Here is a 55,426-nt window from a genome sequence, read left to right as displayed (position 1 = left end):
GGTGATGCGCCCCGACATCGTCGAAGACCCGCGCTACGCCACCAACGTGGAGCGCGCCAAGAACCGCCTGACCCTGCTGCCGGTGATGAAAGAGCTGATTGCCAGCTTTCCGCGCGACGTGCTGCTGCAGCGCCTGACGACCGCCGGCATCCCCTGCGGCAAGGTGGCCGGCCTGCACGAGGCCCTGACCAGCGAGCGCACCCGCCGTGGCGGCCTGCTGCAAGAAATGCCCCACCCGGTGGCGGGCACCACGCAGGTGTTCGCGCCCCCCTACCGGCTCGATGGCCAGCGCCTGCCGATTCGCAATGCGCCGCCCACGCTGGGCGAGGGCACCCGCGAGGTGCTGCAGCAACTGCTGCAACTGTCCGAGCAGGAGCTGCAGGCGCTGCGTGACAAGGGCGTACTGACGCTGCCGCAGGCTTAAATATGTCAAAAATGATAGCTATTGGCGCTTGCTGAATAAGCGCTAGAGCCTGTTTTTATATAAAACGGAGACTGCCATGAAATTTTCACCTTTTTGCCGACGCACCGTCTTGGCCCTGGCTGTTGCGCCGCTGCTGGTCGGCAGCGCCATGGCGCAGCAGGCAGCCTGGCCTGACAAGATGATCAAGCTGGTCGTGCCCTTTCCGGCGGGCGGCCCTACTGACACGGCTTCGCGCATCGTCGGCCAGAAGCTGGGTGAGCGCCTCAAGCAGACCGTGCTCGTCGAGAACAAGGCGGGTGCCTCGGGGTCGATTGCTGCCGCCCAGGTCAGCAAAAGCCCGGCCGACGGCTACACGCTGATGATGCTGGCCACGCCCACGCTGCTGGCGCCGCACCTGTACAAAAAGGCCGGCTACGACACGGTGAAAGATTTCACCCCCGTGGCCACGGTGTACGACCTGCCCATCGTGGTGGTGGTCAACCCCAGGCTGCTGCCCGATGTGACCGACCTCAAGAGCCTCATCGCCCATGCCAAGGCGCAGAAGACGCCGCTCAACTACACCAGCTCGGGCGCGGGCAGTTTTGGCCACCTGAGCATGGAGCTGCTCAAGCAGATGGCCAGCTTTGACATGCAGCATGTGCCCTACAAGGGCGGCGTGCCGGCCATCACCGACACCATCGGCGGCCAGGTGCCCGTGATGTATGCCGACCTGGTGGCTGCGTTGCCACACATCCAGGCCGGCAAGCTGCGCGCCATTGCCGTGGGCTCGCCCCAGCGCGTGACCATGCTGCCCGACGTCAAGACCATTGCCGAGCAGGGCATCAAGGGCTACGACGCCGTGTCGTGGGGCGGCCTGCTGGCGCCTTTGGGCACACCCAAGGCGGTGGTCGATCGCATCGCAAACGAGGTGCAGCAGATCCTGGCCGAGAAGGAAGTGCAGGACAAGCTGCTGAACGCCGGTGCCATCGCCCATTTCCAGACCCCGGCGCAGCTGGGCCAGCGCGTGCAGCAGGACTACACCCGCTGGGGCCAGCTGATCCGCGATAAGGGCATTGCCTCCGAGTAACGCCGTCATGAAGACACGCATTACCGAGCTGTTTGGCATAGTGCACCCCATCATCCAGGGCGGCATGCACCATGTCGGCCTGGCCGAGCTGGCTGCGGCGGTCTCCAACGCGGGCGGCCTGGGGATCATCACCGGCCTCACGCAGCGCACACCCGAGCTGCTGGCGCGCGAGATTGCGCGCTGCCGCGCCATGACCGACAAGCCCTTCGGCGTCAACCTGACCTTTTTGCCATCGGTCAACCCGCCCGACTACCCCGGCTACGTGAAAGCCATCATCGATGGCGGCGTGAAAGTGGTCGAGACAGCGGGCAACAACCCGCAAAAATGGCTGCCTGCGCTCAAGGAGGCGGGCATCAAGGTCATCCACAAGTGCACCTCGGTGCGCCACGCGCTCAAGGCCGAGGCCATTGGCTGCGACGCCATCAGCGTCGATGGCTTTGAATGCGGTGGCCATCCGGGCGAGGACGATGTGCCCAACTTCATCCTGTTGCCGCGTGCGGCAGAGGCGTTGAAGATTCCCTTTGTCGCCTCGGGCGGCATGGCCGATGGCCGCTCGCTGGTGGCCGCGCTGGCGCTGGGCGCCGAGGGCATCAACATGGGCACACGCTTCATTGCCACACAAGAGGCGCCCGTGCACGACAACGTCAAGCGCGCCATCGTGGCGGCCAGCGAGCTCGACACCCGCCTGGTCATGCGCCCGCTGCGCAACACCGAGCGCGTGCTGACCAATGGTGCCGCCGAGCGCCTGCTGCAAAAAGAGCGCGAACTGGGCGCGGCCATCACCTTCGCGGACATTGCGCCCGAAGTGGCGGGTGTCTATCCGCGCATCATGCAGGATGGCGACATGGAGGCGGGCGTCTGGTCGTGCGGCATGGTGGCTGGCTTGATCCACGACGTGCCCACCGTGCAGCAATTGATCGACTCCATCATGGCCCAGGCCGATGCGCTCATCAGCGAACGCCTGGCCGGGCTGCTGCGCCCGGCGGCCTAGCCCGTTTATTTCTGGAACCCCCCAAGGAAAGATATCCCATGAAAATTCTTGTCCCTGTCAAACGCGTGGTGGACTACAACGTGAAAGTCCGCGTCAAATCGGACGGCAGCGGTGTGGACACAGCCAACGTCAAGATGAGCATGAACCCCTTTGACGAAATCGCCGTCGAAGAAGCCGTGCGCCTGAAAGAAAAAGGCCTGGTGACCGAAGTCATCGCCGTCAGCTGCGGCGTGGCCCAGTGCCAGGAAACCCTGCGCACCGCCATGGCCATCGGCGCCGACCGCGCCATCCTGGTGGAAACCGACGCCGACCTGCAGCCGCTGGCCGTGGCCAAGCTCTTGAAGGCGCTGATCGACAAGGAGCAGCCATCGCTCGTGATTCTGGGCAAACAAGCCATCGACGACGACGCCAACCAGACCGGCCAGATGCTCGCCGCATTGGCCGACCTGCCCCAGGCCACGTTCGCCAGCAAAGTCGAACTCTCGGCGGACAGCGTCAGCGTCACCCGCGAAGTCGACGGCGGCCTGGAAACCCTGGCATTGAGCCTGCCTGCCGTCATCACCACCGACCTGCGCCTGAACGAGCCCCGCTACGTCACCTTGCCCAACATCATGAAGGCCAAGAAAAAGCAGCTGGACACCATGAAGCCCGAAGACCTTGGCGTGGACGTGGCCCCGCGCCTGAAGACCCTCAAGGTGACCGAGCCCGCCAAACGTGGTGCCGGCATCAAGGTGGCCGACGTCGCTGCCCTGGTCGACAAACTCAAGAACGAAGCAAAAGTTATTTGACCCCCCTGAGTCGCTTCGCGCCTTCCCCCCAAGGGGGACGACACCCTCGGTGCGGCGCGGCCCTTCCTCGGTGTCCCGCGCATCGGCCCCGGTTGATCGAAGACCGCGGTTGATGCCGACACCCTCCAAGATTCAAGAGAAAGACGACTGTCATGACAACTCTCGTTATTGCTGAACACGACAACGCCACCATCAAGGGCGCAACCCTGAACACCGTCACCGCCGCTGTGGCCTGTGGTGGGGATGTGCACGTGCTGGTTGCCGGCCACAACGCAGCCGCCGCCGCACAGGCAGCCGCCCAGATCACCGGCGTTGCCAAGGTCATCCACGCCGACGCACCCGGCCTGGAACACGGCCTGGCAGAAAACGTTGCCGCGCAAGTACTGGCCATCGCATCCAACTACAGCCACATCCTGTTCCCGGCCACCGCCAGCGGCAAGAACGTGGCCCCCCGCGTGGCCGCCAAGCTCGACGTGGCCCAGATCAGCGACATCACCAAAGTGGTGAGCCAAGACACCTTCGAGCGCCCCATCTACGCCGGCAACGCCATTGCCACCGTGCAAAGCGCAGACAGCGTCAAGATCATCACCGTGCGCACCACTGGCTTTGACGCCGCCGCCGCCACGGGAGGCAGCGCACCAGTGGAAACCGCCGCTGCCACGGCCGACGACGGCAAGAGCAAGTTCATGGGCAGCGAAATCGCCAAGAGCGACCGGCCCGAACTCACCGCCGCCAAGATCATCGTCTCCGGCGGCCGCGCCCTGGGCAGCAAGGAAAAGTTCGACGAAGTCATGACCCCGCTGGCCGACAAGCTCGGTGCAGCTCTGGGCGCCAGCCGCGCTGCAGTGGACGCGGGCTACGCGCCCAACGACTGGCAAGTGGGCCAGACCGGCAAGATCGTGGCGCCGCAGCTGTACATCGCAGCGGGCATCTCGGGTGCGATCCAGCACCTGGCGGGCATGAAGGACTCCAAGGTGATCGTGGCGATCAACAAGGACCCCGAGGCGCCGATCTTCAGCGTGGCCGACTATGGGCTGGAGGCGGACCTGTTTGCGGCCGTGCCGGAACTGGTCAAGGCGCTGTAACGCCTGCAAATGCTATTATTATTATAGCTGCTAGCGCTTATCCCATAAGCGCTAGCGTCAGCATTTATCTAGAAACAGAACGGAGACAAAACCCATGAGCGTGAAACTTTCCCGCCGCACCCTGGTGCAGGCCGGCACCGCCGCACTGGCCAGCGTGGCCCTGCCATCGCTGGCGCAAACGGCCTGGCCGAGCAAGCCGATCAAGATCATCGTGCCCTACACGGCCGGTGGCTTTACCGACCAGATGGCGCGCCTGCTGCAGGTGGGCCTGCAAAAGCAGCTGGGTCAGCCCGTGGTGATCGACAACAAGCCCGGTGCCAACAGCATCATCGGTGTCGATGCGGTGGCCAAATCGGCGCCCGACGGGCACACCTTTGGTGTCGTGATTCCGGCCTTCACGGCCAACACCACGCTCTACCCCAAGCTGCCCTACAACGCACGCAAGGATCTGGTGGGCGTTTCATTGATGGGCGTGTCGCCCCTGGTGGCGGCGGTGTCTGGCAATGCGCCGTTCAAGAACACCAAGGAGCTGGTGGCCTACGCCAGGGCCAACCCCGGCAAGGTGAGCTTTGCCTCGTCGGGCAGCGGCTCGGCGGCGCACCTGACCAGCGAGTTGCTCAAGACGCTGACCAAGACCTACATGGTCCACATACCGTACCGGGGTGCGTCGCCCGCGCTGGCCGATCTGCTGGGCGGCCAGGTGCCGCTGTTCCTCGACCCGCCACCCAACCTGATCCAGCCCGCCAAGGCCGGTCGCATCCACCTCATCGGTGTGGCCAGCGAAAAGCGCCTGCCCATCCTGCCCGATGTGCCGACCTTCGTGGAGCAGGGCATTCCCGGCATGCTGGGCAGCACCTGGGCCAGCATGATTGCCCCGGCAGGCACACCGCGCGACATCGTCAAGCGCATGTCGGAGGCAGTGAACCAGATCATCCACAGCGAAGAAACCCGCGCCAAGCTGGAAACCATGGGCACGTTTGCCGAAGGCACCACGCCCGAGGCCTGCGACGCTTTCCTTGCGTCGGAGACCACGAAGTGGGGCAAGGTGATCAGCGATGCCGGGGTGAAGCTGGACTGAGTGCCCAGGCGATGGCGGCGCGTCAGGTATAGCGCTTGGCGCGCAGGTTGTCCTTTATCTGCTGCAGCACCGGTTGCAGCGATGGTCCGATGCGCAGCGCCACGCACGTGGCCAGCACGTCAATCACCAGCAGGTGCAGCAGGCGCGACACCATGGGGCTGTAGCGGTCGTAGCCCTCGGGGTGGTCGGCGGCCAGGTGGATGGCGCAGGCGGTTACCAGGGGCGAGCCGCTGGCGGTGATGGCAATGGTGGTGGCGCCGTTCTTGCGCGCGATGTCTGCCGCGTCCATCAGGTCGCGCGTGCGGCCCGAGTTGGAGATAATCACCGCGCAGTCGCCCGGGCCGAGCAGGGTGGCGCTCATTACCTGGATATGGCCGTCGCTGGTGGCGATGGATGTCACGCCCAGGCGAAAGAACTTGTGCTGCGCATCCTGCGCCACGAAGCCGGAATTGCCCGCGCCATAAAACTCGATGCGCTTGCCCGCTTTCCAGGTGCTGGTGATGGCCTCGGCGGCGCGTTCGATGGCCACCGTGCTGGCGGCGTTGCGGTATTGCAAAAAGGCGGCCACCGCGTTGTCCACCACCTTGACCAGCACATCGCCGGTTTTGTCGTCGGCGTCCACGCTGCGGTGAATGAAGGGCACGCCTTCGCTCACGCTGCCGGCGAGCTTGAGCTTGAAATCGGCCAGGCCGTCGTAGCCCATGCTGCGGCAAAAGCGCACCACGGTGGGCTTGCTGACCAGCGCGCGCGCGGCCAGCTCGCGCACCGGAAGGCGGGCAAATGCGCGTGCGTCCTCCAGCACCAGACGGCCCACGCGCTGCTCGGCGGGGGCCAGGGAAGGCAGGGAGGCGGTGATGCGGTCCAGCATGTCAAATCCACGGAAAAGTCAGAAACGAGGGTGCGCCAATGTAACGCGGTTTCATGCCCGGGGCCGTCTCGGTAACGGGCCGTCTACACTTGGGGGTTGCATGCCTCGTCACATTGGCGCGGCCCCTATAAGTGTTGAACCGTTCGCCCCGAGCCGTTCGGCTGGCCCGGGACTGGCTTGTCGAAGGGCTTCGACCAGCTCAGCCTGAACGGTACTGGAGACATCCAAGGGCCAGACCCATCGTGCTGGCAGGCCTGCTTGTCCACTGTCCACCCCATGAGACTTTTGCCATGAATCAGCTTGACGCCCTCAAACAGTTCACCACCGTGGTCGCCGATACCGGCGACTTCAAGCAGCTGGCGCAATTCCAGCCCCAGGATGCGACCACCAACCCGTCGCTGATCCTCAAGGCCGTGCAAAAGCCCGAATACGCGCCTTTGCTGCAGTCCACCGTGGCCCAATGGAAAGATCGCCCCATGGATGAGGTGATCGACCGCCTGCTGGTGCGCTTTGGCTGCGAGATTCTGGCCACCATTCCGGGGCGGGTGTCCACCGAAGTGGATGCGCGCCTGAGCTTTGACACCAGCGCCACCGTCACGCGGGCGGAGCGGATCATCGAGCTGTACCAGGCGCAGGGCATTCACATCGACCGGGTGCTCATCAAGGTGGCGGCCACCTGGGAAGGCATCAAGGCCGCAGAAAAGCTGGAACGGCGCGGCATTCACACCAACCTCACGCTGCTGTTCTCGTTTTGCCAGGCGGTTGCCTGCGGGCAGGCCAAGGTGCAATTGATTTCGCCGTTTGTCGGGCGCATCTACGACTGGTACAAAAAACAGGCCGGTGCCAGCTGGGACGAGGCCGCGCGCAGCGGCGCCAACGACCCGGGCGTGCAATCGGTCACCCAGATCTACAACCACTACAAGCATTTCGGCATTGCCACCGAGGTGATGGGCGCGAGCTTTCGCAACATTGGCCAGATTACCGCGCTGGCCGGCTGCGACCTGCTGACCATCGCCCCCGAGCTGCTGGCACAGCTCGCGGCCTCGGAGGCTCCCTTGCAACCGGCGCTCAATGCCGAGGCAGCCCGCACCATGCCGCTGCCTGCGGTTCAGTTCGACGAATCGGGTTTCCGCTTTGCGCTGAATGAAGACGCCATGGCCACCGAAAAGCTGGCCGAGGGCATCCGCAGCTTTGCAGCAGATGCCGTGAAGCTGGAAAAACTCATCCAGGCGGCCTGATCGCGTAGGGCTGCGCTGGCGCGCACCCGGCACTCGCGCAGCCCTTGCCCTGGCTCGTTACACTTGCGCACCCTGCCTGGAGTTCAGGCAACAGGAATTGATTCATGCACTCAGTTGTCATCAGCGGAACCGGCATTTACCAGCCCCCGCACACCATCACCAATGCCGAGCTGGTTGAAGCCTTCAACCGCTATGTGGACCAGGAAAACGCGCGCCTTGCTGACGAAATCGCCGCCGGCGTGCGCGAGCCGTTGACCTATTCCAGCGTCGAATTCATCGAAAAGGCCTCCGGCATCAAGCAGCGCTATGTGCTGGAGAAAACCGGTGTGCTGGACCCTTCACGCATGTACCCACGCTTTACCGAGCGGTCCGACGATCAGCTGTCGCTGATGGCCGAGATTGCCGTGGACGCTGCGCGCAAGGCGCTGGATGCCGCTGGCAAGACCGGCGACCAGATCGATGCCGTGCTGTGCTCGGCGGCCAACATGCAGCGCGCCTACCCGGCCATGGCCATCGAGATCCAGCAGGCCTTGGGTGCGGGCGGCTATGGGTTTGACATGAATGTGGCCTGCTCGTCGGCCACCTTTGCCATCGAGCAGGCCGTCAACGCCGTGCGCACCGGCAGCGCCAAGTGCGTGCTGGTGGTCAACCCCGAGATCACCTCGGGCCACCACGAATGGCGCGACCGTGATTGCCATTTCATCTTTGGCGATGTCTGCACGGCGGTAATTGTCGAGCGGGCCGACTGCGCCACCTCGGCCGACCAGTGGGAAGTGCTGGGCACCAAGTTGGCCACCCAGTTCTCCAACAGCATCCGCAACAACTTCGGCTTTCTCAACCGCTGCGAGGACAGCGACCCGAACGCGCGCGACAAGACCTTCCGCCAGGAGGGCCGCAAAGTGTTCAAGGAAGTGGTGCCGCTGGCTGCCGCCCACATCGAGGCCCATCTGGCCGCGCTGGAGCAGGCACCGACGGCCGTGCGCCGCTATTGGCTGCACCAGGCCAATCATGGAATGAACCAGCTGGTCATCAAGAAATTGGTGGGCGCGGATGCGGGTGCTGACGTGGCTCCCCTGATCCTGGACGAGTTCGCCAACACCGCATCGGCGGGCTCCATCATTGCGTTTCACAAGCACCGGGACGACCTGGCTGCCGGTGATCTGGGCGTGATCTGCTCCTTTGGCGCGGGCTATTCCATCGGTAGCGTGGTGGTTCGCAAGCGCTGACCCTGTTTCAGACTTCCTCGCTCCAGCAAAAGCCGTCGCGCGCGATCATGGCGCTGGCGGCGCTGGGGCCCCAGCTGCCGGCTGCATAGGGCCGCGGTCCGTGCGGATCGGTGCGCCAGTGCGCCAGAATGGGCTCCACCCAGCGCCAGGCCTCCTCCTGCTCGTCACTGCGCACAAACAGGTTCAGCCGGCCTGCGATCACGTCCAGCAGCAGGCGCTCGTAGGCGCCCACGCGTTCGGTGCCAAAGCGCTGGTCAAAGTCGAGGTTGAGGTGCACTGGCGCCAGCGCGGGTTCGGTCTGGTGCTGCGCGGCGCCCTGGGCCAGCAGGTGCAACTCCAGCCCGTCCTTGGGCTGCAGGTTGATGACCAGGCGGTTGGCGGCGCCCGCCGGGGTCTTGAAGATCGGGTGGGGCACGGGCCGGAAATTGACCACAATGTGGGCGTTGCGGCCCGCCAGGCGTTTGCCGGTGCGGATGAAAAATGGCACGCCCGCCCAGCGCCAGTTGGAAATTTCGGTGCGCAGGGCCACAAAGGTCTCTGTGGTGCTGCCCGGGGCAACGCCGCTTTCCTGCAAATAACCCGCAACGGCCTGGCCCTGGCGCGTGCCGGCGGCATATTGCCCCCGCACCACATGCTGGCCGATGGTGTCGGGGCTCCAGGGCTTGAGCGATTGCAGCACCTTGAGTTTCTCGTCGCGAATGGCGTTGGCGCTGGCGTTGATGGGCGGCTCCATGCCAATGGCGCACAGCAATTGCAGGGCATGGTTTTGCACCATGTCGCGCAGGGCGCCCGTCTGGTCGTAGAAGGCGCCGCGGGTTTCCACGCCCAGTTCTTCGGCGATGGTGATCTGGATGTTGGCAATGGTTTCGCGCCGCCACAGGGGCTCGAACAGCGCATTGCCAAAGCGCATGGCAAAGAGGTTCTGCACCGATGGCTTGCCCAGGTAGTGGTCGATGCGAAACACCTGGTTTTCCCGCAGCACGTGCCGCAGCGCCTCGTTGATGGCGCGGTTCGATTGCAGGTCATGGCCCAGGGGTTTTTCGAGCACCACGCGGGTGGCGGGGCCGTTCAGTCCGACGGCCGCGATCTGCTCGCAGACGGTCGTGAAAAGACTGGGCGCCGTGGCGACATACATCACCAGCGAGTCGGCATTGCGGGCCTTGATCATGTCGGCCAGCCGCCCATAATCCTGCGGTTGCGACAGGTCCATGCGAAGGTGGTGCAGCAGCGCCGCGAAGCGCGAAAACTCCTGAGGTGTCGGGCGTTTGGCCAACTCGACATCGTCAAAGCGCATCTGGATTCGGCTGCGGTATTGATCGTCGGTAAGATCGTCCCGCGCCACGCTGATAATGCGGCCACCTTCGGGCAGCGTGCCGTGCCGAAAGGCCTGGAACAGCGCGGGCAGGAGTTTGCGCCAGGCGAGGTCGCCGGTGCCGCCAAACAGGACGAGGTCAAAACTCATGGGGTCTCCGGCGATGGGGGGCGAGTCTGCATCAGGCCGGTAATTGTAATCTCGTTACATTGGTGTTTGGTCTTCTTCGATTAGGCAAGGTTTTTTTGGATTTTTTAATTTTCTGTCGCTTGAAGTTTTTGTAATTTGGTTACTTTTTTGTTTGCGTACCATGGACATGTCCGAGTTTCTTCGTTGTGATCAGACGCCCCAGTGGTCCTTGTTGAAGGCCCATTTTTCAGCGCAGGGTGCGCGTCTTGATCTGCGCCAGGCTTTTGCCGAGGACACCGGGCGTTTTGAACATTTCAGCCAGGTGGCACCCCACCTGTTTGCCGATCTTTCCAAGAACCTCTGGGACCCGACCACCGAGGTACTGCTGATGGACATGGCGCGCTCGTGCGGGCTGGAGCAGCACCGCGACGCCATGCTGCACGGCGAGCCCATCAACACCACCGAGGGCCGTGCGGTATTGCACACCCTGCTGCGGCGTCCGCCAGGGCAGGTGCTGCCGGGTGATCTGCCCGGAGTGGCCGAGAGCCTGGTCGAGGTGCACTCCACGCTGGACGCCATGCTGGCTTTTGCCGACCGCATGCGCGCTGACGAGGGCATCACCGACGTGGTGAACATCGGCATCGGCGGCTCGGACCTGGGGCCGCACATGGCCGTACTGGCGCTGGATGCCTACCGCGCGCCGGGCAAGCGGTTTCACTTCGTTTCCAACGCCGATGGCCACGAGCTGGCGGGCGTGCTGCGGCTGCTGCGGCCGCAAAGCACCTTGTTCCTGGTGGCCTCCAAAACCTTCACCACGGCAGAAACCATGACCAACGCACGTTCGTGCCTGGCCTGGTTTGCCCAGCAGGGTGGCACGGATGTGGCGCGCCATTTTGTGGCGCTCACGGCCCAGCCGGATGCCGCAAAGGCACTGGGCATCACCCGGTCGTTTGGTTTCTGGGACTGGGTGGGTGGGCGCTATTCGCTGTGGTCGTCCATTGGCCTGGCGCTGGCCATCTCGATCGGCGCCGCCGGTTTTCGCGGGCTGCTGGCGGGTGGGCATGCCATGGACGAGCACTTTCGCACCGCACCGCTGGCGGCGAATTTGCCCGTGCGCCTGGGCTTGCTCGATGTTTGGTATCGCAATTTCCATGGCTTTACGAGCCGTTGTGTGGCGCCGTACCACGCCGGGCTGCGGCGCTGGTCGGCCTATCTGCAGCAGCTCGAAATGGAGAGCAATGGCAAGCGCGTGGCCGCCAGTGGCGAGGCCCTGGCCTATGCCACGTCGCCCGTGCTGTGGGGCGAGCCGGGAACCAACGGGCAGCATGCGTTCTTTCAGATGCTGCACCAGGGCTCGGATGTGCTGCCGCTGGAAATCGTGGCGGTGCGCCAACCGGCGCACTCGCTTGTCGGCCACCATGATCAGGTGCTCGCCAATGCCCTGGCACAGGTGCAGGCGCTGATGGTGGGCAAGGCCAGCGACGATGGGCATCGGCATTTCCCGGGCAACCGGCCCAGCACCTTTTTGCTGCTGGAGTCCCTGACGCCCGAGTCGCTGGGGGCGCTCATCGCCTTGCAGGAGCACCGCGTGTTTGTCAGCGGCGCCCTGTGGGGCATCAACAGCTTCGACCAGTGGGGCGTGGAGCTGGGCAAGGTGCTGGCGCGCGACCTGCAGCAGCGGCTGGCCAGCGGCGATGTATCCGGGCTCGATTCATCCACGGCAGGCTTGCTGCAACGCCTGCGCGGCTGAGACTGGTGCCCCTTCAGCGGGTCCGAAAAAAGTTCACCGGCAGACCCGGAATGTCCACCCGCATGCGCAGCAGGCTGCCTGCGGGAACGGCGGCCTCGCATTCGCTGGCCGGCCGCCCGGCGCGCGCCGAGGTGATGTAGAGCGTGCGCAGATCGTCGTCGCCAAAGCACACCATGGTGGGGCATTGCACCTGTGTGGGGATGCGTTGCAGCACCTCGCCCGCAGCCGACAGCTGAAGAATGCTGGCCCCTTCATACATGGCCACCCAGTAGTTGCCGTCCACATCCACGCTGGCGCCATCGGGGCGGCCACCATAGGGTTCGCCCGCAACCTTGGGGGCGAAGCGGACCCAGGGTTGCCGATCGCTGATGCGCCCCGTGGCAGCGTCGAACGCAAAGCGGTCAATGCGGTGTTCGGGCGTGTTGGACCAATACATCCAGCGGTTGTCGGGGCTGAAGGCCAGGCCATTGGCCGTGAAATTGTCACCCGCCATGCGGTCGATGGCGCAGTGGTCCGTGGTGCAGTCCAGGCGCCACAGGGCGGCACCCGCGTGCGTGCGCGGCGTGATCATGGAGCCGGCCCAGAACCGGCCGGCAGTGTCGCATTTGCCATCGTTCAGGCGCAGCAGGCGGGTGTCGTGCGCGTCGGCCGGCAGGGTGGCCAGGCAAGCCAGGGCGCCGGTCGTGCAGTCCAGGTGATACAACCCGTCGCGTAACCCGATTACTATTTTTCCATCGACCGATGGTGCGCAGCATCCGGGCTCCGACGGCATCTTCCATTGCCAGCGGCGGCCGGTGCCCGGCTCCCATGCGTTCACGGCAAAGCCTGCAATGTCGCACCAATAAAGGCGCTGCTCCAGCGGGTGCCAGAAGGGTGATTCGCCCAGCTCCGAGGGCGGCAACGGGAGCGCTTGCAAGGGCATGGCTTGATCTGAAAGTGTTATTAAATTACATTCTAGGTCGATATTCTGAGGGAGCATCCCATGCATTCAGTGGTAGCGCGCGTGACGGCTCGCATCATTCAGCGTAGCGCAGACACCCGCGCTGCTTACCTGGCCGTGGTGGACGCCATGGTCCACCGCCGGCCTTCACAAGACCGCATGGGCTGTGCCAACCTGGCCCATGCCTACGCCGCACTGCCGGGCGCCGAAAAGTTCAGGGTCGCCGTTGAAAAGGCGCCCAACATTGGCGTGGTGACGGCCTACAACGACATGTTGTCGGCCCACCAGCCCTACCAGGGTTACCCCGCCATCTTGCGCGACGAAGCCGCCAAAAATCACGCCACGGTCCAGGTCGCAGGTGGCGTGCCGGCCATGTGCGACGGTGTCACGCAGGGCACGCCCGGCATGGAGCTCTCGCTGTTCTCGCGCGATGCCATTGCCATGGCCACGGCGGTGGCGCTGTCGCACGATGTCTTCGATGGCGTGCTGCTGCTCGGTGTGTGCGACAAGATCGTGCCCGGCCTGCTGATTGGCGCGCTGCACTATGGGCACCTGCCCTGCGTGTTTGTGCCCGCGGGCCCCATGGGCTCGGGCCTGTCGAACCATGAAAAATCCAGGGTGCGCGAGCAATTCGCCCAGGGCCTGGTGGGGCGGGGCGAACTGCTCCAAGCCGAGTCGGCCGCGTACCACAGCCCCGGCACCTGCACTTTCTACGGCACGGCCAACAGCAACCAGATGCTGCTCGAAGCCATGGGCCTGCATGTGCCCGGCGCCGCCTTTGCGCACCCGGGCACCGAAGCGCGCGAAGCCTTCACCCGCCAGGCGCTGCGCACCGTGCTCGATATTGGCAAGCGCGGCACACGCTTCACGCCCATCGGGCGCCTGGTGGACGAGCGCTGCATCGTCAACGCCATGGTGGCGTTGCTGGCCACGGGCGGCTCGACCAACCACCTGATCCATTGGGTGGCCATTGCGCGCAGCGCGGGCATCCTGATCGACTGGACGGACTTTGACGAACTCTCGTCCGCCGTGCCGCTGCTGGCCCGCGTGTACCCCAATGGCGACGCGGATGTGAACCAGTTCCAGGCCGCAGGCGGGCCGCCGTGGATCTTGCGTGAGTTGCTCCACGGCGGCTTCATGCACCCCGATGTGGGCAGTGTGAACGCGGGCGGCATCGCGGCGGGTGGGCAGGCGGCGCCGGCGGTGTCGGGCGATGAGTCGGTGCTGCGGCCCGTGGCCCGGCCGTTCTCGCCCACGGGCGGCCTGCGCCTGCTGCAGGGGCGGCTGGGCCGCGCGGTGATCAAGGTGTCTGCCGTGCCCGAAGACCGCCACATCGTCCAGGCCCCGGCCCGTGTGTTCGATTCGCAAGAGGCTTTGTTCGCCGCCTTCAGCGCAGGCGAGGTGCAGCAGGACATGGTCGCCGTGGTGCGCTTTCAGGGCCCGCAGGCCAACGGCATGCCCGAGCTGCACAAGCTCACGCCGCCGCTGGCCGTGCTGCAGAACCAGGGCTTCCAGGTGGCGCTGGTGACCGACGGGCGCATGAGCGGCGCTTCGGGCAAGGTGCCTGCAGCCATCCACGTCACGCCCGAGGCGCTGGCTGGTGGCCCGTTGGCCAAGGTGCGCGATGGCGACATCGTGCGCGTGGATGCCGTGGCCGGCACGCTCGATGTGCTGGTCGATGAAGCCGAATGGGCTGCGCGCACGCCCGCGCCGTACAACGCGCCCGCCGCTACCGGCTTTGGCCGCGAGCTTTTCGCCAACTTTCGCCGCCATGCAGGCGGTGCCGAACAAGGAGCCTGCACATGGCTGTGATCGAATCTTCCGCTGCGCCCATGAACCCTGTCGACATTGCCAGCCATGGCCCCGTCATCCCGGTCATCGTGATCGACCGCGTGGCCGACGCGCTGCCGCTGGCCGAGGCGCTGCTCGCCGGTGGCGTGAAGGTGCTGGAAGTCACGCTGCGCACCCCGGCCGGCCTGCCTGCCATCGAGGCCATTGCCCGCCAGCTGCCCGAGGCCGTGGTGGGCGTGGGCACGGTGCTCAACGCTGACGACGCCCGCCGCGCCAGCGAGGCCGGTGCCCGTTTTGCCGTAAGCCCGGGCTACACGTCTGAGGTGGGCCGTGCCTGCCAGGGCCTGCACCTGCCGCTGTTGCCCGGCGTGGCCACGGCGAGCGAGATCATGGCCGCGCTGGCCGATGGATTCTCGTTTCTCAAGCTCTTTCCGGCCGAGGCGGTGGGCGGCATCCCGCTGCTCAAGGCCTGGGTCAGCCCGTTTGGCACGGTGAGCTTTTGCCCCACGGGCGGCATCACTTCGATCACCGCGCCCAACTACCTGGCGCTGCCCAATGTGCGCTGCGTGGGTGGCTCGTGGCTCACACCCGCCGACGCGGTGCGTGCTGGCGACTGGGCGCGCATCACCCAGCTGGCACGGGCCGCGCAGGCCTTGGGGCGTGGTGGTGACTGAAATTTGGATGAAAAATGGGCTCTAGTGCTTATCCATAAAGCGCTGGTAGCTATTAAAAATGAAGCAATTGTGGTCCGGTGAGGGCTGCGGAGAATGCCGGTCTAAGGCTTCCAGCGCACCGTGACGCGCAGCCCGCCCAGCCCCGGGCTGCGGTCGGTGCCCACCTGCAAATGGTGAAGGCGCGCAATGCGCTGGATGATGGACCAGCCCAGGCCGCTGCCGCTCTGGCCGGTGCCCAGGACCCGAAAAAACCGCTCTCCCAGCCGTGCCAGTTCTTCGGGCGTGAGGCCCGGGCCGCTGTCTTCCACGCTCAGTTGCGCATGATCATCGCCCTGCTCGTCTATCTGTAGCAGTACCTCGGCGCCGTCGGGGCTGTAGCGCAAGGCGTTGTCCAGCAGGTTGCGCAGCAGCACGCGGGTCAGCGGCTCGGGCAACGGGATGTGCACGCCGGGCGCAAGGGGTTCGCGCAGCATGATGCGCTGCTGCCGGCGCGCTGCCGCGCCCTGCAGATCGGCGGTCACCTGGCGCAAAACCTCGGCCAGCGGCGTGTTGTTGCCGCTGTCATGGGTGGATTCGGCATCGAGCCGGGCCAGTTGCAGCAGTTGTTCCACCAGGCGGGTGGCGCGGTCGCAGCCCTGAACCGTGGCTTGTAGGGCCGCGGCGCGCTCTTGCGTGTCGGTGGCACCCTGCGCCACTTGGGCCTGCATCCGGATGCCGGCAATGGGGGTGCGCAACTCGTGCGCCGCGTCGGCGGTGAATTGCTGCTCTGTGGCCAGCAACCGGGCCATGCGCTCGAACAGCTCGTTCAGCGCCGTGACCAGCGGCAGCACCTCGGGCGGCACGCCTGCGGTGGACAGCGGCGCGAGCGACTGCGGCTGGCGCGCGGCCACGGCGTTTCCGAGTCGGCCCAGCGGCCGCACCGAGCCGCGCACTGCCCACCAGATGCCCAGCGCCAGCAGCGGCAGTGCCCACGCCATCGGTTTGAGGATGCTGGTCAGGCTGGCCAGCACGATCTCGCGGCGCACCGACTGCAGCTCGCCCACCACGATGCGCACATCGCGCTCGCGCCCCTGGGTGACGAACACGCGCCAGGCCTTGCCGTCCACCTGGCTGTCGGCAAACCCACGTTGGCGCTGTTGCGCCAGGGGTTCTTGCGGCGCGCTGGCCGAACGGGCCAGCAACTTGTCTTCATGCCAGAGCTGGAACACCACGCGCGGCTGGTGCTTATCCAGGTCGGGCGCCTCGTTCAGGCGGCTTTCGGTCAATTCATCGAGCGGTTGCAGGCGCAGCAGGGCGGCGGTCTGCGCCAGATGGGCATCGAGCAGGTCGCTGACCTCCTCGTCGGTTTCGTGCCAGGCCAGCGCTGCGGCCACGCCCCAAGCCACCAGCACCAGCGTCAGCACCGTGGTCAGCAGCCGGGCCTGCAGTGAGCGCTGTGCGTGTGGCGGGCGGGGGGCGGCGGCGCTGCTCATGCCGGCTCCCGTGCAATGCGGTAGCCCACGCCGCGCACGGTCTCGATCAGGGCCGCGCCCAGCTTGCGCCGCAGGTGGTAGATATGCACTTCGACCGCGTTGCTGTTGATCTCACTGCCCCATTGGTACAGGCGCTGCTCCAGCTGTTCGCGGCTGAGCACGCGCCCGGCGTTGAGCAACAGCGCGTGCAGCAGGTCGTATTCACGGTTGGACAACTCCACCGCCTCGCCGTGGCACCACACCTGGTGCGCCGCCGGGTCCAGTTCTACCGGGCCCGCAGTCAACCGGGTTTCGCTCTGGCCGTGCGCGCGCCGCACCAGGGCGCGCAGGCGGGCGGCCAGCTCATGCAGATCGATGGGTTTGATCAGATAGTCGTCGGCACCCGCATCCAGCCCGGCTATGCGTGCGGGCACGGCGTCGCGGGCCGTGAGCACCAGCACGGGCGTGGTGTTGCGCCGCGCGCGCACCTGGCGCAGCACCTCCATGCCGTCTTGCCGAGGCAGGCCCAGGTCCAGCACGGCAGCCTGGTAGGCGCCGGTGGCCAGCTCGCGCTCGGCTGCCACGCCGTCGCGCACCCAGTCCACCTGGAAGCCGTTTTGCGCCAGGCCGGCGCGGATGCCCGAGCCCAGCAATTCGTCGTCTTCGGCCAGCAGGATGCGCATGAGACGGGGCTCTTTCGGTCAGTGGTCGTTACCGTGGCGATTCTCGCTCCAGCGCGTGGCATCGGCGGCGGGCAGTTGGGGCGCCTGGTCCCACTGCCAGGCCCAGAAGGCGAGCACGCAGGCCAGCACGGCCGCGGCGAGCCAGCCATGGTTGTTTTTCGCCAGGTCGGGCCCCGGGCCTTGCACGCGGCCCGTCAGCATGGGCAATGCCTGGTTCTTGCGGCGCAGCGCACTTAAGAGAGCGATCAGGCCGATATGCGCCAGCACCACGAACAGCAGGGTGTTGCCAAAGAATTCGTGCAGATCCTCCAGCCATTCGCCACCCCATTCGTCCCACACGGCATAGCCGCTGAGGCTGAGCGGCAGCACCAGCGCCAGGATTAGCGCCACAGCCATTGCCATCAGCAGGTTTTGCCCAGGCCGCCAGGTGGCCTGAAGGGCGCTGGGCGAGCGCACGGCGGCCAGGGACTTCAGCCATGCCGGCAGCCCCTGCAGCTTGCGCCACAGCACCGAGATGCGGGCCTGGCGCGGCCCGAACAGACCCCACAGCAGGCGTGCCACCACCAGCCCGGCTAGCGTGTAGCCCAGCGTGACATGCACCAGCCGCCAGCGCTCGCCGTCGGCGGTGACGTAAGCCACCGTGAAGCTCAGCGCCATCAGCCAGTGCAGCATGCGCGTGGTGGCATCGACCACACGGCGGGTGGCCGGTCGGGGCGTTGGCGCTTGCGCCGGGGACGGCGCGGAAGCGGAAGAGGGCGAGGCGGTAGAAAGGGTGTCAGAAGTCATGGTGGTTCTCACTTCGGGATGCGGACGCGGTCGTCGTCAAAGTCGCCCTGGTCGGCGCGGGTGTGGCAGGCCATGCAGTTGGCGCGGCTGCCCACGGCGGTGCGCTTCCAGACGGCGGGCTCCACCGCGCGGTGCTTGCGCTCGAACCAGGCAGATTGGGTGATGCGGTCTTGCGGCGGCGCCTCGCGCACGCGCTGGTAGGTGCCCGCATGGGCTTCGAGCCAGGTGCTGATCTGGCGCACCATGGCCGGGTCGAGTGAGGCGTCGGTGCCGTAATGCTGGTCCAGCCCTTTCATCATGCGGCTCCACGAACTGGCGGGCAGCATGCCGGGCGGGTAGGCCATGTGGCAGGCGGCGCACTCCTGCTGGTAGGCCGGCAGCATGGCGCGGGCGGGCATCGCGCGGCTGTCGGCCCAGGCGGCGGGCAGTGCGCAGGCCAGCGCCAGCAGGGCGGACGACCGGCGAACAGTGCGCACAAACGGCGTGTGGGCCAGGGTGGTTGCGGTGCGGTTCATGGCTTTTCCTTGGCGGTTTGGGGTGGGTTTTTGGCATCCAACTGCAGCAGCCAGGCCAACACGTCGGCCTTTTCGACGGCGGTGCATTCGCGGCTCAGCACGTCGTTGCAGTTGCGGCGAAACCATTTGTCCACCTTGGCGGTGTCGGTAAAGCGCTCGGGATTGAACGCCGGCGCCAGCGGGGTGATGGTCTTGCCCGTGCGGGCGTGGCGTGTGGACGTGGTGGGCGGATTGCCATGGCACGAGGCGCACGACCATTCGCCGCCATGGCGGCTGGTGAAAAACACACGGCCGCGCTCGGCGCTGACGGGCTTGCCGGAGGCCTCGCTCCAGCGCTGCATCTGCGCGGCGGCCGTGGTGTCGCCGGCATGGGCGGGCGCCAGGGCAAAGGCCAGTGCCAGCAGGGCGGCCACACGGGTGAGAAAGGTGGTGAGTGGGGTGTGCATGCCGCCATGGTGCAAGGCGGGCATGAAGAATGGCTTAAGACGCGCCTTGCTGGGGCGCGCATGCGTCCGGCAGATTGTTTTATTGAAAATGGCCGAAAGCGCTTGTCCAATAAGCGCTAACAGCTATTAAAAAAGAAGCATTCCGGCGCGGAATGGTGTGGACTGCGGCAGGGCCCTGGCAACCGGCCTCGTCGCGCGTGCTTGTCGCACTGCACCCCTATCATGTCCATGGGCATTCGCCCCATTTCGCCAACATTCAACCAAGAGAGGGGGACTACACCATGGATTTTGTTCAGGCAATCCAATCGTGCCTGGGGCAGTACGCCACGTTTTCGGGGCGCGCATCACGCTCCGAGTACTGGTGGTTTTTTCTGTTCCAGGTGGTAGTGATGATCATTGCCGGCATGCTCGGTGACGTGGTTTACGGCCTGGCCTCGCTGGCGCTGCTGTTTCCGGCACTGGCCGTGGGCACGCGCCGCCTGCACGACATTGGCCGCACGGGCTGGTGGCAACTGCTTTTGTTGACCGGGATTGGTTTTTTTGTACTGCTGTACTGGTGGGTGCAGCCCGGCGAGGGATCGACCAACACCTACGGCGCGCCCTTCGTCGCATGAAAAAAGCCCGCAGGCCATAAGACCTGCGGGCTCTTTGTGGGGCTGCGCAGCCATGAAGGCTGCGCAGGGACCGGGCAATTACATGCCCATGCCGCCCATGCCACCCATGCCGCCCATGTCAGGCATGCCGCCGCCAGCACCGGCTTCTTCCTTCGGTGCGTCAGCCACCATGCACTCAGTCGTCAGCAGCAGAGATGCCACCGATGCTGCGTTTTGCAGGGCCGTGCGGGTGACCTTGGTGGGGTCCAGAATGCCCAATTCGAGCATGTCGCCGTAGCTGTCGTTGGCAGCGTTGAAGCCAAAGTTGCCCTTGCCGGCCAACACAGCGTTCACCACCACCGAGGCTTCGCCGCCGGCGTTGTTCACGATTTCGCGCAGAGGCGCTTCGATGGCCTTCAGCACCAGGGCAATGCCGTGGTCCTGGTCGGCGTTGTCACCCTTGATGGAGGTGCCAACCGCTTGCTTGGCGCGCAGCAGAGCCACGCCGCCACCGGCCACAACGCCTTCTTCCACCGCTGCGCGCGTAGCGTGCAGTGCGTCTTCCACGCGGGCCTTCTTTTCTTTCATTTCGACTTCGGTGGCAGCGCCGACCTTGATCACGGCCACACCGCCAGCCAGCTTGGCCACGCGTTCTTGCAGCTTTTCGCGGTCGTAGTCGGACGTGGCTTCTTCGATCTGCACGCGCACTTGCTTGACGCGGGCTTCGATGTCAGCAGCAGCACCGGCGCCGTCGATGATGATGGTGTTTTCCTTGCCCACTTCGATGCGCTTGGCTTGGCCCAGGTCGGCCAGGGTGACCTTTTCGAGCGTCAGGCCCACTTCTTCAGCGATGACCTTGCCGCCCGTCAGGATGGCGATGTCTTCCAGCATGGCCTTGCGACGGTCGCCGAAGCCAGGAGCCTTCACAGCCACAACCTTCAGGATGCCGCGGATCGTGTTGACCACCAGCGTAGCCAGGGCTTCGCCTTCGACTTCTTCGGCAATGATCAGCAGCGGACGGCCAGCCTTGGCAACTTGCTCCAGCGTGGGCAGCAGGTCGCGGATGTTGCTGATCTTCTTGTCGAACAGCAGCACGAAGGGGTTGTCCAGAATCGCGGATTGCTTTTCGGGGTTGTTGATGAAGTAGGGCGACAGGTAGCCGCGGTCAAACTGCATGCCTTCGACGACGTCCAGTTCGCTGTCCAGCGACTTGCCGTCTTCCACGGTGATCACGCCTTCCTTGCCAACCTTGTCCATGGCGTCAGCGATCAGCTTGCCGATGGTTTCGTCGGAGTTGGCGGAGATCGAACCCACTTGGGCGATTTCCTTGGAGGTGGTGGTGGGCTTGGAAGCCTTCTTCAGCTCGGCAACCAGGGCCGTCACAGCCTTGTCGATACCGCGCTTGAGGTCCATCGGGTTGATGCCAGCGGCCACGTACTTGAAGCCTTCGCGCACGATGGCTTGTGCCAGCACCGTAGCGGTGGTGGTGCCGTCACCAGCGTTGTCGCTGGTCTTGGAGGCCACTTCCTTCACGAGCTGGGCGCCCATGTTCTGCAGCTTGTCCTTGAGTTCGATTTCCTTGGCCACGGACACACCGTCCTTGGTCACGGTAGGGGCGCCGAACGAGCGCTCCAGCACCACGTTACGGCCCTTGGGGCCCAGCGTGACCTTGACTGCGTTGGCCAGGATGTTCACGCCTTCAACCATGCGTGCGCGGGCTTCGCCGCCGAAAACTACGTCTTTTGCTGCCATTTTGGAGCTCCTGAAAATTTGATTCGAATTGGCTGCTAGCGCTTATTCAATAAGCGGGAGAAGCTATGAAAAGATGAGTGATTCAGAGGGCGAGAAATTACTTCTCGACCACTGCAAACAAATCGTCTTCTTTCATGACCAAGAGTTCGTCGCCCTTGACCTTGACGGTCTGGCCCGAGTACTTGCCGAACAGAACGCGGTCGCCGACCTTCACGTTCAGGGCGATCAGCTCGCCCTTGTCGTTCTTCTTGCCGGGGCCGACGGCCAGCACTTCACCTTGATCGGGCTTTTCGGCGGCGTTGTCGGGGATCACGATGCCGGAGGCGGTCGTGGTTTCGCTTTCGATACGCTTGACGATCACGCGATCGTGCAGAGGGCGAAGGTTCATTGCATTGCTCCTGTTGACTGACAATAAAAAGCTGGATTACGAAGCGCCCGAAATTTCGGACGCCACCAAACTTCCTCCGCACAAGTGCTTGTTAGCACTCATTCGGGGTGAGTGCTAATGATACGGGCATTTGTGTCTATTTCAAGACCTTCCCCGCCGTTTGGGGGATTGGGGGAGTGGAGACGTGCTGCGGGCAGGCGCTGTGGAGGGGCCGCACCAAGCAGGCTGGATGGTTGCTGCGTATCCACGGTTTCGGCTGGATTCTTTTGCTATTGAAGTGATAGCTATATGCGCAACATCATCAAGCGCTGGAGCCTGTTTTTCTGGATATAGGCAGTGCCCTGGCAATGCAACCGGCTCAGGCCCCCAGCTTGATCACCACTGCTTCCAGCGCCATGGACCGGATGGTGACGGCCGCTGCGTCGGCATCGGCGTGGTCGCTGTAGGGGCCCACCCGCACCCGCAGCCGGCGTTTTTTGGCCGTGAGAATTTCCTGTCGGAATGCGGGCAGTCCTTCATTGAGCAACCGCGCCTGGGCCCTGCGGGCATTGGCTTCGTTGGCAAAAAGACCCACGTTGATGTAGTAGCCAGGCGCGGTGCCCACCACTGGCAGGGCGTTGTTGTTTTCGGCCGAGGCAGCTGCCGTGTCGGGAGCCAATGCCTTGGCCTGGGATGGCGATGCGCGCTTGGCGGGAGCGGTGGGCGCGGTGGCCATGGTGGGGCGCGAGGCCCGCTCCATCGGTGCTGCGGAAGGGGCAGGCGCTAAGGACGCCGGTTCGGGTGGAGCCTGCGCCGGTTCGGGGGCGGCCGGCGGCGCCGGGATGGCTGCCGCCTCGGACGCAGAGCGTTGGGGTGGCGTGGCGGCGCTTGTCGCCGCCGGTGCATCGGTTTTTTGGGGTGCTGATGCGGTTGGTGTGGGCGTGGCCGGGTCCGCGCTTTGCGGTGCTACCGTGGAGGGAATCGCCAGGTAGACACCGGCAGCGGCCAGCGCCAGCGCCAGGTTGCCCGCCGCCAGCCAGGCCAGCCGTTTCCAGGAGCTGGCTTGCCGTGCCAGCAGCGCGCGGGTTTCGTTCAAGGTGTGTGTGGCGGTCAGTGCCCGTGCAATTTTCTTGTGGGCGTCGGCATGCAGCAGGGCATTGCCGTAAAGGCCGGGCACGGCGCAACCGAGCAGAAAAAACGCCCCGACCACGCCCCATTCCACTGCCTGGGGCCATTGCAGCAGCGGCCGCCCCAGGCCGAACACCAGCAGCGCCAGGCCCTCGGCGGCCGCCACATACACCAGCGCCGCGCCCCACAGCTGGCGAAACACCATCCAGTTCAGGGTGCACAGGCTGGCCGCCCAGTTCCAGCTGGTGGTGGTGCGGCCGGCCTCATCAAAGCGCGCAAAAACCGGCAGGTAACGGGACAGATGGACGGGCCCCAGCGCCGCGCTGTACAGGGCCGTCATGGCGCTATCGGAGCGGGGCTTGGACGGCTGAAGGGCGGTGGTGGCTGCAGGGTCCGTGGCGGCGTGCATGGCCGATTCTGGCATGTGCCGCTGCGCCCGCCACGGGGTGTTGCGCCAGTGTTGCAACGGCGCAGCGGCCGTGCCCGCTACTGCGCTAAGCACTTCGGCGCCGATGCAGGTTAACAGGCGCTGCGATAGAGGTGAAAATGGCTTCTGGCGCTTTCTGTGAAAGCGCTTGAAGCTATCAATAACGAAGCAAAATGGGGCGTGACAGGGCCCTTGGTGCCTACGCTCCCCGCACCATTGCCAGGATCTGGCCAGCATCCAGCGTGGCGGCCTTTTGCTGGATTTGCGGCAGGTATTGCGTCTGCAGCTGCTTGGCGGGGCCGAGCAGGTTTTGGAAGCTGTCGCGCAGCATGGTCGTGCTCATCACGCGGCCGCCCGCGTAGTAGCGTCGGGCCACCTGCCCCAGCGCATAGGTGGTGGCAAACGAGAACGCCATGCCCGTGGCCGCGCTGCCCATGCCGCCAATGGTTCGACCCACTGCCTTGCCCAGCAGGCCACCGAGCAGCTTGCGGCCAAACTGCTCCAGGTATTGCGACGTGAGGCCCACCCCGGCGGCGGCAATGAACTCCTTGATGTGTCCTTGGTCCAGTTCCACGCCGTGGGCCTTGCCAATGCCGTACACCATCTTCACCTGTAGCGGGATGATGGCCATCGACGCCCAGGACTGCGGCAGTAGCTCCAGCGCGCCGTTGAGCAGGGCGTAGTTGAGGATGGATTTGTCCAGATCCGCATCCGATGTGCCCATGGTGGGTGCGGCGCCCGCTGCCGCGGTGGTTGCGGGCAGGGCGGCCGGAATGGCATTTTCGGCCACCTCCACCAGCGCATCTGCTTCCTGGTCAAACGCGGCGGTCTGCTGACCATCGAGCTGCAGCACCGTTTTGAGTGTCGCCAGAAAATCGCGTTCGGCAGCCGTCTGGCGGCCGTCCACATCGCACACGCACACCGCCATTTCGTAGGCCAGCTGACGGTGCATGGGTTCGCTCAAGGCCTCGGCAGCTGTCTGCACGCCGGTGCGCTGCAGCAGCACGTCCTGGTAGATGCGCGGCAGGTCAACCAGGTCCGCATCGCCAGCCAGTGACTGGGCGATGCGGCGGATCTCTTCCCGCTCGGCGTCGTCTTTGTTGCCGTCCGCAAACGCGGCCAAGAGGGCGATGGTGAGGATGGATTTTTGCTGGTCCAGTGTCATGCGTTGCAGCTCGCGGGGAGTGGTGAATAAAGGAAGGAGGGCGTGAAAAGCACGTACCCCGGCGCACGACAAAAGAGGCCGCGCGGGCATGTGCGAAACATATGCAGTCTAGGCAAGCGCGTTTCAACGCCACAGACTGTGGGGAATTGGCAGCGCGAAGTTACCGGGTGCTTCTGACGCCCCGTTGGTGGGGATTGCGCACTTCCATTGGGCCTTGCAGCGTCTGCGCGCAGCCGCTCGAATCGCCTACAGTGCCGCATGGCCCACTGCCTTTTTCCGTGATGGATCGCACCCGATGAACATTGCCCATCTGCTCAGCCGCAGCGCCCAGCGCTACCCCGATCAACCCGCCGTGCTGCACGGCGACCAGGTGCTGCTGAGCTACGGCGCCCTGGGTGCGCGCACCGCGGCCCTGGCAGCCTGGCTGCGCAAGCAGGGCGGCGTAGCGCCCGGCGACCGCGTGGCCATCTACGCCGCCAATTGTCCGGAATATCTGGAGGCGCTGCATGCTGTTTTGTGGGCGGGCGCGGTGTCGGTGCCGGTCAACTACAAACTGCATGCCAAAGAGCTGGCGCATGTGCTGGCTGATTCCGGGGCGTGCATGGTTCTGGCATCGCAATCGCTCGCCTCGGCCGCGCGCGAGGCCGGCGCATCGGAGGTTGGCCTGCTGCTCTTCGGCTCTGATGCCTATCGGGCTGCCGTGTTGCATCCACCCATGGAGGTCCACGACCGTGCCCCGCAGGATGTTGCATCGCTGTTCTACACCTCGGGTACCACCGGCCGCCCCAAGGGTGTGATGCAGACGCACCGCAACCTGCTGGCCATGACGGCCTGCTATTTCACCGACGTGGACGACATCGCCCCGGGCGATGCCATGGTCTATGCCGCGCCCATGTCGCACGGCGCGGGGCTCTACAACTACGCCCAGGTGCTGCGGGGCGCACGCCACGTCGTGCCCGTGTCGGGCGGCTTTGATCCCGCCGAGCTGGTGCAGCTGGCCGCCTCGGTGGGCCAGCTCACGCTGTTTGCGGCGCCGACCATGGTGCACCGGCTGGTGGAGCATGTGCGGGCCACGGGCGCTGACGTGGCGGGCTTCAAGACCATCGTGTACGGCGGTGGCCCCATGTATGCCGACGACCTGCGCCAGGCCTTGGCCACCATGGGCAACCGCCTCGTGCAGATCTACGGCCAGGGCGAAAGCCCGATGACCATTACCGCACTGGCCCGCGCGCAGCTGGCCGACCGCAACCACCCGCGCTGGGCCGAGCGCATGGCCTCGGTCGGCGTGGCGCAGTCGCTGGTGGAGGTGCGCGTGGTCGATGCGGCCGGACAGCCACTGCCTGCGGGCGAGACGGGCGAGGTGGTAGTGCGCGGCGAGACCGTGATGTCCGGCTACTGGAACAACCCCACCGCCACGTTCCAGACGCTGCGCGATGGTTGGCTCTGCACCGGGGACATGGGGCAACTGGATGGCGACGGTTTTCTCACGCTCAAGGACCGCTCCAAGGACGTGATCATCTCCGGCGGCTCCAACATCTACCCGCGCGAGGTGGAGGAAGTGCTGCTGCTGCACCCCCAGGTGCGTGAGGTGGCAGTGATTGGCCAGCGCGATGCCGACTGGGGCGAGGTGGTGGTCGCCTTTGTCGTGGCGGGCGATGGCGGGCCGGTGGAGGATGCCGCGCTCGACGCCCTGTGCCACGACCACATTGCGCGCTTCAAGCGGCCCAAGGCGTACCGGTGGGTGCAGGCGCTGCCCAAGAACAGCTACGGAAAGGTGCTCAAGACGGCGTTGAGGGAGATGCTTGGGTGAAAAAAACCTGGCCTGCAAAGGCCAATGCTTCGGTCTAGCATCGTGGGCTGAATTTTTCTGCGAACCCGCCATGACCACCAAAACCCTCAAGATCGATTTCGTTTCCGACGTCTCCTGCCCCTGGTGCATCATCGGCCTCCAGGCGCTGGAACAGGCTGCGGACCGGCTCAAGGGCGAAGTCGCGCTCGACCTGCACTTCCAGCCCTTCGAGCTGAACCCGCAGATGGCCGCCGAAGGCCAGGACATTGGCGAGCACCTGCACGAAAAGTACGGCGCCTCGCCTGAGCAGAGCCAGAAGAACCGCGAGGCCATTGCCGCGCGCGGGGCGGAGCTGGGTTTCACTTTCAACATGGACAAGCGCAGCCGCATCTACAACACGTTTGATGCGCACCGGCTGCTGCACTGGGCCCAAGAGAAGGGTCTGCAGTCCGCGCTCAAGAAGGCGCTGTTCAAGGCCTATTTCACCGACGGCCAAAGCCCTGGCGACCATGGGGTGCTGGTGCGCGTGGCGGGCGAGGTGGGGCTGGATGCCAACGCGGCGCGCGAGCTGCTGGCCTCAGACCGCTATGCCAGCGAGGTGCGCCAGCGCGAGCAGTTCTATCAGCAGCAGGGCATTCACTCGGTGCCCGCGATCATCATCAATGACCGCCACCTGATCTCGGGTGGGCAGCCGGTGGAGGTGTTCGAGCAGGCGCTGCGCCAGATTGCGGCACAGGGTTGACCGGATGAATCTGCTCTTCAATTAATAGCTGCTTGCGCTGGATGGATAAGCGCTAGAGGCCCATTTCATCCAAAAATCGGGGGCTTTGCGCCCCCGGTTCATTTGCGCAGCGGGATGGGTGTGGCGCGGTCCACCGGCACGGCGGTCACGCTGTTCTGGGGCGAGCCGTCTATCAGCTTTTCTGAATAGGTGAGGTAGACCAGCGTGTTGCGCGCCGGGTCCACCATGCGCACGATGCGCAGGCGCTTGAACAGGATGGACATGCGCTCGCTGAACACTTCTTCCTGCTTCCTCAAAGGCTCGGGGATGCGGATTGGCCCCACCTGGCGGCAGGCAATCGATGCCTCGGCGCGGTCTTCGGCCAGGCCGAGCGTGCCCTTGACGCCGCCGATGCGGGCGCGCGAGACATAGCAGGTCACGCCCTGCACGCCGGGGTCGTCGTAGGCTTCCACGATGATGTCGTGGTCGCGGCCGATCCACTGAAAGGCCGTATCCACGGTGCCGATTTTTTCGCCCGATGCGGCCAGCGCAGCACCTGCCAGCAAGGTGGTGGCCAGCAGGCCCCCCGCCACTGCGGCCCGGCGGCGTGCGGTGGTCATGCGGCCACCCCGGTTTCGGCGCAGCGGCGCGCCAGGTGGGCCAGGGCTTCTTCCACCTGGTCCACCAGCACCAGGCACAGGTCGCCCGGCTGCAGGCGGTCGAGGGCGGTGTCGATGGCAATGAACTCGCCCCGGATCTCTTCGATGTGCTGGGTGCGTGTGGCACCGGCCAGGCCTTCGCGCAGCAGGGCCATCACTTCGCCGTCGCCTCGGCCGCGCTGGGCGGCGTCCTGGTACAGGATCACGTCGTCAAAGACCGCACCGAGGATCACCGTTTGCTCGCGGATGTCCTCGTCGCGCCGGTCACCGGCACCGCTGATCACAACGCTGCGGCGCTTGGCAGGCAGTGCTTCCACGGCCTGCACCAGGGCGCGCATCGCATCGGGGTTGTGGCCGTAGTCGGCGATCACCGTGGCACCCTTGAAATCCATGAGGTTGAAGCGGCCTGGAGCGTTGTCGCTGTCATTCACAAAGCCCGAGAGCCCGCGGCGAATGGTCTGCCAGGGCAGGCCTGCGCCCCAGGCGGCAGCCACCGAGGCCATGACGTTTTCGACCTGAAATCCGATCTTGCCGTTGCGCGTGATGGGCACGTCGCGCAGGTGGATGGTTTCGCGCCACGAACCCTCCGAGGCCACGATGGAGTCACCATCCACATACACGGTGCGGTGGCCTTGCGCGCGGTGCGTGGCCATCACGGGGTGGTGGCGGTCGCTGGCAAAGAAGATGATCTTGCCGGGGCAGGCTGGCGCCATGGCGGCGACGATGGGGTCGGCCGCGTTGAGCACCGCGTAGCCTGTGGTGGCCACGTTCTGCACGATCACGCGCTTGAGCACGGCCAGGTCTTCCACCGTGGTGATGTAGTTCAGGCCCAGGTGGTCGCCTGCGCCGATGTTGGTCACCACGGCCACCTGGCAGCGGTCAAAGCCCAGGCCTTCGCGCAGGATGCCGCCGCGCGCGGTTTCGAACACGGCCGCGTCCACCTCGGGGTGCAGCAGCACGTTGCGGGCGCTCTTGGGGCCGCTGCAGTCGCCGCTGTCGATCTGTCGGCCGTTCACATACACGCCATCGGTGTTGGTCATGCCCACGCGCAGGCCCTGGGCCGTGAACAGGTGGGCGATCAGGCGTGCCGTGGTGGTCTTGCCGTTGGTGCCGGTGACGGCCACCACCGGGATGCGGCCGTCGTCGCCATGGCCGAACAGGCGGTCCACCATGGCTTGGCCCACATTGCGCGGCTTGCCGTAGCTGGGGGCCAGGTGCATGCGCAGGCCGGGGGCGGCGTTCACTTCCACAAAGCCGCCGCCTTGTTCTTCGAGCGGGCGCAACACGGTCTCGGCCACCATGTCCACGCCGCAGATGTGCAGGCCCACCATCTGGGCGGCGGCCACGGCGCGCGCGGCCACTTCGGGGTGCACGTCGTCGGTCACGTCGGTAGCGGTGCCGCCGGTGGACAGGTTGGCGTTGTTGCGCAGGATGACGCGCTGGCCCTTGGGCGGCACAGAGTCCGGGGTCAGGTTCTGGGCGGCCAGGCGGGCCACGGCAATGTCATCGAGGCGGATCTTGGTGAGCGAGGTGGCATGGCCCTCGCCACGGCGCGGGTCAAGGTTGACCTGGTCCACCAGCTCGCGCACGGTGTGCTGGCCGTCGCCCAGCACCTGGGGCGGCTCGCGCCGGGCGGCGGCCACCAGCTGGTCGCCCACCACCAGCAGGCGGAAGTCGTGGCCGGGCAGGAAGCGCTCGACCATCACGGTGCCGTAGTCGGCCGCGTTCTTGTAGGCCTCTTCGAGTTGGGCACGGTCGGTGATGTTGACCGTGACGCCCTTGCCCTGGTTGCCGTCCTGGGGTTTGACCACCACGGGCAGGCCCACTTTCAGGGCCACTTCCCAGGCTTCTTCCAGCGTGTTGACGGGCTGGCCCAGCGGCACCGGCACGCCGGCTGCATGCAGCAGGCGCTTGGTGAGGTCTTTGTCCTGGCCAATGGATTCGGCCACGGCGCTGGTCGAGTCGATCTCGGCGGCCTGGATGCGGCGCTGCCTGGAGCCCCAGCCAAACTGCACCAGGCTGCCGCGGGTGAGGCGGCGAAACGGAATGTCGCGCGCCACGGCGGCATCGACGATGGAGCCGGTGCTCGGGCCCAGGCGCTCGTCTTCGTCGAGCTCGCGCAGGTTGGCAATGGCCGTTTCGGCATCGAACTCGCCCTGACCCAGCGCGGCGTTGATGAGGCGCTGGGCGTCTTCAAAGGCCTGGCGGCCGACGGCTTCCTCGCTGTACTCGACGACCACCTGGTACACGCCGGCATCGGTCGTGGCGGTGGTGCGGGCAAAGGTCACCGGGCAGCCGGCCTGGGCCTGCAGCGCCAGCGCCGCCGTTTGCAGCACATGGGCGAGCGAGACATCGCCGCTGCCGCCTTCGGGGTGCAGCATGCCGATGGCCGGAAACAGGGCGCGCAGCCGGGCTTCAAAACCGGCCATCCGGGCAATGGCCCGTTCGGATTCGGCGCAGGCCACCACGGCCTCGATGGCCATGTGGCGGCTCCAGAGGTTGGGGCCGCGCAGGGCCCGGGTGCGGGATACATCCATGGAAGTGTCTTTCTGTGGTCCATCAGGGCTGGCAGGCCCCGGTCAGTTCGAAGGCGATGGCATCAACAACGGTTGGGCTTCAGGTGGGCAGGGTGCTCACGGGCGGCAGTTCCGGCTCGAACGTCTTGATGCCGGCGCCGATGAGGTCGGGGGCAATGTCCAGCGCCCACGCCGCGCCAATGGCGGCCAGCAGGGCATCGGTGTCGGGCTCGATGGCGTTGCGCCCGAACGTGAGCTCGGCGAGCGTGCCCAGCACATGCTCGGCGCTGCCCGTGGCCAGCACCACGCGGCTGTTGCGCACCAGCACGGCGCGCCCTTGGTCGCGGGCGCGGTGTTCCACGATGGCGGGCAGGCTGGCGTCCTGGGCATACAGCACCACATCGCCATCGCACAGCGGGGCCAGGTCGGCCACTTGCGGATCGGCCGCGTTGAGCACGGCGGCGCCACCGTCCAGCACCACATCCACCTGCGTGCGCAGCACCTTGGTCATCTGCTCGCGGCTCTGGATGTCGAATTCAGGCAGGTTTTCTGCGCCATCCATGTCGGTGACCACGCCCACCTGGCAGCGGTCGTAGGCCAGGCCGTCGCGCAGGATGGTGCGGGCGTCGTTTTCAATCACGGCAGCCTGCACCATCTGGTTCATCAGCAGGCGGTGGGCGGCTTCCCAGTGGGCGCTGTCCGCGGCTTCCACGCAGCGGCGGTCGAGAAAAAGCCCCTCGCGGCAGGCCAGGCCGGTGTGCCGCCCGCTCAGGTGCAGCAGCCAGGCCACCAGGCGCGCAATGGTGGATGTGCCCCGCGTGCCGGCCACGCCCACCACCGGGATGCGGCCGACGGTGTCATCGTCGTCGTGCTCTTCCGACGGGAACAGGTGCTCGACGATGGCCTGGCCCACGGGCCGGGGCGCGCCCACGGCGGGTTTGAGGTGCATCAGCAGGCCGGGGCCGGCGTTCACTTCCACAATGGCGCCGCCCTGTTCGTGCAGCGGGCGGGAGATGTCTTGCGCCACCATGTCGATGCCGGCGATGTCCAGCCCCACCACCTTGGCGGCCAGCGCCGCAATGTAGGCCACTTCGGGGTGCACGTCGTCGGTGCAGTCCACGGTCATGTTGCCGTTGCGCTGTACCACCACCTGGCGGCCTGCGGCGGGCACGGAGTCGGCTTCGAGGTCCTGGCGTTTGAGTTCGAGCTGCACCTTGGTGTCGGTTGCCAGGTCGATGATTTCGAGCGGGTATTCTTCTTCGTAGCCCCGGCGCGGGTCGGAGTTGATCTGGCTGTCGATCAGCTCCTTGACGGTGGACCGGCCGTTGCCGGTGATGCTGACCACCTCGCCGCGCGCGGCCGCCACCAGCTTGCCACCCACCACCAGCAGGCGGTGTTCGTCGCCGGGGATGAAGCGCTCGACCATCACATCGCTGCCTTCGGGGTAGGCCACATGGTAGGCCGCCTCGATGTCTTCCTTCTTGCGCAGGTCCAGCGTGACGCCACGGCCATGGTTGCCGTCCGACGGTTTGACCACCACGGGCAGGCCGATGTCCTCGGCGGCTTCCCAGGCCTCTTCGGGGCTGTTGACCACCTGGCCTTCTGGAATGGGCACGCCGCAGGCCTTGAGCAGGCTTTTGGTGAGATCCTTGTCGCTGGCGATGCCTTCGGCGATGGCGCTGGTGAATTCACTTTCGGCCGTCCAGATGCGGCGCTGCGCAGCGCCGTAGCCCAGTTGCACCAGGTTGCCATCGTTCAGGCGAATGTGGGGAATGCCGCGGTCGGTGCCCGCCGTCACGATGCAGGCGGTGCTGGGGCCCAGGTAGCGGTCATCGACCTCGGTGCGCAGCCGCGACACAGCGGCCTGCACGTCAAACGGTTCATCGTTGATGGCGGCCATCAGCAGGCGGTGGCCTTGCGCCAGCGCAACGCGGGCCACCTGCTCGTCCCGTGCCCGGAAAACCATGCGGTACACGCCGCGCACCGATGTGCTGCGGGTCTGGCCGAAACCCGTGGGCATGCCCGACAGGTTGAGCAGCTCGATGACGACATGCTCGAGCACATGGCCGCACCAGGTGCCCTCTTGCAGGCGCTGCAGGAAACCGCCGCGCTCGCCCACGCCGCAGTGGTGCTCTTCGAGCGCGGGCAGCCAGGTCGTGAGGCGGTCATTGAGCCCGGGCAAGGTGTTGGAGGGATGGTCCTCCAGAACGCCCAGGTCCAGCCAGACTTCCAGGGCCGGCCGGTAGGTCCAGATGTTGGGGCCGCGCAGGTAGTTGATGCGGAGCAGTTGGATGTCGTCGATTTTTGCCATGTTTCGGAGCGGTTCAGGAGGCACCGGACGGGCCGGACAGGGAGTGCGGAAGTGCAATTGTGCGCCCGGTTGGGCGCCTGTTTTGCCAATCCATGGGTGGAGGGGGCGTGCAGTTTGCACTGGTGTTTCGGGTTTCGGTCAAAATTCCGGCTTCTGCACCGCGTGCGGCTTTGTTTCGCCGGCGGCAGAGAACCCAAACCTATGCAACATCACCATTCTGTGGACGCCTCCGGTGTCTTTTCTGGCCCCCAGGGGGGCGATTTGCGGGCCATGCTCGCGCCCCAAGAGAACGTGCTGGCCGCGTTACAGGTTGACCTGAGCGCCGAACTGCGCTTTGCCACCGGCTGGGTGGTGGTGACCCCGGAGCGCATTCTGGCCTGCGAGCCGGGGGCTGCCGCCTGGCGCGCCTGGCCGCTGTCGAGCGGGCTGACACTGCGCATGCAGGACCACGGCGGGGTGGGCACGCTGGAGCTGCAGGCCCCCGAGGCGCGGCTGGCGTTGTGGCGCTTTACCTTGGCGCACCACCCCCAGGCCCTGCGCCTGGTGCAGCGGTTCGAGCAGGCAGCGGCCCGCAGCCTGGTGGCCGGTGCAGCGCAGGAAGAGGCCGATGAACCTGCCTGCCCGCTGTGCCATGCGCCGTTGCCCCCCGACACCGAGGAATGCCCGGCCTGCGCGCGTGCCCAGCCGCCGCAAACCTCTACCTGGGTGCTGCTGCGCCTGTGGCGCTTTGCGCGGCCCTACCGCAAGCAGCTGGCCGCTGGCTTTGCTTTGACGCTGGCGTCCACGGCGGCCACGCTGGTGCCGCCCTATCTCACCATCCCGCTGATGGATGACATCCTGATCCCGTTCCAGAACGGCCAGCAGATCGAACCCGCTCTGGTGCTGCTGTATCTGAGCGGCCTGCTGCTGTCGGCCCTGGCCGCCTGGGGCCTCTCCTGGGCGCGCACCTACATCCTGGCGCTGGTGTCCGAGCGCATTGGCGCCGACCTGCGCACCACCACCTACGAGCACCTGCTGCGCCTGTCGCTCGACTACTTTGGCGGCAAGCGCACGGGCGACCTGATGGCGCGCATCGGGTCGGAGACCGACCGCATCAACGTGTTCCTGTCGCTGCACGCGCTCGATTTCGTCACCGACGTGCTGATGATCTGCATGACGGCGGCCATTTTGTTCTCCATCAACCCCTGGCTGGCGCTGGTCACGCTGGTGCCGCTGCCCTTCATCGGCTGGATGATCCACACCGTGCGCGACCGCCTGCGCACGGGCTTCGAGAAGATCGACCGCGTGTGGTCCGAGGTCACCAACGTGCTGGCCGACACCATTCCCGGCATCCGCGTGGTCAAGGCCTTCGCCCAGGAAAAGCGCGAGGCGCAGCGCTTTCGCGATGCCAACCAGCACAACCTGGAGGTGAACGACAAGCTCAACAAGACCTGGAGCCTGTTCACCCCCACAGTCTCGCTGCTGACCGAGATCGGCTTGCTCGTGGTCTGGGGCTTCGGCATCTGGCTGGTGTCGCGCAACCAGATCACGGTGGGTGTGCTGACGGCCTTCATTGCCTACATCGGGCGCTTTTATGGCCGGCTCGATTCGATGAGCCGCATCGTTTCGGTCACGCAAAAGGCGGCGGCGGGCGCCAAGCGCATCTTTGACATCCTGGACCATGTCAGCAACGTGCCCGACCCGGTTCAGCCCGTGAAGCTGGCCCGCGTCGAGGGCGCGATCCAGATGCGCAACGTCGGTTTTCGCTACGGCAGCCGCGCCGTCATCAAGCACCTGGACCTGGACATTCGCCCCGGCGAAATGATCGGCCTGGTGGGACACAGCGGTTCGGGCAAGAGCACGCTGGTCAACCTGATCAGCCGCTTTTACGACGTGAGCGACGGCTCGATCCAGGTCGATGGCGTGGACATTCGCCGCTTTGCCGTGGCCGACTACCGCCGCCACATCGGCCTGGTGCTGCAGGAGCCCTTTTTGTTCTTCGGCACCATTGCCGAAAACATTGCCTACGGCAAGCCCGAAGCCACGCGCGAAGAAATCATTGCGGCGGCCCGCGCCGCCCACGCGCACGAGTTCATCCTGCGCCTGCAGCACGGCTACGACTCGCTGGTGGGCGAACGCGGCCAGGGTTTGTCGGGCGGCGAGCGCCAGCGCATCAGCATTGCGCGCGCGCTGCTGATCGACCCGCGCATCCTGATCCTCGATGAAGCCACCTCGGCCGTGGACACCGAGACCGAAAAAGAAATCCAGAAAGCCCTCGACAACCTGGTGCAGGGCCGCACCACCATCGCCATTGCCCACCGCCTGTCCACCCTGCGCAAGGCCGATCGCCTGGTGGTGATGGACCGTGGCGAGGTGGTCGAGGTGGGGCCGCACGACGAACTGATGGAAAAAGAGGGGGCCTACTGGCGCCTGTACGAAGCCCAGGCCCGCCGCGCCGAAGAAGATGCCCAGGCTGCCGGCGTCATCATCGACAGCAGTCTGCTGCACTCGGCGCACCCCGCAGGCAATCCATGACAGACACCGAAAAAACCGCCATGAACCCCACCGCCTTCGCGCTTGTGTCCTCGCCTGTATTCACCCTGGCTCGCAACCCCCACGGCCGACTGGTCCTGACCCTGCCCGACGGCACCGTCCACGAAGGTGTGACGCCCGTGCGCGCGTTTCCCATCGCGGCGCCGTCGGAGGGCCTTTCCCTCATCGGTGCGGATGGCCATGAACTGCTCTGGATTGACCGGCTGGACCAGCTGCCCGAGGCAGAGCGCCGCCTGATTGAGGAGGAACTGGCGGTGCGGGAGTTTGTGCCCACTATCCGCCAGATCTCGTCCGTTTCGAGTTTTTCCACACCCAGCACCTGGACTGTCGAGACCGACAAAGGCCCGGCCCAGTTTGTGCTGAAGGCTGAGGAAGACATTCGCCGCCTGGCCGGGCGCACGCGCCTGCTGATTGCCGCCGGAGATGGCATGCAGTTTCGCGTGCCCGATACCACGGTACTGGATAAGCACTCTCGGCGCTTGCTAGAGCGTTTTTTATAAAAAGAGAGCACCAATTGGCCGTTGCAGGCCTGTGGCCAGCAGGTAAAAACTCTGTTTTTTGCTGAAAAGGAAAAAAAGGGCTTAATTCCCCCTTCTTTTTGCCGTAATGAATGTACGAAGAGGCTGTAAAGCAGTCCTATTTTTCCATTCATGAAGGGCCATTGCCATGCAACTGCCACCTGTCGATCGTTCGCCAAACTGGCGTCCTCAGGGCGCTGATTTGTATTCCACTGGCGCTTCAGGCGCCCCTGCGGTGCGTCCCATCAACGCGCCCAACCCGGTAGAGTCCATGGACCGCCTGGGAGAAGGCGCCATCGTGCGCGAGCCCGACAAGCCCTCCGCCCCCGATTCGCCCAATCGCGACTGGACGGAGGTCAAGAAAAAGGACACGGCCGAGGAGCCGCCCGAGCCGCCCAAAGAGCCCATCTCCAAGCAGCTGATCGAGTTCCTCCAGTCCATGTGGCGGGCCAGCGGCAGCGCGATTGAGCTGGCGCAGGACATCCACAAGATGACCTTGCAGGAGCGCCTGGCCCAGCAGGTCAAGGAAGAGCCGCTGACCTATTCGGACCCCAAGATCAAGCGCACCTCCGGCCTGTAATCCATTGCCCAGTCACCCATGTCGCTGTTGCTTTGCCTGGACACGAATGAATTGGACACGGAATAAGGCCGCAGGCAGGCATTTCTTCTGTTTGCATTTGCTATTGAATAAATAGCTGGCTGCGCTTGCTGTATAAGCGCTCAGCGGCGTTTTGGCGTCCAATGCGCGGCCGCTCATCCCGTCAGGGCTTGGGCATTGGGTTGTCCGATGCCACTTCTGCCTGTGCGGCCCGCTTGCGCTCCCGTTCGGCGCGGTACTTGGCGGCAAAAACCCGCACTTCGGCATACGACACAAAGTTGTCGTGATCGGTGTCGGTTTCGTCAAAGGCGGCAGACAGGCGCGGAAACAGCACGACTTCACTGCGGCTGAGCTTGCCGTCGCCATTGAAGTCGAGCATCTTGAACTCCTGCATGGCCTTGACTTCGCCCTTGGAAAGCGGGGCCGCAGCCGGGGCGCTGGCCGCTGCCCTGGCGGGGGCGGCGGCCACCCCGGGCGGGTTGGCAAGGGCCACGCTGCAGCCCAGGGTGGCCAGCAGTGCCAACAATATCTTCATGCGCAAGGCTCCTTGGATCGAATGGGCCATGGTGGCACACCTGCGGCCGCCTGGCGGGTTTGCAACGCTGCGGGTGCAGGCTTTCACCGGGTGTTGCATTCTTTTGCCGGGCGATCACGGTTTGCACAGGGCCCGTTCACGCTGCCTTCGCGTCCCATGGGCATGGCACGCATCATGGGGCGGACGGGGGGGCCTGGTTGGCGATACCGCTGCTCACATGGCCTGCAGGCACATGGCGGGCTGCGGAGGTCGCGTGACCCGTCTGGTCGTCGAAAAAGAAATCGGGTTCGAACTCGCGCAGGAATGGACCTTTTTCCAGTCCGCCCAGGAACATGGCCTCATCCACCGCCAGGTTCCATTTCATCAACGTATTGATCGCGCGCTCATGCGCTGGCGCGCTGCGGGCGGTGACCAGCGCAGTGCGCAGGCGCATGCCCGACACATCGGCCTGCTGCTGAAGCTGGTGCAATGCAGCCAGCAGGGGTTTGAAAGGACCGCCCGACAGGGGGAGCGCGGCTTTGCTGATCTCGTGCGTCTGGAAGGCCGCGAGCCCTTCGGCTTGGTAGACGCGCTCGGCTTCGTCCGAAAACAAAACGGCATCGCCGTCGAAGGCAATGCGTAGCTCGTTGGGGTAGTTGGAGCCAGCGGCGGCCGAGTCTGTGAGTACGCGCGCTGCCGGGAAGCCCAATGCCAGCGCTTCGCTCACATCCTTTTCGTTGGCCGACAGGAACAGGTGCGCGCCCAAGGGGCGCAGGTACTTGAACGGATCCCGTCCCTGGGTGAACACCCCCCGCTCCAGCGGCAGGCCCGCGTTATGGGCCGAGTGAAAGATGCGCAGCGCACTGACGGGATCGTTGCGCGAGAGGATGACGACCTCCACGGGCCTGGCCTGGGGCGTGTTGAACGCCAGCAGCTTGTTCACCAGCGCAAAGGCCACGCCAGGTTTCGCCGGGACATGCAGCCGTTGCTGCTGCAGCTCCATGTAAGGGCGCGGGTCCAGTGGGTCGAAGAGGCGGTTTTCCTCCTCGAAATCGAACAGCGCGCGCGACGAAATCGCCACCACCAGCTTGTCGTCCAATGTCACGGCCATAAAGTCACTTCACGAACTGGTTCAGCTGGATGATCGGCAGCAGCACCGCCAGCACGATCAGCATCACCACCAGGCCCATGGCCACGATGAGCAGCGGCTCCAGGATGGTGGCCAGCTGCATGGCGCGGCGCTGCACTTCGGTGGACAGCTGGGTGGCTGCGCGCTGCAGCATCACCGGCAGTTGGCCGGTCTGCTCGCCCAGGCGCGCAAACATCGACAACAGGCCGGGAAAGCGCTTTTTCTGCGCCAGTGCCGAGGCCAGCGGGGCGCCTTCGCGCACCAGCACCAGCGCATCGAGCGCGTCGGCGCGCAGCGCGCGGTTGTTCAGGGTTTCGGCGGCGGCCTGCAGGGCCTTGAGGATGGGCACGCCCGCGCTGGCCAGCATGGCCAGCGTGCTGGCAAAGCGCGCCGCGTTGTAGCCGCGCGCCAGCTTGCCCACGAGGGGCAGGTTCAGCCAGGCGGCATCGAACTTTTGGCGAAAACGCTCGATGGTCAAGGCCCAGCGTGCGCCTGCAGCTATCAAAATTAAAGCAACCAGCATCAGCCAGCCATAGCTGCGCACCACGGCGCTCAGGCCCAGCATGGCCACCGTGAGGAAGGGCAGGGCGCGCTTGGTGCCGGCAAACACGCTGGCCACTTGTGGCACCACATAACTCACCAGAAACAGCACGATCACGATGGCGATCAGGGTGACGATGGCCGGGTACAGCGCCGCGCCCATCAGCTTGGCCTTCAGGGCCTGGCGTTCTTCGAGGTCGTCGGCCAGGCGTTCGAGCACCAGGCCGAGGTTGCCGCTGTGCTCGCCGGCACCGATCACGGCGCAGTAGATGTCGGAGAATTCGCGCGGGTGCTGGGCCAGCGCGCGGGCAAAGGTGGCGCCGGCATTGACCTCGGCGCGCAGGGCCGCCACCAGGTGGCGCTGGCGCTCGTCGTCGGCTTCGTCCGAGAGCGCGGTGAGCGCACGCTCCAGCGGCAGGCCTGATGACACCAGCCCCGCCAGCTGGCGCGTCCAGACCGACAGGGCCGAGGCGCCAAACACGGGACGGGTGAAAAGGCGCTGCCCGAGTCCGGCCTGTGTGCCATCGAGCGACTGGCCGGTCTGCACGGGTTCCACGCTCAAGGGCACCAGCGCCTGGGCCCGCAGCAGGCTGCGGGCCGACTTGGCCGTGTCGGCTTCCATCAGGCCCTTGCGGGTCTGGCCCTGGGCGTCCAGGGCTTCAAAAGAAAAAGCGGGCATGAAAAGGGGTAACCAGAGGAGCGGTCAGGCGCAATCAGCCAGCCCGTGATGGTAGCCGCTGCCCGCGACGCGGCGCAGCCCGGGTTTCAGGCCATCTCGGCGAGGGCCGCCGCCGCAATGTCGAGCGAGCGCAGGCGCAGTGCCGGGTCGAACACGTCGCTGACCAGCATGAGTTCGTCGGCGCCCGTGGTCTTGTGCAGATGGGCCAGGCCGGCGCGCACCGTGTCGGGCCCGCCGATCACGGCAGCAGCCAGAAAGTCGCCAATGGCCGCGCGCTCTTGCGGCTGCAGGCTGGCGGCAAAGTTCTCGACGGGCGGCAGCAGGCGGCTGCGGTCGCCCGTCAGGATGCCCAGCACGCGCTGGTAGGTGCTGCTGGCCAGAAACTCGGCCTCTGCGTCGGTGGGCGCCGCGATCAGCGGCACGCCGATGGCCACGTAGGGCTTGGGCCACTGGGCCGATGGCCGGTAGAGGTTGCGGTACAGATCAAGCGCCTGGTGCAGCAGGCGCGGCGCAAAGTGCGAGGCAAAGGCATAGGGCAGACCGCGCTCGGCCGCCAATTGCGCCGAAAACAGGCTGGAGCCCAGCAGCCAGATGGGCACGTTGGTGCCCGCACCGGGCATGGCGATGAGGCGCTGGTTGGGCTCGGCCGGCGCCAGCAGGCGCTGCAACTCGGCCACATCCTGCGGGAAATCGTCGGCTGTCTCCACACGGCTGCGGCGCAGCGCGCGCATGGTGGCGGGGTCGGTGCCGGGCGCGCGGCCCAGGCCCAGGTCGATGCGCCCCGGGTACAGCTCGGCCAGCGTGCCAAAGGCTTCGGCCACCACCAGCGGCGCATGGTTGGGCAGCATCACGCCGCCCGAACCCACGCGGATGCGCTGCGTGCCCCCGGCAATGTGCCCCACCAGCACGGCGGTGGCCGAGCTGGCAATGCCGGCCATGTTGTGGTGCTCTGCCAGCCAATAGCGCTTGAAGCCGAGCGATTCGGCGTGTTGCGCGGTGCGCAGGGCGATTTGCAGTGCCTGGGCGACGGTGCCGCCCTCGCGCACGGCAACCAGATCGAGCATGGAAAGGGTGGGGCGTTGGATGGCAGTCATGGCGCAATTGTCGGCGCAGGGCGCCAAGGCTGCTGCCGGGGCTGCGGGATCTGGCCCTTGGTGCAAGGTCAGCCCGCCACGCGGACGACGGGATTGCCAAATTTTGGTAGCCAAAAGATCGATCCGCTAACAAAATGTTTCAAAACCACCCGGAGCCGCGCTTGCGTGCGCTGGGTGGAAGACACCATGCTTTGGGGGAAAAATGGGTTTTTTCAGTCGTCTCTTCAAGATTCGTGAACAGGATCCTTCCAGCCTCGAAACCACCTGGGCGGTGGAAGACAACGGCAGCGAACTGGTGCTGGATGCGCAGGACGCCGCCATGCTGATGACCGAGATCGACATCGATGCGGCCATTGCCAGCCATGAAGGCTGGCGCCTGCAACTGCAGGACATGGTGCATGGCCGCTCCAGCGAGGTCATGCAGCCCGAGCGCATCTGCCAGGACGACCGCTGCGACCTGGGCCGCTGGCTCAATGGAACGGGCCGTGAGCGGCTGGGGCATTTCCCGGCCTTTGACATGCTGGTGGCGCGTCACCGGTATTTTCACGAGCAGGTCGCAGCCGTGGTCACGAGTTTTCAGGCCGGAGAACAGGCCCAAGCCGTGCAGTTGCTCAATGGCCGTTGCCGCCATGCCTCCAATCAGGTGCTGCTGTTGCTCAAGGAGCTCAAGCGCGGGTTGGGGCGCTGATTCGTGTCGCTAGATGCTACTTAATCAATAGCGTTCAGCGCTTTTCCCGTCAGGGATGCGGCCGGTTTTGAAGGGGTTGAATGGCCTGTTCCAGCTGCCAGCCGGTTTCGCGGGCAATGTCCTGCAGGCTGTGCCCCGCCAGCGTGTAGTGGATTTCGGTGCCGGCGGGCGCGCCCAGGGTGGGCAGCAGCGCGCGCAGGGCGCTGCGGGTCGCCTGCACGTCGGTGGCATTGATGTCGATGCGGATATAGGCGGCAGGCCGCTGCCCATCGGGGCGTCGCTCGCCCAGCGAGTCGCCCCAGCCCACCACCAGCCCCAGGCCCTGCGCACGCAGCATCTGGTCGATGGTGTCCTCGCGGCGGTGCAGAGGGTCCGCCTCGTCGTGCCGGCGGCCGACCGGAATTTTTACGAAGATGAAGCCGGCGATCGCTTCGGTCGAAGTGAGATGGCCATAGGACGGTGCGGGCGCAGGAGCGGGTGGGAGGGCCATCCGGCCGATTTTAGGGCGCCTGCCCGCAGCAGGGTATTGCGCCCCGTTGCGTCGCAGCACCGGGCATGTCAGTAGCTGCGGCCGCCCTTGTACATCGCGTGCTGGCGCCGCTGCAGCGTGGCCGCTTCGCCCAGCCGCGCCATGGCCGCGCCGGCGTGCGCGTGCGTGATGGCCATGCCCAGCGCATCAGCCGCATCGGTGCCGGGGAGGCCGGGCAGCTGCAGCAGGCGGCGCACCATCTCCTGCACCTGGGTCTTGGCGGCGCGGCCATGGCCGACCACGGCCTTTTTCATTTGCAGTGCGGTGTATTCGGCCACGGGCAGGTTGCTGGCCACCAGGGCCGTAATGGCGGCGCCGCGGGCCTGGCCCAGCAGCAGCGTGGACTGGGGGTTGACGTTGACGAAGACGATCTCGACGGTGGCCACGTCGGGCTGGTAGCGCGCCGCCACCTCGCTGATGCCGTCGAACAGCACTTTGAGCCGGCCCGGCAGGTCGCCCAGGGCCAGCGCGGTGGTGCGGATGGTGCCGCTGGCCACGTAGCTCAGCCGGTGGCCGTCCACATCGATCAGGCCGAAGCCTGTGGTCTGCAGGCCGGGGTCAATTCCCAGAATTCTCATGCGCTATTTTATTAATAGCTGCTGGCGCTTTTTTGATAAGCGCTGCAGCCCGTTTTGTCTAAAAATCAGGGTGCCAGTGCTCAGGGCTGGCGAAAAACTGGCCCGGCGCAAAGGCATGTATTCAGCCGGGCAAGCGTGGGGGCGATGATACGGGGCCGCTGCTGCAGCCGCGTGGCGCCTGCCGGTGCGCTGAAAAGGGCGGGCAACCGGCCCGGGCCCGGCCAAATCCGGGGAAAATCGCTGCTTTCCTGCATTCATCCCTTCAAAGATTTTCATGACCGACGCCCATTCCGTTCCCCCGCTGCCCGACCACCTGTCCATCGACCCGCGCAGCCCGCACCATGTTGCCGCCGTGTTCGAGCACGACATCGGCATCCGCCTGAACGACAAGGACCGCTTCGATGTCGAGGAATACTGCATCAGCGAAGGCTGGGTCAAGGTGCCCGCGGGCAAGACGCTCGATCGCAAGGGCAAGCCGCTGCTGATCAAGCTCAAGGGCAAGGTCGAAGCGTTCTACCGTTGACGACCGTCCCCGCCACGGCGCCCGCCAGCGACGTGGATGGTGCAGCCTGCGCGATGAATCCGGAGTGCGAACCCGCCCCGGGCAGCCTCTGGATCATCTACTGCGACGGCAGCGCCATGCCCAACCCCGGCCGCATGGGAATGGGCGTGGTGCTTTGCGCGCCCGACGGCACCCGGCACACCCTCGCGCAGGCAACCCACACCACGGGCTGCAACAACGAGGCCGAGCTGCGGGCCCTGCTGCTGGCCCTGGGTGAGCTGCAGGCGCGCGGGGCCAGCGCCCTGCGTGTGTACAGCGACAGCAGCATTCTGGTAGAGCAGCTGGGCGGCACGGCGGCTCCGCCCATCGTGCGGCTCAACGACCTGTTTGATGAGGCGCGCACCCTGCTGCAGTCGTTTGCGGTGGTAAGCCTGCAGTGGATTCCCCGCCACCGCAATGCGCAGGCCGACGCCCTGGCCCGTGCCGCGCTGGGGTGTGCTCCCAAGCCGCTCGCCAAGGCTTTCGGCAAGCGGCGCAAAAGCAAAAAATAGTTACCGGTTGCGCCATAGCGGGCCCACGGGGCGCTCCGGTTGGGGCGCTGTGCACTGTGGTGAATCACCGGCGCTGGCGCCATTCTTCACACCTTTTCAGGGCAGCTCGGCGCTGCCCATGCGGGCCACGATGGTGCGCGTGCGCCCCGCCAGGTAGGCCGAGCCCGGCGTCTTCTCGAAACGCTTGGGCGCGGGCAGCATGACGGCCAGTCGCGCGGCCTCTTGCGGCGACAGGCGTGCGGCCGGCTTTTTGAAGTAATGCTGGGCTGCGGCCTCGGCGCCAAAGACCCCGTCGCCCCATTCCACGCTGTTGAGGTAGATCTCCAGGATGCGTTGCTTGGTGAGCAATTGCTCCAGCAGCAATGCCAGCACGAACTCCTGCCCCTTGCGCAGCAGGGTGCGTTCGCCCGAGAGCAGCAGGTTCTTGGCCAGCTGTTGGGTGATGGTGGAGCCGCCGCGAATCTTGGGTGCGCGCACGGGTTGGTTGGGCGCGCGGGCCTGGGCCTTGGCGATCTGTGCCTCGGCCTGGGCGTTGCGTTCCCAGGCCTTTTCGATGGCGTTCCAGTCCACGCCGTCGTGGTTGACGAAGCTGTCGTCTTCCGCGGCAATCACGGCGCGCTTGAGGTGGTCGGAAATCTGGGTGTAAGGCATCCACTGCTGGCGCCAGTGCACCTGCCCCTTGCCGGCCAGTTGGGCCCAGATTTCAGAGCGCTGGAAGGTGGTGGATTCGGGGGCGACCACGGCCATCATCGCGATGCGCGCCACAAAAAAAAGTTGCAGGGCCACCACGGCCACCAGCACCAGGCCCAGCCAACGCAGCACGGCTTTCATGGTTGTGACCCGCTCACACCGTGGCCTGCAGCTCGGCCAGGACCTGCGCCGATGGCGGGCGCACGCCGCGCCACAGGGCAAAGGCCTCGGCCGCCTGCTCCACCAGCATGCCCAGGCCATCGCGGGGCACGGCGCCGTGCTGGCGCGCCCAGTTCAGGAAGCCCTGCGCCGCCGGGCCGTACATCATGTCGTAGGCCAGGCTGCCGGAGCGCAGCACATGGGCGGGCACGGGAACGCTGTCGCCGCTCAGGCTGCTGGCCGTGGCATTGATGATGAGGTCGAAGTCTTCCTCTAGCGCTTGTGGTGTAAGCGCCAGTAGCTCTGCTTTATATAGCAATGCCAGGTCGGCATGGGCCTGCACCAGCGCCTGGGCCCGGGCCAGCGTGCGGTTGGCCACGGTGATGTGGCGCACGCCCGCCTGCAGCAGGGGGCCCAGCACGCCCGCAGCAGCGCCACCGGCGCCCACCAGCAGCACGTCGCGCCCGGCCAGCGGCAGGCCGGCATTGCGCGTGATGTCGGCCACCAGCCCCAGGCCATCGGTGTTGTCGGCGTGGATGCCATCGGGGGCAAACACCAGGGTGTTGGCGGCGCCAGCGCGCTGCACGCGTTCGCTGCGCGTGGTGGCCAGGGCGGCGGCTTCGATCTTGAAGGGCACGGTGACGTTGCAGCCGCGCCCGCCGCGCGCGATGAACTCGCGCACGCCCTGGGCGAAGCCGTCGATGGGCAGCAGGCAGCGCTCGTACACCAGGTGCTCGCCGGTCAGCTCGGCAAAACGGGCGTGGATGACGGGCGAGCGGCTGTGCGCCACCGGGTTGCCCATCACGCAATACAGGTCAGCGGAAGAACTCATGGAACGCGGTGTGAAGTGAAGAGTGTGGGCCGGGTGCTGGGTCGTCTGGCGCGCCGCAGGCCACCGGAGACCGTTGCTCAGGGGGCGCGGCTTTCGGGGGAGGCTTCAAGGTTGGTATGAAGGGTCTGGTCGCGCGTGAACTTGAACCGCGCCACCATGGCAATCTGGTCGGCCTGGCGGCGCATCTCGGCATTGAAGGCGCCGAACGGGCCGGCGGCCCGCGCAATGGCCTCGGCCTGCCGGTCCAGCGCGGGGTTGCCCGACCCTTGCACCACCTCGGTGGCCAGGACGCGGCCATCGTGGTTCACGGTGACGATCATCGTCAGCTCGCCATACAGCTTTTTGCCGCCTTGCTCGGGGAAGTTTTCGGTGCCCTTGTCTTCGACCTTGCTGCGCAGCGCCGAGTAATAGACCGCGTAGGCTTCTTCGCGGGTGGCGGGGCTGATGTAGCGCTTTTTCGGGCGCTTGTTTTCTTCGTTGATGCGCTTTTCGATCTCGGCCAGCAGCTTGACGAGTTGGCGGCGCTTTTCCTCTTCGGCGGCCTGGCTGCCGCTTTGGCTGGGCTTGCGTGGATCGGGCGCAGGCAGCGCGGCGATCTGCTTGCGCAGCTGGGCCAGCAACTGGTTTTGTTGCTCTTGCAGCGCGTCCAGCCGGCGCTGCGATTCCTCGTAATCGTCTCCCACCGCCGTGAGCGCCGAATAAGGCAGCGGGCTGGTGGCCCGGCCCTTGTCGGCCTCGCCACCCCCGGCCATGTTGGCCTGGGCGATGGCCTGGGCCTTGTCGGGCCGTTCGTTGGACTTGGCATTGACCAGGATGACTTCGAGCGGCGTGTCCTGGAACACGCGGTGGAAGCCCTCGGGGTCGATGAAGCGCACCGACAGCAGCGCTGCATGCAGCGCCACCGACACACCCAGCGTGAGCTGCAGCGTGCTGAAGCGGGTGAGGAAGGTGCGTGGTTTCACGAGGTCGGATTATCGGCGCTTGGGGGGGCGCTGGCCTCGGCTTCATTCACATCGACGGCAATGGCGATGGGGCCGGCCACGGCTTCGTCGTCCTCGGCGTCCTCCACCGGGCCGTCATCGCTGGCGTCGGCCGGGTCGTCCAGGCGCTCGACCACCGTGCCGTGGATGTCGAGCGTGATCTCGTCCACCTCCCCGAGCTTGACTTTGAGGCGTGCGCCGCGCGGCAGGTTTTGCGCGCCCAGCACGGGGAAGACCAGCGGAAGCTCGTCCGCCCGCACCAGAAAGCTGCCGCCCGGGCCTTCCTTGAACACGGTGGCGTTGAGCTCGGTGATGCCGTTTTGCTCCACGTACTTCAGCGTCCAGAAGCGCTCCATGCCGGCCTGGTAGCCGTTGTAGGCGCTGTAGGCCGCGTCAAAGCTGCTGATGATGGAGAACAGCTCGGCGTCCTTGGGATTGAAGGGGGCCGCGAGCGCCGCTGTTTTGCCGTTGCGCACGCAGGCAATGATCTGCCACTGGTTTACCAGATCGACATAGCGGCGCAGCGGCGAGGTGGCCCACGAATAGCTTTTGACGCCAATGCCGGCGTGCGGCAGCGCCTTGGTGCCCATGCGCACCTTCACGCCCGGTGCCATGCTGGCCTGGCTGCGGTAGATGCCGGGCACGCCCAGCTCGGCCATCCAGCTGCCCCAGGTGCTGTTGGCCACGATGGCGGCCTCGGCCACGATCAGGTCCAGGGGCGCGCCGCGCTGGCGGGTGGTGATCTGCACGGTTTCCGAGCCGTTGGGCTCGGCCTTGTCATTGCCAATCAGGCGGAAGTTGTAGTCCGGCCGATTGAAGTTCTCGGGCTTGCCGCGCACCACTTCGCGCTGGGCCTTCAGGCTCTTGGCCAGGCGGTGCAAAAATGATAGCTGGTCGCGCACATCCAGCAAGCGCTGCGGGGTGTTTTCTATCTGCATCGCCGGGTCGGTTAGCCAGGCCTCGGTGACGATGTGGTCGAGCTGGTCGTGGCGCAGGTTGGCCACCACGGGCACGCGCTCGAGCCGGGTTTCGGTGCCGGTGATCTCCAGCGTGGCTTCGTTCACCGTGACGTACAGCGACACCGCAGGGTTGGCGCGGCCTTCGTCCAGCGTGTAGATCTGCACCACCTCGTCGGGCAGCATGGTGATCTTGTAGCCCGGCATATAGACGGTGGACAGGCGGCTGCGGCCCAGCTGGTCGATGGCGCTGCCGGGCTGGATGGCCAGGCCGGGCGCGGCAATGTGGATGCCCAGCACCACGGTGCCCGTGCCCAGGCCCTGCACCGACAGCGCGTCGTCGATCTCGGTGGTTTGCGAGTCGTCGATGGAATAGGCCTGCACCGGTGCCAGCGGCAGGTCTGCGGGCGGCTGCGGCGCAGTGAGCTGCGGGAAGCCCGTGCCCTTGGGGAAGTTGTCGAACAAAAAGCGCTTCCAGTGGAACTGGTAGCTGGAGTCGATGGCGCCCGCTTTTTGCAGCAGATCGAGCGGCGCCAGGTGCGTGGCGCGGCTGGCCTCGACCACGGCCTTGTATTCGGGCGCGTTCTTGTCCGGGCGGAACAAAATTTTGTAGAGCTGCTCGCGGATGGGCTGCGGGCATTCGCCGCGTCCCAGCGCCTCGGCCCAGTCGCTGATCTGCTGCACGATCAGTTTCTTTTTCTCGATGGCGGCCAGCGCCTGTTGCAGGATTTCGGCCGGCGCCTTCTTGAAGCGGCCCTTGCCAGCACGGCGAAAGTAGTGCGGCGCCTCGTGCAGGGCGAACAGCGCACCGGCCTGCTGGGCCAGCGTGGCGTTGTCTGAAAAATAGTCGCGCGCGAGGTCGGCAAAGCCGAAATCGTCCTCGGGCGCGAATTCCCAGGCCAGGGGCAGCTCGATGCTTTGGGCAATGGCCTGCGCCTGCGCCATCAGCTCCGACGGCGCGGGCTTGTCAAATTTCAACAGGAGGTTCGCGGCCTTGACCTTGACCCGCTTGCCCGAATCGAGCTCGACTTGGGCCGAGCTTTCCGCTTCGGACAGGATACGGCCGGCCATGAATTTGCCGGCTTCTTCAAACAATGCGTGCATGGGCGGCATTCTCCCATGGGTGCAGGGGGCAGATTTTCAGCGCTTGCCGACCCGTTGGGATGCAAGGCGATGCCGCAGCGAAGGCAGATGCCGCGCGCACCCCTATGATCCAACGCTTCCGCTACTGTGCTCTGGTTTGATTGAAATGCGTCTGGATGCCGTTGCTGCGCCGCTGACCCTGCTGGCAGTGGCTTTGCCGTTTCTCTTTTCGTACCCGCAGCCGCCCCTGTCCAATTTCTGGCCCCTGGTGGCGGCTTGGGCTTGTGGTGCGGTGCTGGCCCTTATCGTGGTCTGCCGTGGCTGGGGGCTGCGCCGCTCGCCGGCTGGCGCCCTGGGGTCCGGTGGGCGAGCGTTCCTGGCATCGCCGCTGGCGGTGGGCTTGCTGTTGGCGGCCTTGTTGGCCGCAGTGGTCGGGTTGCTGCAGTACTTTTTGGGCGACCCCGGCCTGGCACCCTGGGTGCAGCCGTCCACGCCGGGGCAGGCCATCGGCAACCTGCGCCAGCGCAACCAGCAGGCGTCGCTGATGAGCCTGGGCGTGTGGGCGCTCATGTGGTTGGTGGCACAGATGCAGGTGCGCCTGGCGGCGGCGGACACTGCGGCGCCGGTAACGCCCCTGCAGCAAGCGCTGCAGGGCGGCGGGCGCGAATGGCCGTCGTGGCTGGTGGGAATGCTGTTGGCGTGGGCGCTTGCGTTGCTGGCGGTGGCCAGCGCGGCCACGGCATCGCGCACCGGGGCGATGCAGTGGTTGCTGATCGTGGCACTGCTGGTGCTGTGGCGCGGCACCAGTGGGCGCCTGGTGGTGGGCCTGGCCGTGATCGGGCTGGCGCTCTATGCCCTGGCGGGATGGCTGCTTTCGCGCCTGTTGCTGGACTGGACGGGGTTTGCCACCGAGGGGGTTTTTGCCCGCATCGGGGGGGACCTGCAGGCCTGCAGCAGCCGACGGACTCTGTGGTCCAACGTGCTGTACCTGATCGCGCAGAAGCCCTGGACGGGCTGGGGTTGGGGCGAGCTGGACTATGCGCACTACATGACGCTGTTTCCCGGCGAGCGCTTTTGCGCGCTGCTGGACAACGCCCACAACCTGCCCTTGCATCTGGCGGTGGAGCTGGGCCTGCCGGTGGCTGCCGTGGCATGCGGCGCCGTGCTGGCCTGGGTGGTGCGCGCGCGTCCGTGGTGCGAGACCGATCCGCTGCGCCAGCTGGCCTGGGGTGTGCTGGCCATCATCGGCCTGCACAGCATGGTTGAGTTTCCTCTGTGGTACGGCCCATTCCAGCTCGTCACGGTGCTGGCGCTGGCCTTGCTGTGGCGCCGGGCGCTGCCGGGCTGGGTGCGTTCTGCGCGTTTTCTGGCCAGCGCTGCCGTGGTGGTGGTGGCGGTGGGCGTGGCGGGCGCTGGCATTGCGTGGGATTACTACCGTGTCAGCCAGCTCTACCGCCCCATGGCAGCCCGGCCGCTGGCCTACCAGGCGGACACGCTGGCCAAGGTGTCCAACACCCTGCTGTTCACCAACCAGGTGGATTTTGCGCTGTTGACCATCACGGCGCTCACGCGCGAGAACGCGCCGCAAATCCACACGCTGGCCACGGAGCTGCTGCATTTTTCACCCGAGCCCCGGGTGATCGAAAAGCTTATAGAGAGCGCACTGTTGTTGGGAATGGACGACGAGGTGGCCTTTCAGCTGCGGCGCTACCGTGCGGCCTACCCCGAGGAACATGCGCGTTGGGTGAGTGCCCAGCGCGCTGCCCCGCCAGCGCTGCAGTGACTTCCATCTTGGTTATGCCAGTCGCAGAAACTTCGCCACGGCCGGCAGGTGGCCGCCAAAGTCGCTCAGCGCATGGTCGCTGCCTTCGAGCAGCGTGATCTGGGCGGCGGGGTAGCGCGCCGCCATCTCCCGCCAGTCCAGCACCTCGTCGCCCTTGGCGATGATGGCCATTTCGCGGCCCGCAGACAGCGGGCACTCCGCGGCCAGGGCCTGCAACTGCCCAATGTATTCGGGCAGGAAGAAAAAACGTTCGGCCGGGTCGTGCCATGCCGTTTGCTCGCCGATATGGCGCGCAAGGTCCCGCGCCGGGTCCACGGCCGGGTTCAGCAGCACACTCGCGCAGCCCGTTTGCCGCGCCACCCAGCTGGCATAAAAGCCCCCCAGCGAAGAGCCCACCACGGCCATGGTGGCCCGCGGCCAGGCAGCAATGCCTTGGGCCACCCGATCCATGGCGGCCCGGGGCGAGGGCGGCAACTGGGGGCACCACCAGTGCACGGCAGGATGGTGTTGCGCCACATAGGCCGCCATCAGCCGGGCCTTGGCCGACTGGGGGGAGGAGCGAAAGCCATGCAGGTACAGCAGGTGCGTGGTGGTCATGGGGCTTTGGAGGGTGCTTTGGGTGGAAGTATGGAAGGGCAGCTACCGCCGTGCGGCGCCTGGTTTTGCCTCGCATACCAGCCCCGATTTTGCCCCGCTTTCCATCGCTAAACGACTGGTTTCGGGGGGGGGGCAAGCCTCCTCCGCGCTGGGCAGTCTTGAATTGCTGCGGGTGCTGGGGCCGACGCCCAGACCGCCGTGTGGCTGACATTCGATTCTCGCCTGCAGCGCCAGATGGCCATCAAGCGGAACACCTGGCGCAGCAGGGTCGGTGTGTGCCCCACGACGCCGTGGCGCCGATGGTGGCGCTGCTCACGGTGCAAGGGGTGGATGGCACCACCCTGCGCGCCCTATTGCAGCGCGCGCTGGCGCGCAGCCCGGCGGCGCGCTACGCCACCGCAGAGGCATTTCGCGACGCCTTGCGCGGCTGGGCGGCACCCGTTAGCGCCCCCACAGCGGCCAGCAATGCCAGCCGGGCTCTGCGGCGGCCTGTTTGCTGACGCTGCCGGCGCCCCAGGGGGATGCCGCCGTGCCTTGAGTACGCCCGGCGACCTGTTTACCGCGGTCTGTGCCGCGGGGCGGAAACTCTGATCAACGATGCCACCCAGGCGCGCATGTAGGCGCGCCTGCCACAGTTGTATGTCATGGCATCAATGCGCCGGCTTTCTTGTCGCTGCCCCCGCAGGTCAAGGGCCAACCATTCGCCCTGATCTATGCCGACCAGTCATCGCCCGGCGCCATCGTGGTGGATGACAAGGTCCTGGGTTTGTTTCGTACCCTGAGCAACCAGGCCGTGATGGAGTTCCGGCAGGCGGGATGAAGTCTCACCCGGCCTATATGAAAGAGTGGTCGTAAAAAAGCCCCGCCGGAGCAGGGCTTTGAGGATCAGGGCAGCCCTATAGCCGCTTGCCGGATTGGTTAGCGACGGACACCCATGAAGCTGCCCGTCGAGCCGTCTGTATCTGCAAATGTTCCGCTGGCCGCGCCCGTCAAGAAATTGAGGGTACCAGTGGCGGTACCGTCAGCATCGGTCAGGGTAAAGGCGCCAGTTGCCAGGTCTGTAAACGACAGGGTGCATGGATTGGTCCCGGTCCCGGTGCTGTCTATCCAGGTGCAAGTGACGTTGCCGTTGCCATCAATACGGATGGTGGTTGATCCGTCCGCTGCAACGGGGTCGGAAACCACCCATTCGCCCGAGTAGGATGTTCTCGTCAAGGCCAAGGGCACCTCCGGATCCATGGCGGGCAACCCCAGTTGGGCGGCCAGGGCGTTGGTGGCAGCCAGATTCAACCGCGCGGTGTTGGTGGTCGTCATGTTGTTCTGGTAGCCCAGGTAGACCTTGTTACCCCGCTCCACAAACACACGCTGGTAACCCAGTCCATTGGCGACCAGGGGCGGGTTGCTCAGTGTCATGACGCGCGCGTCGCCCTGGGTTGTGATGGTGTAGGTGCCCGTGCCGATCTCTGTGCAGTTGCGTGCCGAGCCATTGTTGAAGCGCTCCTTGCAGGCGTAGTAAGTCACCGGGTTCGTGCCAGCGCCCTTGAAGGCCACACGAAGTCTGGTATTGCCGCTGTAAAAGCCCGGTGCCGTGGCGCCTGTACCCACCGGTGCGTTACCGATGTTGCCGAGGCTGACGGTGCTGTTGCCCCATGCCTCATCGGTCGGGTCTGGACTCGTGTAGAGAACGTTGTTGTACGTAAACTTGCCCTGTGCAAACACGCAAGGCGTACCCGTCATGGCACTGATCATGCCCTCCAGCGTGGCGCTGTTGGTGCCGTTGGTGTCCCTGAACTCGCTGGAGTTGCAGCCTGCAGTGGCTCCCTGGGTGCTCGCAATACCTCCGGCAGAGACAGCCGGGCTGTACTGCGTCACATAGTTGCTGCTTCCCGGGTAATAAGCCACCGCTGTAGTCAGGGGCGTGTTCGATTGGTAGAACAATTTGGCACCGGCCGGGAACTTGGCAGCGCTCAGAACGGTGGCTGCCGAAGCGATGGCCAGGTTGGTGTAGCCAGCTGCTGTGATCTGGTTGTACACGTCGATCATGGGGCGGTCGGCGATGTCGAATACGGCGCGGTTCGACCGGCCGGTTTCCATCTTGTCGCAGTCGTTGTAGCTGGAGTTGCCTTTGGCATCGCGCACCGTACTGGTGTTTTCGCTGTTCAAGGCACAACCGACCCAGCTGGCCCCATTGAAATGCAGGTCTGCCTGGCGGTTGGGGCTGCCTCCGTTGTTCCATGCGGCCACCGCACCGTTCACGCTGTTGTAGCGGCGGCTTACATACTTGACGTTGTTCGAGGCATCCGGGGTGTTCTGCGCCAGCGTGGAAACGAGGGCTCTGACAGACCAGTTTGCAGAATCCGTGAAATTCAGGCTGCGCAAGGTTCCACCTGCTGCGGGTGTTTCTGCCACCACGGTGGGAGAAGCGGTCTGGTTGTTGATGGCAACCAGGGTGGTGACGGCAGTCGTTGGGATGCCAGTGTCTGGGCTATTGACCAGCGTATTGGCCTGGGCCAGCAACGCCGCATCCTTGTCCGCCGGGGCTGCGTTCTGGACACTGGGGTCTGCCAATGCAGTCAGTAGCGCCGGCAGGATTTCAAGCAGTCTGTTCTGGATGATCTTGTCCAGATCGGACTGTTTGATTACTGCGCCGTCGATGGCGCTCGAGCCCACAGTGTTGCTCAGCAGGGTGGATTGTTGCTGGGTGGTCAACACCACCATGCGTGCCACAGTGGCGGCGGCCTGGCTGTCGGCCGTGCTGTCCTTGGTGAAGTCTGCAAACAGCGAAACGTTGAGGCCGGTTTGGGCTTTGACGGAGGCTTCGGCATCGGCACTGTTGGCACCGGTGTTGGAAATCACGGATTGCACCAGCGTGGTCAGTGGGCTGACGACCGCAGGTTTGTCGGCTGGGGCCTGCATGGTGAAGGGGGTCGTGACGGGGCCGTGATCCTTATCGACGGCATCGGTGCCGACGACCGCGAGGATCGGGTACTTGTTGGCGTCTGCACTGTCAATTTGCAGCGTCACCTTGCCGTCGATGTCCGTCCTGCCTGAAGGTTCGCTGGGGTCGCAAACACCATTGAGGTTTTTGTCCAGGCATACCGTGGCTTTCTCGATCGCGCCGTCGACTACGGTCACGGGCACGCTGGTCTTGGCCGCCGCGGGCGGTGGTGCGGGCGTGCTGTCACCGCCACCACCACACCCTGCTACGGTCAGCATGGCAGCACCTGCCAGGGCAAATGCCAGTTTGCCGAGTTGCATCGTCATAAGTATCTCCAAGGAGTTTGAATCAAGCGGTCTGCAAAGCCTTCCAGATTCCGCTCGGAGCTAATTGAGCCGATAGTCGTGACGGATTGCATCCCATGAACATGGGGGGGCTACAACCGCCGCTGCGGCGTTCTGGCGTGCTCCCTTATTCATGGGATGGTGGGTGGCTGGTGGTTTGGACGGCACAGGTTTATGCTGCTTGCGGGTTACCTATTCAAACCGGTTTGAGCCCAAGGGAGATGCCTGTGTGGCGTGTGCTGATTGTTGAAGACGACTCGCAGATGCGCGAGTTTTTTGCCGCCAGCGTGTCACGTTGCGACCGGTTGGCGCTGGCTGCCAGCATGGGCTCCGTTGCCGAGGCACGGGCCTGGCTGGACGATGCCGAGCATCAGGTGGATGTTTTGCTGGTGGACTTAGGGCTGCCCGATGGCAGCGGACTGGAAGTGATCCGGTATGCGCGGCAGCTGCATCCGGAGTGCGAGCCGCTGGTGATCTCGATGTTTGGCGACGAGGACAACGTGCTGGCTAGCATTGAAGCCGGCGCGCTGGGCTACATCCACAAGGACTCCACGCCAGAAAATGTTGCGGAAACCATTTTGGAGATGAAGCAGGGCGCTTCGCCCATTTCGCCCATGATCGCGCGGCGGGTCTTGTCCAAGTACCTGAGCTTGCACGCCACGCGTTCGCCAGCGCAACTTCAGCCAGGTGGTCCGGTTGCGCTCAAGAACACAGCATCTGCAATGGGTGACGGACAGGCGGGCCGCAATGCGCCAGAGCCGGTGTTGTTATCGGGCAAGGAGCAAGAAGTTCTGGAGCTGATCGCACGAGGGTTTTCTTATGGGGAAACCGCGCGCCTGCAGGGCATCAGCGTGCACACGGTGCGCACGCATATCAAGAGCCTTTACAGCAAGCTGGCTGTGCACTCCAAGAATGAAGCGGTTTATGAAGCGGTCAAATTGGGGCTGCTGCCGAGCTATTCCAGCGGCCGATCGGACTGACCACTGCACATGCGGCGTCGTTCTTTTGGGTTCTTGTCCTTCATCCGCCTGTTGGGTGTATTGCTGTGGTGGCTGGCCATGGTCAGTGGCGTACAGGCCGCGCCGCTGCAATTGACCTCAGCCCAGGCGACAGTTGAAGTCGATGGGCAGGTGAGGCATTTCGAGGCGACGCTGCCTTATGTGTGGGACTGGTGGCATCGCGGGGGCCGGGGGCATGCCGAATTCGAGATGTCGCTGTCGCTTCAGGACATACCGAAAGAGCCCTGGTTTCTGTATTTCCTGCGCCTTGGCAACGCTTACGAGGTCCGGCTCAACGGTGCCTTGCTGGACAGCAAGGGCGACCTGAAAACGTTTGACCGAAACGACTACGGCCAGATCCCCCGCCTCATCACCATTCCGGTAGGTTTGCTGCGGCAAGACAACCTGATCCAGGTCCGAATTCGGGCCGATCATGCCCGGCGGGCTGGCGTGGCCAGCCCCTGGGTGGGGTCGCACGCTGAGATCGTGCCGCTGTATGACGCGGAGTATCTTCAGCGTGTCACGGGAACGCGGGTTGTTGTCATTGTGAGCCTGCTGGTGGGCACGATTGCTTTGGCACTCTGGTGGACACAGGTCAACCCGACCCAGTCGCCCGGAAAACAGAGGGATCCGCTGTATCTCTATGCGGCGCTCGCAGAATATTTCTGGAGTCTGCGCGTGGGCAGCGTGCTGCTGGAGACGCCGCCCTTGCCCAGGTTCTGGTGGGACATTCTGTTTATTGAGGCGCTCGGGGTTTGGGTAGCGTCCATGCTGATGTTCAGTGCGTTGGCGGTGGGTTGGCGTGGGCGTTTCAGTGTGGTGCGTCTGCAGTGGGCGCTGGCCCTCCTGCTGGTCACGGGGGTTGGCTGCGCGGTCGCAGCGCAATGGGGCTACAAGGGGTGGCTGACCTGGTGGTATGCGAGTCTGGGCGTTGTCGCTCTGCCG

At 65.5% G+C, this 55,426-nt stretch carries 52 protein-coding genes (2 of these 52 running past the window's edge); 25 read left to right on the top strand and 27 right to left on the bottom strand.

All coding sequences use genetic code 11. From position 1 onward, the window contains the following. From CCX87_RS15090 to CCX87_RS15065, 6 genes are all read left to right on the top strand, one after another. Positions 1-424, top strand: partial view of a CaiB/BaiF CoA transferase family protein gene (locus tag CCX87_RS15090; RefSeq protein ID WP_087747537.1) — the end only. It extends 836 nt beyond the left edge of the window; only the last 424 of its 1,260 coding nucleotides appear in the window; the start codon falls outside the window, past its left edge; its stop codon occupies positions 422-424. Between the two features lie 76 nt (positions 425-500). Continuing rightward, a complete protein-coding gene (locus CCX87_RS15085; protein WP_087747536.1) occupies positions 501-1,490 on the top strand; it encodes a Bug family tripartite tricarboxylate transporter substrate binding protein in 990 nt (329 codons plus the stop codon). Positions 1,491-1,497: 7 nt separating this feature from the next. Next, positions 1,498-2,481 carry an NAD(P)H-dependent flavin oxidoreductase gene (locus tag CCX87_RS15080; RefSeq protein ID WP_087747535.1) on the top strand — a complete coding sequence of 328 codons (984 nt, stop codon included), beginning with the start codon at positions 1,498-1,500 and terminating at the stop codon, positions 2,479-2,481. A 38-nt stretch (positions 2,482-2,519) separates the two neighbouring features. Beyond that, positions 2,520-3,269 (top strand): electron transfer flavoprotein subunit beta/FixA family protein, encoded by a 750-nt coding sequence (locus CCX87_RS15075; RefSeq protein WP_087747534.1) that lies wholly within the window; start codon positions 2,520-2,522, stop codon positions 3,267-3,269. Positions 3,270-3,421: 152 nt separating this feature from the next. After that, entirely contained in the window at positions 3,422-4,354 is a 933-nt protein-coding gene (locus CCX87_RS15070; protein WP_087747533.1) for an electron transfer flavoprotein subunit alpha/FixB family protein, read from the top strand. A gap of 94 nt (positions 4,355-4,448) precedes the next feature. Further along, a complete protein-coding gene (locus CCX87_RS15065) occupies positions 4,449-5,432 on the top strand; it encodes a Bug family tripartite tricarboxylate transporter substrate binding protein (RefSeq protein ID WP_087747532.1) in 984 nt (327 codons plus the stop codon). 22 nt (positions 5,433-5,454) lie between these two features. On the opposite strand, the gene CCX87_RS15060 is transcribed toward CCX87_RS15065, so the two are convergent. After that, positions 5,455-6,300, bottom strand: coding sequence for a MurR/RpiR family transcriptional regulator (locus CCX87_RS15060; RefSeq protein WP_087747531.1), 846 nt, complete (start codon positions 6,298-6,300; stop codon positions 5,455-5,457). Between the two features lie 290 nt (positions 6,301-6,590). Here CCX87_RS15060 and tal point away from each other — a divergent pair, with 290 nt between their 5' ends. Together tal and CCX87_RS15050 are read left to right on the top strand one after the other, a co-directional pair. Continuing rightward, positions 6,591-7,538, top strand: a complete 948-nt coding sequence (tal, locus tag CCX87_RS15055; RefSeq protein WP_087747530.1) for a transaldolase — start codon at positions 6,591-6,593, stop codon at positions 7,536-7,538. Positions 7,539-7,642: 104 nt separating this feature from the next. After that, positions 7,643-8,764 carry a beta-ketoacyl-ACP synthase III gene (locus tag CCX87_RS15050; RefSeq protein WP_087747529.1) on the top strand — a complete coding sequence of 374 codons (1,122 nt, stop codon included), beginning with the start codon at positions 7,643-7,645 and terminating at the stop codon, positions 8,762-8,764. A gap of 7 nt (positions 8,765-8,771) precedes the next feature. Here the strand turns inward: CCX87_RS15050 and zwf are convergent, their stop codons facing one another. Continuing rightward, positions 8,772-10,226: a glucose-6-phosphate dehydrogenase gene (gene zwf / locus CCX87_RS15045; RefSeq protein WP_087747528.1), complete on the bottom strand. Its 1,455-nt coding sequence runs from the start codon at positions 10,224-10,226 to the stop codon at positions 8,772-8,774. A gap of 160 nt (positions 10,227-10,386) precedes the next feature. Here zwf and pgi point away from each other — a divergent pair, with 160 nt between their 5' ends. Beyond that, on the top strand, positions 10,387-11,955 hold the full coding sequence (pgi, locus tag CCX87_RS15040) for a glucose-6-phosphate isomerase (protein ID WP_442857471.1): 1,569 nt from the start codon (positions 10,387-10,389) through the stop codon (positions 11,953-11,955). A gap of 13 nt (positions 11,956-11,968) precedes the next feature. On the opposite strand, the gene CCX87_RS15035 is transcribed toward pgi, so the two are convergent. Continuing rightward, complete coding sequence (locus tag CCX87_RS15035; protein WP_087747527.1) at positions 11,969-12,877, bottom strand: SMP-30/gluconolactonase/LRE family protein; 909 nt, start codon at positions 12,875-12,877, stop codon at positions 11,969-11,971. 60 nt (positions 12,878-12,937) lie between these two features. Between CCX87_RS15035 and edd the strand changes: the two genes are divergently transcribed. Together edd and eda are read left to right on the top strand one after the other, a co-directional pair. After that, on the top strand, positions 12,938-14,707 hold the full coding sequence (edd, locus tag CCX87_RS15030; RefSeq protein ID WP_087747526.1) for a phosphogluconate dehydratase: 1,770 nt from the start codon (positions 12,938-12,940) through the stop codon (positions 14,705-14,707). Continuing rightward, complete coding sequence (gene eda, locus CCX87_RS15025) at positions 14,698-15,360, top strand: bifunctional 4-hydroxy-2-oxoglutarate aldolase/2-dehydro-3-deoxy-phosphogluconate aldolase (RefSeq protein WP_087747525.1); 663 nt, start codon at positions 14,698-14,700, stop codon at positions 15,358-15,360. Before edd ends, eda begins: the two co-directional genes overlap by 10 nt. 101 nt (positions 15,361-15,461) lie before the next feature. On the opposite strand, the gene CCX87_RS15020 is transcribed toward eda, so the two are convergent. Genes CCX87_RS15020 through CCX87_RS15000 form a run of 5 tightly spaced genes read right to left on the bottom strand, consistent with a single transcriptional unit; the run spans position 15,462 to position 19,265 of the window. Continuing rightward, positions 15,462-16,832: an ATP-binding protein gene (locus CCX87_RS15020; protein WP_087747524.1), complete on the bottom strand. Its 1,371-nt coding sequence runs from the start codon at positions 16,830-16,832 to the stop codon at positions 15,462-15,464. Further along, on the bottom strand, positions 16,829-17,494 hold the full coding sequence (locus tag CCX87_RS15015) for a response regulator (RefSeq protein WP_087747523.1): 666 nt from the start codon (positions 17,492-17,494) through the stop codon (positions 16,829-16,831). Before CCX87_RS15015 ends, CCX87_RS15020 begins: the two co-directional genes overlap by 4 nt. A gap of 18 nt (positions 17,495-17,512) precedes the next feature. Then, positions 17,513-18,280: a cytochrome b/b6 domain-containing protein gene (locus tag CCX87_RS15010; RefSeq protein ID WP_087747522.1), complete on the bottom strand. Its 768-nt coding sequence runs from the start codon at positions 18,278-18,280 to the stop codon at positions 17,513-17,515. Between the two features lie 8 nt (positions 18,281-18,288). Beyond that, the gene (locus CCX87_RS15005; protein WP_087747521.1) at positions 18,289-18,795 is read right to left on the bottom strand and encodes a diheme cytochrome c; all 507 of its coding nucleotides are present in this window, start codon (positions 18,793-18,795) and stop codon (positions 18,289-18,291) included. Further along, the gene (locus CCX87_RS15000; protein WP_087747520.1) at positions 18,792-19,265 is read right to left on the bottom strand and encodes a DUF1924 domain-containing protein; all 474 of its coding nucleotides are present in this window, start codon (positions 19,263-19,265) and stop codon (positions 18,792-18,794) included. The genes CCX87_RS15005 and CCX87_RS15000 overlap by 4 nt, the downstream gene beginning before the upstream one ends. 257 nt (positions 19,266-19,522) lie before the next feature. Here CCX87_RS15000 and CCX87_RS14995 point away from each other — a divergent pair, with 257 nt between their 5' ends. Then, on the top strand, positions 19,523-19,855 hold the full coding sequence (locus CCX87_RS14995) for a DUF805 domain-containing protein (protein WP_087747519.1): 333 nt from the start codon (positions 19,523-19,525) through the stop codon (positions 19,853-19,855). 78 nt (positions 19,856-19,933) lie between these two features. Here CCX87_RS14995 and groL read toward each other — a convergent pair whose 3' ends face one another. The 4 genes from groL to CCX87_RS14975 form a co-directional block, all read right to left on the bottom strand. Then, positions 19,934-21,586 (bottom strand): chaperonin GroEL, encoded by a 1,653-nt coding sequence (gene groL / locus CCX87_RS14990; protein WP_086911376.1) that lies wholly within the window; start codon positions 21,584-21,586, stop codon positions 19,934-19,936. Between the two features lie 97 nt (positions 21,587-21,683). Next, a complete protein-coding gene (locus CCX87_RS14985; RefSeq protein ID WP_005799501.1) occupies positions 21,684-21,974 on the bottom strand; it encodes a co-chaperone GroES in 291 nt (96 codons plus the stop codon). Between the two features lie 358 nt (positions 21,975-22,332). Continuing rightward, entirely contained in the window at positions 22,333-23,490 is a 1,158-nt protein-coding gene (locus CCX87_RS14980) for an SPOR domain-containing protein (protein ID WP_087747518.1), read from the bottom strand. 217 nt (positions 23,491-23,707) lie between these two features. Continuing rightward, on the bottom strand, positions 23,708-24,673 hold the full coding sequence (locus CCX87_RS14975) for a YcjF family protein (protein ID WP_087747517.1): 966 nt from the start codon (positions 24,671-24,673) through the stop codon (positions 23,708-23,710). A 295-nt stretch (positions 24,674-24,968) separates the two neighbouring features. On the opposite strand from CCX87_RS14975, the gene CCX87_RS14970 reads away from it, so the two are divergent. Both CCX87_RS14970 and CCX87_RS14965 read left to right on the top strand, forming a co-directional pair. Further along, positions 24,969-26,483 (top strand): class I adenylate-forming enzyme family protein, encoded by a 1,515-nt coding sequence (locus CCX87_RS14970; RefSeq protein ID WP_087747516.1) that lies wholly within the window; start codon positions 24,969-24,971, stop codon positions 26,481-26,483. A 70-nt stretch (positions 26,484-26,553) separates the two neighbouring features. Further along, the gene (locus CCX87_RS14965; RefSeq protein ID WP_087747515.1) at positions 26,554-27,204 is read left to right on the top strand and encodes a DsbA family oxidoreductase; all 651 of its coding nucleotides are present in this window, start codon (positions 26,554-26,556) and stop codon (positions 27,202-27,204) included. Positions 27,205-27,302: 98 nt separating this feature from the next. Here the strand turns inward: CCX87_RS14965 and CCX87_RS14960 are convergent, their stop codons facing one another. The 3 genes from CCX87_RS14960 to CCX87_RS14950 form a co-directional block, all read right to left on the bottom strand. Beyond that, on the bottom strand, positions 27,303-27,803 hold the full coding sequence (locus tag CCX87_RS14960) for a CreA family protein (protein ID WP_087747514.1): 501 nt from the start codon (positions 27,801-27,803) through the stop codon (positions 27,303-27,305). After that, positions 27,800-30,379, bottom strand: coding sequence for a cyanophycin synthetase (gene cphA, locus CCX87_RS14955; RefSeq protein ID WP_087747513.1), 2,580 nt, complete (start codon positions 30,377-30,379; stop codon positions 27,800-27,802). The genes CCX87_RS14960 and cphA overlap by 4 nt, the downstream gene beginning before the upstream one ends. Positions 30,380-30,458: 79 nt before the next feature. Next, entirely contained in the window at positions 30,459-32,669 is a 2,211-nt protein-coding gene (locus tag CCX87_RS14950) for a cyanophycin synthetase (protein WP_087747512.1), read from the bottom strand. 201 nt (positions 32,670-32,870) lie between these two features. Here CCX87_RS14950 and CCX87_RS14945 point away from each other — a divergent pair, with 201 nt between their 5' ends. From CCX87_RS14945 to CCX87_RS14935, 3 genes are all read left to right on the top strand, one after another. Continuing rightward, positions 32,871-35,183, top strand: a complete 2,313-nt coding sequence (locus CCX87_RS14945; RefSeq protein WP_087747511.1) for a cyanophycin metabolism-associated ABC transporter — start codon at positions 32,871-32,873, stop codon at positions 35,181-35,183. Further along, complete coding sequence (locus CCX87_RS14940; RefSeq protein ID WP_087747510.1) at positions 35,180-35,701, top strand: cyanophycin metabolism-associated DUF1854 family protein; 522 nt, start codon at positions 35,180-35,182, stop codon at positions 35,699-35,701. Before CCX87_RS14945 ends, CCX87_RS14940 begins: the two co-directional genes overlap by 4 nt. Positions 35,702-35,867: 166 nt before the next feature. Next, positions 35,868-36,299 carry a hypothetical protein gene (locus tag CCX87_RS14935; RefSeq protein ID WP_087747509.1) on the top strand — a complete coding sequence of 144 codons (432 nt, stop codon included), beginning with the start codon at positions 35,868-35,870 and terminating at the stop codon, positions 36,297-36,299. A gap of 181 nt (positions 36,300-36,480) precedes the next feature. Here CCX87_RS14935 and CCX87_RS14930 read toward each other — a convergent pair whose 3' ends face one another. From CCX87_RS14930 to CCX87_RS14915, 4 genes are all read right to left on the bottom strand, one after another. Further along, positions 36,481-36,852 (bottom strand): EF-hand domain-containing protein, encoded by a 372-nt coding sequence (locus CCX87_RS14930; protein ID WP_198314722.1) that lies wholly within the window; start codon positions 36,850-36,852, stop codon positions 36,481-36,483. 172 nt (positions 36,853-37,024) lie between these two features. Then, the gene (locus CCX87_RS14925; RefSeq protein ID WP_087747507.1) at positions 37,025-37,942 is read right to left on the bottom strand and encodes a 5'-nucleotidase; all 918 of its coding nucleotides are present in this window, start codon (positions 37,940-37,942) and stop codon (positions 37,025-37,027) included. A gap of 4 nt (positions 37,943-37,946) precedes the next feature. Continuing rightward, on the bottom strand, positions 37,947-39,179 hold the full coding sequence (gene gspF / locus CCX87_RS14920; RefSeq protein WP_087747506.1) for a type II secretion system inner membrane protein GspF: 1,233 nt from the start codon (positions 39,177-39,179) through the stop codon (positions 37,947-37,949). Between the two features lie 86 nt (positions 39,180-39,265). After that, positions 39,266-40,273 carry an LLM class flavin-dependent oxidoreductase gene (locus tag CCX87_RS14915; RefSeq protein ID WP_087747505.1) on the bottom strand — a complete coding sequence of 336 codons (1,008 nt, stop codon included), beginning with the start codon at positions 40,271-40,273 and terminating at the stop codon, positions 39,266-39,268. A 202-nt stretch (positions 40,274-40,475) separates the two neighbouring features. Here CCX87_RS14915 and CCX87_RS14910 point away from each other — a divergent pair, with 202 nt between their 5' ends. Next, complete coding sequence (locus CCX87_RS14910) at positions 40,476-40,961, top strand: CZB domain-containing protein (protein ID WP_087747504.1); 486 nt, start codon at positions 40,476-40,478, stop codon at positions 40,959-40,961. A 49-nt stretch (positions 40,962-41,010) separates the two neighbouring features. Here CCX87_RS14910 and CCX87_RS14905 read toward each other — a convergent pair whose 3' ends face one another. Next, positions 41,011-41,451 (bottom strand): hypothetical protein, encoded by a 441-nt coding sequence (locus CCX87_RS14905; RefSeq protein WP_087747503.1) that lies wholly within the window; start codon positions 41,449-41,451, stop codon positions 41,011-41,013. Between the two features lie 68 nt (positions 41,452-41,519). Continuing rightward, positions 41,520-42,068, bottom strand: coding sequence for a crossover junction endodeoxyribonuclease RuvC (gene ruvC / locus CCX87_RS14900; RefSeq protein ID WP_087747502.1), 549 nt, complete (start codon positions 42,066-42,068; stop codon positions 41,520-41,522). 274 nt (positions 42,069-42,342) lie between these two features. Between ruvC and CCX87_RS14895 the strand changes: the two genes are divergently transcribed. After that, on the top strand, positions 42,343-42,591 hold the full coding sequence (locus CCX87_RS14895; protein WP_087747501.1) for a DUF3297 family protein: 249 nt from the start codon (positions 42,343-42,345) through the stop codon (positions 42,589-42,591). A gap of 53 nt (positions 42,592-42,644) precedes the next feature. Beyond that, positions 42,645-43,121: a reverse transcriptase-like protein gene (locus tag CCX87_RS14890; RefSeq protein ID WP_087748384.1), complete on the top strand. Its 477-nt coding sequence runs from the start codon at positions 42,645-42,647 to the stop codon at positions 43,119-43,121. A gap of 96 nt (positions 43,122-43,217) precedes the next feature. On the opposite strand, the gene mtgA is transcribed toward CCX87_RS14890, so the two are convergent. The 4 genes from mtgA to CCX87_RS14870 form a co-directional block, all read right to left on the bottom strand. Then, positions 43,218-43,952, bottom strand: coding sequence for a monofunctional biosynthetic peptidoglycan transglycosylase (mtgA, locus tag CCX87_RS14885; protein WP_087747500.1), 735 nt, complete (start codon positions 43,950-43,952; stop codon positions 43,218-43,220). Positions 43,953-43,965: 13 nt separating this feature from the next. Next, positions 43,966-44,802 (bottom strand): shikimate dehydrogenase, encoded by an 837-nt coding sequence (gene aroE, locus CCX87_RS14880; RefSeq protein WP_087747499.1) that lies wholly within the window; start codon positions 44,800-44,802, stop codon positions 43,966-43,968. Positions 44,803-44,879: 77 nt separating this feature from the next. Then, the gene (locus tag CCX87_RS14875) at positions 44,880-45,764 is read right to left on the bottom strand and encodes an energy transducer TonB (protein ID WP_087747498.1); all 885 of its coding nucleotides are present in this window, start codon (positions 45,762-45,764) and stop codon (positions 44,880-44,882) included. Further along, the gene (locus CCX87_RS14870) at positions 45,761-47,842 is read right to left on the bottom strand and encodes a ribonuclease catalytic domain-containing protein (protein ID WP_087748382.1); all 2,082 of its coding nucleotides are present in this window, start codon (positions 47,840-47,842) and stop codon (positions 45,761-45,763) included. Before CCX87_RS14870 ends, CCX87_RS14875 begins: the two co-directional genes overlap by 4 nt. 145 nt (positions 47,843-47,987) lie before the next feature. Here CCX87_RS14870 and CCX87_RS14865 point away from each other — a divergent pair, with 145 nt between their 5' ends. After that, positions 47,988-49,604 (top strand): Wzy polymerase domain-containing protein, encoded by a 1,617-nt coding sequence (locus tag CCX87_RS14865; protein WP_087748381.1) that lies wholly within the window; start codon positions 47,988-47,990, stop codon positions 49,602-49,604. A 12-nt stretch (positions 49,605-49,616) separates the two neighbouring features. On the opposite strand, the gene CCX87_RS14860 is transcribed toward CCX87_RS14865, so the two are convergent. Then, positions 49,617-50,201, bottom strand: coding sequence for a YqiA/YcfP family alpha/beta fold hydrolase (locus CCX87_RS14860; RefSeq protein ID WP_087747497.1), 585 nt, complete (start codon positions 50,199-50,201; stop codon positions 49,617-49,619). Between the two features lie 200 nt (positions 50,202-50,401). Here CCX87_RS14860 and CCX87_RS14855 point away from each other — a divergent pair, with 200 nt between their 5' ends. Beyond that, positions 50,402-50,701, top strand: coding sequence for a hypothetical protein (locus tag CCX87_RS14855; protein WP_088132891.1), 300 nt, complete (start codon positions 50,402-50,404; stop codon positions 50,699-50,701). 167 nt (positions 50,702-50,868) lie between these two features. Further along, positions 50,869-51,021, top strand: a complete 153-nt coding sequence (locus CCX87_RS21365; protein WP_232476410.1) for a hypothetical protein — start codon at positions 50,869-50,871, stop codon at positions 51,019-51,021. A 98-nt stretch (positions 51,022-51,119) separates the two neighbouring features. Here the strand turns inward: CCX87_RS21365 and CCX87_RS14845 are convergent, their stop codons facing one another. Further along, positions 51,120-53,465 (bottom strand): hypothetical protein, encoded by a 2,346-nt coding sequence (locus CCX87_RS14845; protein ID WP_087747495.1) that lies wholly within the window; start codon positions 53,463-53,465, stop codon positions 51,120-51,122. A gap of 239 nt (positions 53,466-53,704) precedes the next feature. On the opposite strand from CCX87_RS14845, the gene CCX87_RS14840 reads away from it, so the two are divergent. Then, positions 53,705-54,463 carry a response regulator transcription factor gene (locus CCX87_RS14840; RefSeq protein ID WP_087747494.1) on the top strand — a complete coding sequence of 253 codons (759 nt, stop codon included), beginning with the start codon at positions 53,705-53,707 and terminating at the stop codon, positions 54,461-54,463. A gap of 9 nt (positions 54,464-54,472) precedes the next feature. Then, positions 54,473-55,426, top strand: partial view of a sensor histidine kinase gene (locus CCX87_RS14835; RefSeq protein WP_087747493.1) — the 5' portion only. The gene runs 891 nt beyond the window's last position; only the first 954 of its 1,845 coding nucleotides appear in the window; the start codon lies at positions 54,473-54,475; its stop codon lies off the right edge, out of view.

Origin of the sequence: Acidovorax sp. T1 (assembly GCF_002176815.1) — a bacterium.
Taxonomy (GTDB): Bacteria; Pseudomonadota; Gammaproteobacteria; order Burkholderiales; family Burkholderiaceae_C; genus Acidovorax.
The sequence above is the reverse complement of the archived record's forward strand: the minus strand, read 5'-3'. Positions and strand labels throughout refer to the sequence as shown.

What these genes read in the sequence shown, in the direction of transcription:
- CCX87_RS14950 (WP_087747512.1), bottom strand. Translation starts at nt 32,669, where the DNA reads ATGGCAAAAATCGACGACATCCAACTGCTCCGCATCAACTACCTGCGC.
- CCX87_RS14930 (WP_198314722.1), bottom strand. Translation starts at nt 36,852, where the DNA reads ATGAAGATATTGTTGGCACTGCTGGCCACCCTGGGCTGCAGCGTGGCC.
- CCX87_RS15010 (WP_087747522.1), bottom strand. Translation starts at nt 18,280, where the DNA reads ATGACTTCTGACACCCTTTCTACCGCCTCGCCCTCTTCCGCTTCCGCG.
- eda (WP_087747525.1), top strand. Translation starts at nt 14,698, where the DNA reads ATGGCTGTGATCGAATCTTCCGCTGCGCCCATGAACCCTGTCGACATT.
- CCX87_RS14840 (WP_087747494.1), top strand. Translation starts at nt 53,705, where the DNA reads ATGCCTGTGTGGCGTGTGCTGATTGTTGAAGACGACTCGCAGATGCGC.
- groL (WP_086911376.1), bottom strand. Translation starts at nt 21,586, where the DNA reads ATGGCAGCAAAAGACGTAGTTTTCGGCGGCGAAGCCCGCGCACGCATG.
- CCX87_RS15015 (WP_087747523.1), bottom strand. Translation starts at nt 17,494, where the DNA reads ATGCGCATCCTGCTGGCCGAAGACGACGAATTGCTGGGCTCGGGCATC.
- CCX87_RS14965 (WP_087747515.1), top strand. Translation starts at nt 26,554, where the DNA reads ATGACCACCAAAACCCTCAAGATCGATTTCGTTTCCGACGTCTCCTGC.
- CCX87_RS15085 (WP_087747536.1), top strand. Translation starts at nt 501, where the DNA reads ATGAAATTTTCACCTTTTTGCCGACGCACCGTCTTGGCCCTGGCTGTT.
- CCX87_RS14860 (WP_087747497.1), bottom strand. Translation starts at nt 50,201, where the DNA reads ATGACCACCACGCACCTGCTGTACCTGCATGGCTTTCGCTCCTCCCCC.
- CCX87_RS15035 (WP_087747527.1), bottom strand. Translation starts at nt 12,877, where the DNA reads ATGCCCTTGCAAGCGCTCCCGTTGCCGCCCTCGGAGCTGGGCGAATCA.
- cphA (WP_087747513.1), bottom strand. Translation starts at nt 30,379, where the DNA reads ATGGATGTATCCCGCACCCGGGCCCTGCGCGGCCCCAACCTCTGGAGC.
- CCX87_RS14945 (WP_087747511.1), top strand. Translation starts at nt 32,871, where the DNA reads ATGCAACATCACCATTCTGTGGACGCCTCCGGTGTCTTTTCTGGCCCC.
- CCX87_RS14845 (WP_087747495.1), bottom strand. Translation starts at nt 53,465, where the DNA reads ATGACGATGCAACTCGGCAAACTGGCATTTGCCCTGGCAGGTGCTGCC.
- pgi (WP_442857471.1), top strand. Translation starts at nt 10,387, where the DNA reads ATGGACATGTCCGAGTTTCTTCGTTGTGATCAGACGCCCCAGTGGTCC.
- CCX87_RS14960 (WP_087747514.1), bottom strand. Translation starts at nt 27,803, where the DNA reads ATGACCACCGCACGCCGCCGGGCCGCAGTGGCGGGGGGCCTGCTGGCC.
- CCX87_RS15005 (WP_087747521.1), bottom strand. Translation starts at nt 18,795, where the DNA reads ATGAACCGCACCGCAACCACCCTGGCCCACACGCCGTTTGTGCGCACT.
- CCX87_RS14980 (WP_087747518.1), bottom strand. Translation starts at nt 23,490, where the DNA reads ATGCACGCCGCCACGGACCCTGCAGCCACCACCGCCCTTCAGCCGTCC.
- CCX87_RS15020 (WP_087747524.1), bottom strand. Translation starts at nt 16,832, where the DNA reads ATGAGCAGCGCCGCCGCCCCCCGCCCGCCACACGCACAGCGCTCACTG.
- CCX87_RS14895 (WP_087747501.1), top strand. Translation starts at nt 42,343, where the DNA reads ATGACCGACGCCCATTCCGTTCCCCCGCTGCCCGACCACCTGTCCATC.
- CCX87_RS14890 (WP_087748384.1), top strand. Translation starts at nt 42,645, where the DNA reads ATGAATCCGGAGTGCGAACCCGCCCCGGGCAGCCTCTGGATCATCTAC.
- zwf (WP_087747528.1), bottom strand. Translation starts at nt 10,226, where the DNA reads ATGAGTTTTGACCTCGTCCTGTTTGGCGGCACCGGCGACCTCGCCTGG.
- CCX87_RS14985 (WP_005799501.1), bottom strand. Translation starts at nt 21,974, where the DNA reads ATGAACCTTCGCCCTCTGCACGATCGCGTGATCGTCAAGCGTATCGAA.
- CCX87_RS14935 (WP_087747509.1), top strand. Translation starts at nt 35,868, where the DNA reads ATGCAACTGCCACCTGTCGATCGTTCGCCAAACTGGCGTCCTCAGGGC.
- CCX87_RS14915 (WP_087747505.1), bottom strand. Translation starts at nt 40,273, where the DNA reads ATGACTGCCATCCAACGCCCCACCCTTTCCATGCTCGATCTGGTTGCC.
- ruvC (WP_087747502.1), bottom strand. Translation starts at nt 42,068, where the DNA reads ATGAGAATTCTGGGAATTGACCCCGGCCTGCAGACCACAGGCTTCGGC.
- mtgA (WP_087747500.1), bottom strand. Translation starts at nt 43,952, where the DNA reads ATGAAAGCCGTGCTGCGTTGGCTGGGCCTGGTGCTGGTGGCCGTGGTG.
- CCX87_RS14940 (WP_087747510.1), top strand. Translation starts at nt 35,180, where the DNA reads ATGACAGACACCGAAAAAACCGCCATGAACCCCACCGCCTTCGCGCTT.
- CCX87_RS15080 (WP_087747535.1), top strand. Translation starts at nt 1,498, where the DNA reads ATGAAGACACGCATTACCGAGCTGTTTGGCATAGTGCACCCCATCATC.
- CCX87_RS15050 (WP_087747529.1), top strand. Translation starts at nt 7,643, where the DNA reads ATGCACTCAGTTGTCATCAGCGGAACCGGCATTTACCAGCCCCCGCAC.
- CCX87_RS14870 (WP_087748382.1), bottom strand. Translation starts at nt 47,842, where the DNA reads ATGCACGCATTGTTTGAAGAAGCCGGCAAATTCATGGCCGGCCGTATC.
- tal (WP_087747530.1), top strand. Translation starts at nt 6,591, where the DNA reads ATGAATCAGCTTGACGCCCTCAAACAGTTCACCACCGTGGTCGCCGAT.
- CCX87_RS15065 (WP_087747532.1), top strand. Translation starts at nt 4,449, where the DNA reads ATGAGCGTGAAACTTTCCCGCCGCACCCTGGTGCAGGCCGGCACCGCC.
- CCX87_RS14925 (WP_087747507.1), bottom strand. Translation starts at nt 37,942, where the DNA reads ATGGCCGTGACATTGGACGACAAGCTGGTGGTGGCGATTTCGTCGCGC.
- CCX87_RS15070 (WP_087747533.1), top strand. Translation starts at nt 3,422, where the DNA reads ATGACAACTCTCGTTATTGCTGAACACGACAACGCCACCATCAAGGGC.
- gspF (WP_087747506.1), bottom strand. Translation starts at nt 39,179, where the DNA reads ATGCCCGCTTTTTCTTTTGAAGCCCTGGACGCCCAGGGCCAGACCCGC.
- CCX87_RS15000 (WP_087747520.1), bottom strand. Translation starts at nt 19,265, where the DNA reads ATGCCCGCCTTGCACCATGGCGGCATGCACACCCCACTCACCACCTTT.
- CCX87_RS14970 (WP_087747516.1), top strand. Translation starts at nt 24,969, where the DNA reads ATGAACATTGCCCATCTGCTCAGCCGCAGCGCCCAGCGCTACCCCGAT.
- aroE (WP_087747499.1), bottom strand. Translation starts at nt 44,802, where the DNA reads ATGAGTTCTTCCGCTGACCTGTATTGCGTGATGGGCAACCCGGTGGCG.
- CCX87_RS14865 (WP_087748381.1), top strand. Translation starts at nt 47,988, where the DNA reads ATGCGTCTGGATGCCGTTGCTGCGCCGCTGACCCTGCTGGCAGTGGCT.
- CCX87_RS14905 (WP_087747503.1), bottom strand. Translation starts at nt 41,451, where the DNA reads ATGGCCCTCCCACCCGCTCCTGCGCCCGCACCGTCCTATGGCCATCTC.
- edd (WP_087747526.1), top strand. Translation starts at nt 12,938, where the DNA reads ATGCATTCAGTGGTAGCGCGCGTGACGGCTCGCATCATTCAGCGTAGC.
- CCX87_RS15060 (WP_087747531.1), bottom strand. Translation starts at nt 6,300, where the DNA reads ATGCTGGACCGCATCACCGCCTCCCTGCCTTCCCTGGCCCCCGCCGAG.
- CCX87_RS15075 (WP_087747534.1), top strand. Translation starts at nt 2,520, where the DNA reads ATGAAAATTCTTGTCCCTGTCAAACGCGTGGTGGACTACAACGTGAAA.
- CCX87_RS14975 (WP_087747517.1), bottom strand. Translation starts at nt 24,673, where the DNA reads ATGACACTGGACCAGCAAAAATCCATCCTCACCATCGCCCTCTTGGCC.
- CCX87_RS14910 (WP_087747504.1), top strand. Translation starts at nt 40,476, where the DNA reads ATGGGTTTTTTCAGTCGTCTCTTCAAGATTCGTGAACAGGATCCTTCC.
- CCX87_RS14995 (WP_087747519.1), top strand. Translation starts at nt 19,523, where the DNA reads ATGGATTTTGTTCAGGCAATCCAATCGTGCCTGGGGCAGTACGCCACG.